The sequence below is a fragment of the Streptomyces sp. So13.3 genome, assembly GCF_005860785.2.
Taxonomy (GTDB): domain Bacteria; phylum Actinomycetota; class Actinomycetes; order Streptomycetales; family Streptomycetaceae; genus Actinacidiphila; species Actinacidiphila fildesensis.
Window position 1 is genome coordinate 6,304,932 of record NZ_CP048835.1, and the last position, 57,671, is coordinate 6,362,602.

20 protein-coding genes (2 of these 20 cut by a window edge) are annotated in these 57,671 nt (G+C 72.6%); 13 read left to right on the forward strand and 7 right to left on the reverse strand.

The window, feature by feature from the left end; translation table 11 throughout:
- The 9 genes from C8250_RS28475 to C8250_RS28515 all read left to right on the forward strand — a co-directional run.
- On the forward strand, positions 1 to 9,718 hold the 3' portion of the coding sequence (locus C8250_RS28475; RefSeq protein ID WP_244809415.1) for a type I polyketide synthase. It extends 5,894 nt beyond the left edge of the window; the window shows 9,718 of its 15,612 coding nt (coding positions 5,895–15,612); the start codon falls outside the window, past its left edge; its stop codon occupies positions 9,716 to 9,718.
- 23 nt (positions 9,719 to 9,741) lie between these two features.
- The gene (locus C8250_RS28480; protein WP_244809417.1) at positions 9,742 to 21,555 is read left to right on the forward strand and encodes a type I polyketide synthase; all 11,814 of its coding nucleotides are present in this window, start codon (positions 9,742 to 9,744) and stop codon (positions 21,553 to 21,555) included.
- 30 nt (positions 21,556 to 21,585) lie between these two features.
- Positions 21,586 to 27,000 (forward strand): type I polyketide synthase, encoded by a 5,415-nt coding sequence (locus C8250_RS28485; RefSeq protein ID WP_138357904.1) that lies wholly within the window; start codon positions 21,586 to 21,588, stop codon positions 26,998 to 27,000.
- 50 nt (positions 27,001 to 27,050) lie between these two features.
- Positions 27,051 to 30,233, forward strand: coding sequence for a type I polyketide synthase (locus tag C8250_RS28490; RefSeq protein WP_138357906.1), 3,183 nt, complete (start codon positions 27,051 to 27,053; stop codon positions 30,231 to 30,233).
- Between the two features lie 109 nt (positions 30,234 to 30,342).
- Complete coding sequence (locus tag C8250_RS28495) at positions 30,343 to 31,206, forward strand: hypothetical protein (protein ID WP_138357908.1); 864 nt, start codon at positions 30,343 to 30,345, stop codon at positions 31,204 to 31,206.
- 1 nt (position 31,207) lies between these two features.
- Positions 31,208 to 32,242 carry an ABC transporter ATP-binding protein gene (locus C8250_RS28500; RefSeq protein WP_138357910.1) on the forward strand — a complete coding sequence of 345 codons (1,035 nt, stop codon included), beginning with the start codon at positions 31,208 to 31,210 and terminating at the stop codon, positions 32,240 to 32,242.
- The gene (locus C8250_RS28505) at positions 32,239 to 32,976 is read left to right on the forward strand and encodes an ABC transporter permease (RefSeq protein ID WP_138357912.1); all 738 of its coding nucleotides are present in this window, start codon (positions 32,239 to 32,241) and stop codon (positions 32,974 to 32,976) included. Before C8250_RS28500 ends, C8250_RS28505 begins: the two co-directional genes overlap by 4 nt.
- Positions 32,977 to 33,106: 130 nt before the next feature.
- On the forward strand, positions 33,107 to 34,009 hold the full coding sequence (locus C8250_RS28510) for a proline iminopeptidase-family hydrolase (protein WP_138357914.1): 903 nt from the start codon (positions 33,107 to 33,109) through the stop codon (positions 34,007 to 34,009).
- 58 nt (positions 34,010 to 34,067) lie between these two features.
- Positions 34,068 to 34,520, forward strand: a complete 453-nt coding sequence (locus C8250_RS28515; protein WP_138357916.1) for a VOC family protein — start codon at positions 34,068 to 34,070, stop codon at positions 34,518 to 34,520.
- A 70-nt stretch (positions 34,521 to 34,590) separates the two neighbouring features.
- Here the strand turns inward: C8250_RS28515 and C8250_RS28520 are convergent, their stop codons facing one another.
- From C8250_RS28520 to C8250_RS28560, 6 genes are read right to left on the reverse strand one after another with little or no spacing between them, the layout of a single operon-like run.
- Entirely contained in the window at positions 34,591 to 36,738 is a 2,148-nt protein-coding gene (locus C8250_RS28520) for a condensation domain-containing protein (RefSeq protein ID WP_138357918.1), read from the reverse strand.
- A 58-nt stretch (positions 36,739 to 36,796) separates the two neighbouring features.
- Positions 36,797 to 47,638, reverse strand: coding sequence for a type I polyketide synthase (locus C8250_RS43740; protein ID WP_274599406.1), 10,842 nt, complete (start codon positions 47,636 to 47,638; stop codon positions 36,797 to 36,799).
- Positions 47,638 to 48,915: a type III PLP-dependent enzyme gene (locus tag C8250_RS28545; RefSeq protein WP_138355990.1), complete on the reverse strand. Its 1,278-nt coding sequence runs from the start codon at positions 48,913 to 48,915 to the stop codon at positions 47,638 to 47,640. Before C8250_RS28545 ends, C8250_RS43740 begins: the two co-directional genes overlap by 1 nt.
- Positions 48,912 to 50,453, reverse strand: coding sequence for an AMP-binding protein (locus C8250_RS28550; protein WP_244809419.1), 1,542 nt, complete (start codon positions 50,451 to 50,453; stop codon positions 48,912 to 48,914). Before C8250_RS28550 ends, C8250_RS28545 begins: the two co-directional genes overlap by 4 nt.
- Positions 50,454 to 50,466: 13 nt before the next feature.
- On the reverse strand, positions 50,467 to 52,140 hold the full coding sequence (locus C8250_RS28555; protein WP_138355988.1) for an AMP-binding protein: 1,674 nt from the start codon (positions 52,138 to 52,140) through the stop codon (positions 50,467 to 50,469).
- 1 nt (position 52,141) lies between these two features.
- Positions 52,142 to 53,035 (reverse strand): ACP S-malonyltransferase, encoded by an 894-nt coding sequence (locus C8250_RS28560; RefSeq protein ID WP_232485217.1) that lies wholly within the window; start codon positions 53,033 to 53,035, stop codon positions 52,142 to 52,144.
- A gap of 294 nt (positions 53,036 to 53,329) precedes the next feature.
- Between C8250_RS28560 and C8250_RS28565 the strand changes: the two genes are divergently transcribed.
- Positions 53,330 to 54,958 carry an acyl-CoA carboxylase subunit beta gene (locus C8250_RS28565; protein WP_187145015.1) on the forward strand — a complete coding sequence of 543 codons (1,629 nt, stop codon included), beginning with the start codon at positions 53,330 to 53,332 and terminating at the stop codon, positions 54,956 to 54,958.
- Positions 54,959 to 54,963: 5 nt separating this feature from the next.
- A complete protein-coding gene (locus tag C8250_RS28570) occupies positions 54,964 to 55,215 on the forward strand; it encodes an acyl-CoA carboxylase epsilon subunit (protein ID WP_138355986.1) in 252 nt (83 codons plus the stop codon).
- Positions 55,216 to 55,431: 216 nt separating this feature from the next.
- On the opposite strand, the gene C8250_RS28575 is transcribed toward C8250_RS28570, so the two are convergent.
- Positions 55,432 to 55,998, reverse strand: a complete 567-nt coding sequence (locus tag C8250_RS28575; protein WP_138355985.1) for a hypothetical protein — start codon at positions 55,996 to 55,998, stop codon at positions 55,432 to 55,434.
- A gap of 211 nt (positions 55,999 to 56,209) precedes the next feature.
- On the opposite strand from C8250_RS28575, the gene metK reads away from it, so the two are divergent.
- A complete protein-coding gene (metK, locus tag C8250_RS28580; protein ID WP_138355984.1) occupies positions 56,210 to 57,409 on the forward strand; it encodes a methionine adenosyltransferase in 1,200 nt (399 codons plus the stop codon).
- 41 nt (positions 57,410 to 57,450) lie between these two features.
- A protein-coding gene (locus C8250_RS28585) for a carbohydrate kinase family protein (RefSeq protein ID WP_138355983.1) crosses the window boundary here: on the forward strand, positions 57,451 to 57,671 show its start. 772 nt of this gene lie beyond the right edge of the window; the window shows 221 of its 993 coding nt (coding positions 1–221); it begins with the start codon at positions 57,451 to 57,453; its stop codon lies beyond the right edge, outside the window.

The window sequence follows — 57,671 nt, forward strand, 5'->3', positions numbered from 1 at the left end:
CCTCGCCCCCGACGGCTACTGCAAGCCGTTCGCCGAGGCCGCCGACGGCACCGGCTGGGGTGAGGGCGTCGGCATGCTGCTCCTGGAGCGGCTCTCCGACGCGCAGCGCAACGGCCACCGGGTGCTGGCGGTCGTGCGCAGTAGCGCGATCAACCAGGACGGCGCGAGCAACGGACTCACGGCCCCCAACGGCCCGTCCCAGCAGCGCGTCATCCGGCAGGCCCTCGCCGCCGGTTCGCTCACGACCAGTGACGTCGACGCCGTCGAGGCGCACGGCACGGGCACCCGCCTGGGCGACCCGATCGAGGCGCAGGCGCTGCTGGCGACGTACGGGCAGGAGCGGGCGGACGGTCAGCCGCTGTGGCTGGGTTCGGTGAAGTCGAACCTCGGTCACACGCAGGCTGCCGCCGGTGTCGCGGGCATCATCAAGATGGTGCTGGCGATGCGGCACCAGGAGTTGCCGCGCACGCTGGGCGTCGACGCTCCCAGCTCGCATGTGGACTGGTCGGCGGGGTCTGTTGAGTTGTTGACGGAGGCGCGGCCGTGGCCGGTGCGGGAGCGTCCGCGTCGTGCGGGTGTGTCGTCGTTCGGGATCAGTGGGACGAACGCGCATGTGATCGTGGAAGAGGCTCCGGCCGAGGTCGTGACGGATGCGGTTGCTTCGGTTGAGCTGCCGGTGGTGCCGTGGGTGCTGTCGGGCAAGACGCCGGAGGCGTTGAAGGCTCAGGCGGCCCGGTTGCGGGAGTTCGTGCTGGCCGATGCGGGTCTGGATCCGGTGTCGGTGGGTTCGGCGCTGGCGACCACGCGTGCGGGCTTCGCGCAACGTGCGGGTGTGGTGGCGGCGGACCGTGAAGGCCTGCTGAACGCTCTGGACGCGGTCGTTGACGGTGAGGCCAAGACGACTGTGGCCGGCGCCGGCGATCTGGCGTTCCTCTTCACGGGGCAGGGCAGCCAGCGGGCGGGGATGGGGCGTGAGCTCTACGCGGCCTTCCCGGTGTTCGCGGAGGCGCTGGACGCGGTGTGTGCCGCACTCGACGCGCACCTTGAACTGCCGCTGAAGGATGTTCTCTTCGCCGACGATGACCGGTTGGACGAGACGGGCTTCACGCAGCCTGCTCTGTTCGCGCTGGAAGTGGCGTTGTTCCGGTTGTTGGAGTCCTTCGGGATCCGGCCTCAGGTGCTGGCCGGTCACTCCATTGGTGAGCTGGCCGCCGCGCATGTCGCGGGGGTGTGGTCGCTGGAGGATGCGGCGCTGCTGGTTGCGGCTCGTGGCCGGTTGATGCAGCAGCTTCCCGCCGGTGGTGCGATGGCAGCGATCCAGGCCACGGAGGCCGAAGTCCTGCCCACGCGCACGGAGAAGGTGGGGATCGCGGCCGTCAACGGCCCGACATCCATCGTCGTGTCCGGTGACGAGGACGCCGTCGCCGGGGTCATCGCGCACTTCGACGCTCTGGGACGGAAGACCAAGAGGCTGACCGTCAGCCACGCCTTTCACTCCCTGCACATGGAGCCGATGCTCGAGGAGTTCGGCACTATCGCGGCCGGGCTCACGTACAACGCGCCCTCGATCCCGATCGTCTCGACGCTGACCGGACAGCCCGCCACCACCGAAGAACTCACCGACCCCGCCTACTGGGTCCGGCACGTGCGCGAGGCCGTGCGCTTCGCCGACGCCGTCACCACCCTTGAGGGCCAGGGCGTCACCACATTTCTGGAACTGGGCCCCGACGCCGTTCTGACGGTGATGGGCGCGGACAGCGTCACGGATGCGGCCGGTACCGCACTGATCGCGTCGCTGCGTCGGGAGCAGGACGAGGCCGAGACCTTCGTGTCGTCCGTCGCCGCACTGCACACGCGTGGCGTCGAGGTCGACTGGCGGGCCTTCTTCGGCACCGGCGCGACCACCCCGCTGCTCGACCTGCCCACCTACGCCTTCCAACACCAGCACTACTGGCCGGAGCGGGCCGCCGTCACGGCGGGAGACGTCCGGGCGGCCGGCCTCGCGGATGCGGAACACCCCCTGCTGGGAGCGGCCATCGCTCTTCCCGACTCCGACGGGGTGCTCTTCACCGGGCGGCTGTCGCTGTCGTCGCACCCGTGGCTGGCGGAGCACGCGGTCTCCGGCACCGTGGTCGTGCCCGGTGCGGCGCTCGTCGAGATCGCCGTGCGGGCGGGCGACGAGACGGGCTGCGGAGCGCTGGAGGAGCTGATGCTCCAGGCACCGTTGGTGCTCGACGGACAGGGCGCCGTACAGCTGCGGGTCACGGTCGGCGAGGCCGACGCGCGTGGCCGGCGGACGGTGAGCGTGTTCTCGCGCGCCGAGGAGACGACGGACGACCGGCAGTGGGTCCGGAACGCCGAGGGCGTGCTGAGCGCCGACGTTCCGGAGCCCGGGTTCGACTTGGCGCAGTGGCCGCCCGCCGGCAGCGAGCCGGTCGCGGTGGAGAGCCTCTACGCCGATCTGGCCGGGCTGGGACTGGAGTACGGGCCGCTCTTCCAGGGTCTGCAGGCCGCCTGGCGCCTCGGTGAGAACGTCTACACCGAGGTCGTCCTGCCGGAAGGCACCGAAGGAGCCGAGGCCGACGCCTTCGCTCTCCACCCCGCCCTGCTGGACGCCGCTCTGCACGGCATCGCCCTGCGGGAGACGGACAACGGCGCGGCCGAGCTGCCGTTCGCCTGGTCCGACGTGGCGGTGTACGCGACCGGTGCGACCGCGCTGCGGGTGCGGATCGCCCCCGCGGACTCGGGCTACGCGCTGCAGCTCGCCGACGACCAGGGCGTACCGGTGGCGACGGTCGGCGCCCTCGCGCTGCGGCCGATCGCGGCCGATGACTTCGCCACCCCGGAGCGCCTCGCCCACGACTCGCTCTTCCACCTGGACTGGATCGCGCTCCCCGCGCCGGCGGCCTCGGCCGACGGAACGGGCGACGCGACGGTGTACCGGTGCCCGGCCGGAGCGACGGCGAACGAGACGCTCGACGCCGTACTCGCCTTCACCCAGGACTGGTTGACCGCCGATGCGGACGGCCGTTTGGTGGTGGTGACGCGGGGTGCGGTGGCTGTTCTGCCGGGTGAGGATGTTGCGGAGCTGGGTGAGGCGGCGGTGTGGGGTCTGATCCGTTCGGCGCAGTCCGAGCACCCTGACCGCATTGTCCTGTTGGACTCGGACACTGACGAGATCCCGGAGGGTGTGCTGGTCTCGGGTGAGCCTGAGCTGGCGCTTCGTGGCGGGGAGATCCTCGTCCCGCGCCTGGCCCGCATTGCTCCGGCCGCTGAGGTCGCCCCGGCGGTGTGGCGTTCGGATGGCACGGTGCTGATCACCGGTGGTACCGGTGGCCTGGGCGCCCTGCTGGCCCGCCACCTGGTCACCGCGTACGGGATCCGTGACCTGCTGCTGACCAGCCGCCGCGGCCCCGGCGCCCCCGGCGCCACCGAACTCACCACAGAACTGACCGCGTTGGGTGCGACGGTGAAGATCGCCGCGTGCGACGTCTCGGACCGGGACGCGCTCGCAGCGCTCCTGGACGGCGTCACCCTGACCGCCGTGATCCACACCGCCGGTGTGCTGCGTGACGCCACGTTCGCCGCGCTCACCCCGCAGCACCTGACGGAGGTCCTGGCACCCAAGGCGGATGCCGCCCGCCACCTGCACGAACTGACCGCGCACCTCACTCTCGACGCGTTCGTGCTGTTCTCCTCCGCTGCCGCCACGTTCGACGGCACCGGACAGGGCAACTACGCCGCAGCCAACGCCTACCTCGACGCCCTCGCCACCCACCGCCGCACCCAAGGACTCCCCGCCACCTCCCTCGGCTGGGGCCTATGGGCACCCGAAACCGGCGGAATGGGCGCAGGGCTGTCCTCGACGGATCTGGAGCGGATGGCCCGTGCGGGCGTGCTCGCGCTCGACGCGACGGAGGGCCTGGCGCTCTTCGACGCGGCGCAGCGCAGCGAGCACGCGCACCTGGTGCCGATCCGGCTCGACCTCAGGGCCCTGGCCGCCGCTCCCGGCGAGGTGCCGGCGATCCTGCGCGGACTCGTCAAGGCTCCCGCCCGCCGGGCCGTTCAGGCGGGCGCCGGTGCGGGCACCGGGCCCGTGTCGCTGGAGGAGCGCCTGACGGCGCTGGCTCCGGCCGCGCGGCACGAGCTGCTGCTCGGGCTCGTGCGTGGGCAGATCGCGACCGTGCTGGGCTTCGGCGGGCCGGAGGACGTCGCGGCCGACAGCCTGTTCAGCGAGCTGGGCGTCGACTCCCTCACCGGAGTCGAGTTCCGCAACCAGCTGGGCGCGGAGGCCGGGGTGCGGCTGCCCGCGACGCTCGTCTTCGACTACCCGACGCCGACCGCCGTGGCCGAGTTCCTGCTGGTGGAGCTGCTGGGCGAGGACGCGGCAGGGGAAGCGGCGGCCGGCTCGACCGAGTTGGTGACCGGTTCCGGCTCGATGGCCGACGAACCGATCGCGATCGTCGGCATGGCGTGCCGGTTCCCCGGCGGGGTCTCCTCGCCCGAGGAGCTGTGGACGCTGCTCGCCGCCGGTGGCGACGCCGTGACGCCGTTCCCGGACGACCGGGGCTGGGACGTGGCCGGTCTGTACGACCCGGACCCGGACGCGATCGGCAAGACGTACTCCCGGCACGGCGGATTCCTGGAACAGGCCGCGGACTTCGACCCGGCGTTCTTCGGCATCAGCCCGCGTGAGGCCCTGGCCACCGACCCCCAGCACCGGCTCCTGTTGGAGTCCGCCTGGGAGGCGTTCGAGCGCGCGGGCATCGACCCGGCGACGGTACGCGGCAGCTCCACCGGGGTGTTCGCCGGCGTCATGTACAACGACTACGGCATCCGGCTCAACAGCTATCCCGCCGACCTGGAGGGCTATCTCGGGACCGGCAGCTCCGGCAGCGTCGCCTCGGGTCGCGTCGCGTACGCCTTCGGGCTGGAGGGCCCGGCCGTCACGGTCGACACCGCCTGCTCGTCGTCCCTGGTCACGGTGCACCTGGCCGGTCAGGCCCTGCGCTCCGGCGAGTGCTCGCTGGCGCTCGCGGGTGGTGTGACGGTCATGGCCACCCCGGAGACCTTCGTCGGCTTCAGCCGGCAGCGGGGCCTCGCCCCCGACGGCCGCTGCAAGCCGTTCGCGGAGGCCGCCGACGGTACGGGCTGGGGCGAGGGCGTCGGCATGCTGCTCCTGGAGCGGCTGTCCGACGCGCGGCGCAACGGCCACCGCGTGCTGGCCCTGGTCCGGGGCAGCGCCGTCAACCAGGACGGCGCGAGCAACGGACTGACGGCCCCCAACGGCCCGTCCCAGCAGCGCGTCATCCGCCAGGCCCTGGCCGGCGCCAACCTCTCGGCCGACCAGGTCGACGCGGTGGAGGCGCACGGAACGGGCACGACCCTCGGCGACCCGATCGAGGCACAGGCGCTCATCGCCACCTACGGACAGGAGCGGGAGGCCGGCCGGCCACTGTGGCTGGGTTCGGTGAAGTCGAACCTCGGGCACACGCAGGCTGCCGCCGGTGTCGCGGGCATCATCAAGATGGTGCTGGCGATGCGGCACGAGGAGCTGCCGCGCACACTGGGCGTCGATGCTCCCAGTTCGCACGTGGACTGGTCGGCGGGTTCCGTCGAGCTGTTGACGGAGGCGCAGCCGTGGCCGGTGCGGGAGCGTCCGCGCCGTGCGGGTGTCTCCTCCTTCGGCATCAGCGGGACGAACGCCCACGTGATCGTGGAGGAGGCCCCCGCAGAGGTCGTGACAGAGGTTGTCACTTCGGCCGAGCTGCCGGTGGTGCCATGGGTGCTGTCCGGCAAGACGCCGGACGCCGTCCAGGCCCAGGCCGCCCGCCTGCACGAACTCGTCCTGGCCGATGCCGGCCTGGACCCGGCGGCGGTCGGATCCGCACTGACGACGACCCGTGCGGTGTTCGCGCACCGGGGTGGCCTCGTGGCCGCCGACCGCGACGGGCTGCTGTCCGCGCTGTCGGCCCTCGCGGAAGGACGGAACGCACCAGGCGTGGTGCGCGGCTTCGCAGGACCGAACCGGACGGCGTTCCTGTTCACGGGACAGGGCAGTCAGCGGGCGGGGATGGGGCGTGAGCTGTACGCGGCGTTCCCGGTGTTCGCGGAGGCGCTGGACGCGGTGTGTGCGGCGCTCGATGCGCACCTTGAACGGCCGCTGAAGGATGTTCTCTTCGCGGAGGCGGACAGCCGGTTGAACGAGACGGCCTTTACGCAGCCGGCTCTCTTCGCCCTGGAGGTCGCACTCTTCCGGCTGCTGGAGTCCTTCGGGGTCCGGCCGCAGGTTCTCGCGGGTCACTCCATCGGCGAGCTCGCGGCAGCCCATGTGGCAGGGGTCTGGTCGCTGGAGGATGCGGCGCTGTTGGTCGCGGCTCGTGGCCGGCTGATGCAACAACTTCCCACCGGTGGTGCGATGGCGGCGATCCAGGCCACCGAGGCCGAAGTCCTGCCGACACTCACCGAGAAGGTGGGGATCGCGGCCGTCAACGGCCCGACATCCGTCGTCGTCTCCGGTGACGAAGACGCTGTGGCAGCCGTGATCGCGCACTTCGATGGCATCGGACGGAAGACCAAGCGCCTCACCGTCAGCCATGCCTTCCACTCCCTCCACATGGAGCCGATGCTCGAAGAGTTCGGCACCATCGCCGCAGGGCTCACCTACACCGCACCGTCCATCCCCATCGTCTCCACCCTCACCGCCCAGGCCGCCACCACCGAGGAGCTGACCGACCCCGCCTACTGGGTCCGCCACGTCCGCGAAGCCGTCCGCTTCGCCGATGCCGTCACCACCCTCCAGGACCAGGGCGTCAGCACCTTCCTGGAGCTCGGCCCGGACGCCGTTCTCACCGCGATGGCCGCCGAATCCGCCACCGACACCACCACCCTCATCCCCGCCCTCCGCCGCGACCACGACGAAGCCCAGCTGTTCACCGAGGCGCTGGTGCGGCTGCACACCCGGGGCGTCACGGTCGACTGGCCGGCCCTCTTCGGCACCGGTCGCACCCCCGTCGATCTCCCCACCTACGCCTTCCAGCACCAGCACTACTGGCTCGCCGACACCGTCGCACCCAGTGGGAAAGCCTCGGGCTTCGGCCAGAGCGAGACCACGCACCCGCTCCTCAGCGCGGCGATAGCGCTGCCGGACTCGGAAGGAATGCTGTTCACCGGGCGGCTCGCGCTCCACACCCACCCGTGGCTCGTGGATCACGCCGTCAACGGCACGATCACCGTCCCCGGTGCCGCGCTCGCCGACCTCGTCATCCACACCGGCGACCACACGGACACCAGCACGTTGGAGGAGCTGACGCTCTACGCGCCCCTCGTCGTCCTTCCCACTTCGGCGACCCAACTGCGGGTCAGAACACATGCGGACGACGGTTCCGGCCGACGGCGGGTGAGCGTGTTCTCGCGCGTCGAGGGCTCGGACGAGGAGCAGTGGGTGCAGCACGCGGAAGGCGTGCTCTCCTCGACGGCCACGGATGCGGGCTTCGATCTGGTGCAGTGGCCGCCGGCCGGGGCCGATGCCGTGGCGGTCGAAAGCCTTTACGACGAACTGGCCCTGCTGGGCCTGGAGTACGGGCCGCTCTTCCAGGGGCTGGAGGCCGCCTGGAAGCGCGGGGACGAGGTCTTCACGGAGGTCTCGCTGGCCGAGGGCGCCGAGACGAGCGGGTTCGGGCTCCACCCGGCACTGCTCGACTCGGCACTGCACGGCATCGGTCTCGGCGGGTTCTTCGAGGACGACGGGCGCGCCCAACTTCCCTTCTCCTGGAACGATGTGGCCCTCTTCGCCACCGGTGCCACGGCGCTGCGCGTCCGGATCGCCCCAGCGGACCGGCCGGGCGATGTGACGCTGCAACTGGCGGACGCCGCCGGTTCACCGGTCGCGTCGGTCGGTTCGCTGACGCTGCGGCCGCTCGCCGAGCAGGTGCCGGTCACGCGGCACGGCGACGCGCTGTTCGGGCTGGACTGGGTGCAGGTCGCGGACCCGGCCGGTGCCGGTGCGTCCACCGAGGTGATCCCCGAGGAGGGTCTGCTGCGCGCGCCGTCCGGGATCGGAGCAGCCGAGACACTCTCCACTGTCCTGGCCGGACTGCAGCAGTGGCTGGCCGACGAGGCCAACGTCGACTCCGACGCCAGGCTCGTCGTCGTCACCCGGGGCGCGGTCGCCGCGCTTCCGGGGGAGGACGTCACCGACCTCGCACAGGCCGCCGTTCAGGGTCTCGTCAGGGCGGCACAGGCCGAGAACCCGGATCGTCTGGTTCTCGTCGACACCGACGTCGAGGAGATACCGGCCACCGCCCTCACCTCCTCCGGCGAATCGGAACTGGCACTGCGCGCCGGGGCCTTTCTGGCCCCCCGCCTGGTGCGTACGGCGCCGTCCGCCGAGGTGACCCCTTGGCGTACGGACGGCACCGTCCTGATCACCGGCGGCACGAGCGGTCTGGGCGCGCTCACCGCCCGCCACCTGGTCGCCGAACACGGCGTCCGCGACCTCCTGCTCACCAGCAGGCGCGGACAGAACGCCCCCGGCGCAGCCGAACTCGCGGCCGAACTCACCCAAGCCGGCGCCACCGTCACCATCGCCGCCTGCGACGTCTCCGACCGGGACGCCCTCGCGGAACTGCTGCACGAGGTCCCGTTGACCGCCGTGATCCACGCGGCCGGCATCGTGGACGACGGTGTCCTCGGGTCGCTCACTCCCGAGCGGCTGGCCGCCGTACTCGCCCCGAAGGCCGAGGCGGCGCGCCACCTGCACGAGCTGACGGCCGGGACGGACCTGGACGCGTTCGTCCTGTTCTCGTCGGCGGCCGGGGTACTGGGCGGTGCGGGGCAGGGTGCTTACGCCGCCGCCAACGCCTATCTCGACGCGCTGGCCACCCACCGCCGGGCCAACGGTCTTCCTGCGGTCTCCCTCGCCTGGGGTCTGTGGGCGCCGGAAGCCGGCGGGATGGGTTCGCAGCTCACCGGGGCCGAGGTGGAACGGATGGCGCGTGGGGGCGTCCTGGCCCTGGGCGAGGAGCAGGGCCTGGCCCTGCTGGATGCCTCGCTGGTCTCGGACCGGGCGGTGCTGGTCCCCGCGGGGCTCGATGTGCCCGCGCTGGTGCGCTCCGCGGGCGGCGAGGTACCGGGTCTCTTCCGCGGCCTGGTCCGCGGCAAGGTCCGGCGCACGGCCGCCGCGGGGGACTCCGGCGCCGGGGCGTCCGGTCTGGCCCAGCGGCTGGCGGCGCTGCCGTCCGACGAGCGCCTCCCGGTGGTCGTCGAGCTGGTCCGCAGCCAGGTCGTCGCGGTTCTCGGCTTCACCGCGGCACAGGAGGTGGAGCTGGGCAAGCCGTTCAAGGAGTTCGGCTTCGACTCGCTCACCGCGGTGGAGTTCCGCAACCAGCTGAGCGCGGCGGCCGGAGTGCGGCTCCCGGCGACGCTCGTCTTCGACTATCCGACCCCGCGGGAGCTGGCCGACTTCCTGCTCGGCGAAGCGGCCCCCGACACCACCACGGATCCGGGGACCGCCGCGTACGAGGAGACCGTCCGCGCCTCGCTGCTCGCCATCCCACTGGCCCGGCTCCGGGAGACCGGACTGCTGGACACACTGCTGCACCTCGCGGGCCTCCAGATGGAGGACGACGGCCCGACGGCCGAGGACGCGAGCGAATCGATCGACGATATGGATGCCGAGAGCCTCATCTCGAAGGCGCTCGAAGGGTCCGACTTCTGATGACGCGAATGGGTGAGGTTCAGGTGTCTGCAACGTCTGCATCGAACGAGAGAATCGTTGAGGCTCTGCGCGCGTCGCTGAAGGAGACGGAGCGACTGCGCGAGCAGAACCGCCAGCTCTCCGGCGCGGGCCACGAGCCGATCGCGATTGTGGGGATGGCCTGCCGGTATCCGGGCGGGGTCACGTCGCCCGAGGAGCTGTGGGCGCTGCTCGCGGCGGGCGGCGACGGGGTGTCGTCGTTCCCCCTGGACCGTGGCTGGGACGTCGAGGGGATCTACGACCCCGACCCGGACGCGGTCGGCAAGACGTACTCCCGGCATGGCGGTTTCCTGGACCGTGCCGCGGACTTCGACCCCGGCTTCTTCGGGATCAGCCCGCGTGAAGCGGTGGCCATGGACCCGCAGCACCGGCTGCTGCTGGAGTCGTCGTGGGAGGCGTTCGAGCGCGCGGGCATCGACCCGGCCTCGGTGCGCGGCAGCGCGACCGGTGTTTTCGCGGGGGTCATGTACGGCGACTACAGCGATGTCCTCGAACACGCCGCCGATGACGTCGAAGGCTTCCTGGGCGTCGGCGGCAGCCTCGCCTCCGGGCGGGTCTCGTACGCCTTCGGGCTGGAGGGCCCGGCCGTCACCGTCGACACCGCTTGCTCGTCGTCCCTGGTCACCGTGCACCTGGCGGCTCAGGCGCTGCGCACCGGCGAGTGCTCGCTCGCGCTCGCCGGCGGCGTCACCGTCATGGCCACCCCCGACACCTTTGTCGACTTCAGCCGCCAGCGCGGCCTCGCCCCCGACGGCCGCTGCAAGCCCTTCGCCGAGGCCGCGGACGGCACCGGCTGGGGCGAGGGCGTCGGCATGCTGCTCCTGGAGAAGCTCAGCGACGCCAAGCGCAACGGCCACCGCGTACTCGCGCTCGTGCGCGGCAGCGCCGTCAACCAGGACGGCGCGAGCAACGGACTCACGGCCCCCAACGGCCCCTCGCAGCAGCGCGTCATCCGGCAGGCCCTGGCCGGCGCCCGTCTCTCGGCCGACCAGGTCGACGCCGTCGAGGCGCACGGCACCGGCACCAAGCTCGGCGACCCGATCGAGGCCCAGGCGCTGCTGGCGACGTACGGGCAGGACCGCCCGGAGGGCCGGCCGCTGTGGCTGGGTTCGGTGAAGTCGAACCTCGGTCACACGCAGGCCGCCGCCGGTGTTGCTGGCATCATCAAGATGGTGCTGGCGATGCGGCACGAGGAACTGCCGCGCACGCTGGGCGTTGACGCTCCCAGTTCGCATGTCGACTGGAGTGCCGGTGACGTCGAGCTGCTGACGGAGGCGCAGCCGTGGCCGGCCGGGGAGCGGACCCGCCGCGCGGGCATCTCGTCCTTCGGCATCAGCGGAACGAACGCCCACGTCATCGTGGAAGAAGCCCCCGCAGAGGCCCTCGCGGCCGAAGGTGCCGCTGTCGACCTGCCGGTGGTGCCGTGGGTGCTGTCCGGCAAGACGCCCGACGCCGTCCAGGCCCAGGCCGCCCGCCTGCGGGATCACCTGCTCGCCGACGCCGAGCACGGATTCGACCCGGCCGCTGTCGGATACTCCCTGGCCACGACCCGTGCGGTGTTCTCCCACCGGGCGGGCGTCGTCGCCGCCGACCGCGACGGTCTGATCGCCGGACTGACGGCGCTGGCCGAGGGCGGCAATGCCCCCGGCCTCGTACAGGGCTCCGCTCACGGAGGCCGCACGGCGTTCCTCTTCACCGGGCAGGGCAGTCAGCGGGCGGGGATGGGGCGTCAGCTGTGCGCCACCTTCCCGGTGTTCGCGGAGGCGCTGGACGCGGTGTGTGCGGCGCTCGACGCGCACCTTGAACTGCCGCTCAAGGACGTTCTGTTTGCCGAGGCGGACGGCCGGTTGAACGAGACGGGCTTTACGCAGCCGGCTCTGTTCGCCCTGGAGGTCGCACTCTTCCGGCTGCTGGAGTCCTTCGGGGTCCGGCCGCAGGTGCTGGCGGGTCACTCCATTGGTGAGCTGGCCGCCGCACACGTCGCAGGGGTCTGGTCGCTGGAGGACGCGGCGCTGCTCGTTGCGGCTCGTGGCCGTCTGATGCAGCAACTGCCCGCCGGTGGTGCGATGGCGGCGATCCAGGCCACCGAGGCCGAAGTCCTGCCGCAGCTCACCGACAGGGTGGGGATCGCGGCCGTCAACGGGCCCACCTCCATCGTCGTCTCGGGTGACGAAGACGCCGTCGCTGCCGTCATCGCGCACTTCGACGCGACGGGTCGCAAGACCAAGCGCCTCACCGTCAGCCACGCCTTCCACTCCCTCCACGTGGAGCCGATGCTCGAAGAGTTCGGCACCATCGCAGCCGGGCTCACCTACACCGCACCGTCCATCCCGATCGTCTCGACGCTCACCGGCCAGGCCGCCACCACCGAAGAACTCACCGACCCCGCCTACTGGGTCCGCCACGTCCGCGAAGCCGTCCGCTTCGCCGACGCCGTCACCACCCTCCAGGACCAAGGCGTCACCAAGTTCCTGGAGCTCGGCCCGGACGCCGTTCTCACCGCGATGGCCACCGAATCCGCCACCGACACCACCACCCTCATCCCCGCCCTCCGCCGCGACCACAACGAAGCCCAGCTCCTCACCGAGGCACTCGTCCGCCTCCATGCCCACGGCGGCACCGTCTCCTGGCCGGCCTTCTTCGGCGCCGGGCACACTCCCGTCGACCTCCCCACCTACGCCTTCGAGCACCGGCAGTACTGGCCGCGCACGGTGGCGTCGACCGGTGACGCGACCGGGCTGGGGCTGCGTTCCGGCGGTCACCCGTTCCTCAGCGGTGCGATCACGCTGCCGGACACGGACAGCGTGCTGTTCACCGGGCGGCTCTCGCTCAACACCCACCCCTGGCTGGCCGATCACGCCGTCTCCGGCACGGTCATCGTCCCGGGAGCCGCTCTCGTCGAGATCGCCGTGCGGGCGGGCGACGAGGTGGGGTGCGGCACCGTCGAGGAGCTGACGCTCCAGGCGCCGCTGGTGCTGGGCGAGCAGGGTGCCGTTCAGCTGCGCGTGCAGGCGGGGGAGGCCGACGCGGGCGGGCTGCGGCCCGTCACGGTCTTCTCGCGGCCCGAGGACGCGCCCGACGACGCTCCCTGGACCTGCCACGCCGACGGCCTGCTGACGGCGTCGGTGCTGGCTCCCGACCCGGAGTTCGACTTCGCGCAGTGGCCGCCGGCCGGCGCGAGCGCGATCGACACCGGTCACCTCTACGACGACCTGGCGGCGTCGGGCCTGGAGTACGGCCCGCTCTTCCAGGGTCTGCGGGCCGCCTGGCGGCACGGGGACGACGTCTTCGCCGAGGTGTCGCTGCCCGAGGACGCCGGCGCGGACACCGAGGCGTTCGGACTGCACCCGGCGCTGCTGGACGCGACGCTGCACGCGATCAGCCTCGGCGACTTCGTCGAGGACGGCAGCGCGCCGCAGCTCCCCTTCGCCTGGTCGGACGTCGCCCTGTACGCGGCCGGTGCGAGTGTGCTGCGGATCAGGGTGTCGCCCGCGGCCTCCGGCAGCGGTGTGGCAATCCAGCTGGCCGACGCCGCCGGAGCACCGGTCGCGTCCGTGGGCTCGCTCGTGCTGCGCGCCCTCGCGGTGGATCAGCTGACGGCGACCGCCGGCGGCTCCGCCCACCACGAGTCGCTGTTCCGGATCGACTGGACTCCGCTCCAGGTCGCCGACGAGGCCAGCCCCGGCGGCAGTTGGACGCTGATCGGCGCCGACACGTTCGGCCTGGCCGACGCGCTCACCGCGGCGGGGGAGACCCTGACGGAAGCGACGGCCGAGGCCGAACTGACCCTCGCGCAGTTCACCACCGCCGGTTCCGCTTCCATCAGCACCACCGTGCACCGTGCTCTGGCGCTGCTCCAGGAGTGGCTGGACGCCGATCAGCTGCCCGGCGCGCGGCTGGTGCTCGTCACCAGCGGTGCTCTGGCCGCCGCTCCCGGCGACGCCGTCGCCGACCCCGGTGCGGCCGCGGTGTGGGGCCTGGCGCGGTCCGCACAGTCCGAGTACCCGGACCGGATCGTGCTCGTGGACCTCGACGGCACTCCGGCGTCGGCCGCGGCCCTGGTCCCGGCGATTGCCGCCGCGATCGCCGCGGACGAGCCCCAGCTGGCGCTGCGCGGCGGGCAGGCGCACACCGCGCGCCTGCTCCGCAGCTCGCCGGCCGACACTCTGACGACTCCTCCGGCCCATCCCGACACGGCCCCCTGGCGGCTGGACTTCACCGCCAGCGGGACCCTCGACAGCATCTACGTCGCCGACTTCCCCGAGGCGGCCGAGCCGCTCGCCGAAGGCCAGATCCGGGTCGCGATCCGCGCCGCGGGCCTGAACTTCCGCGATGTGATGAACGTGCTCGGCATGTACCCGGGCGACGCGGGCCGGCTCGGTCTCGAGGCGGCCGGTGTGGTCGTGGAGACCGGCCCCGGCGTCAGCGGGTTCGCGCCCGGCGACCGCGTGATGGGTCTGTTCTCGGGTGCGTTCGGGCCGCTCGCGGTCGTCGACCACCGGCTCGTCGCGCCGATGCCGATCGGCTGGACCTTCGCCGAGGCGGCCGCCGCACCGGTGGTCTACCTGACGGCGTACTACGCGCTCAACGATCTGGCCGGGCTGAAGTCCGGCGAGAGGATCCTCATCCACGCCGCCGCCGGCGGTGTCGGTATCGCCGCGGTGCAGCTCGCCCGCCACCTGGGCGCCGAGGTGTACGGCACGGCCGGCACCGGCAAGTGGGGGACGCTGCGCGGCCTCGGTCTGACCGACGACCGGATCGCGTCCTCCCGCACCCTGGACTTCGAGCCGAGCTTCCTCGGCGCGACCGGCGGCCGCGGCATGGACGTCGTCCTGGACTCCCTCGCCCGCGAGTTCGTGGACGCGTCGCTGCGGCTGCTGCCGCGTGGCGGGCGGTTCGTCGAGATGGGCAAGACGGACATCCGGGACGCGGACACGGTCGCCGCCGACCACCCGGGCGTCGCGTACCAGGCGTTCGACGTCATGGACGCGGGTCCCGAGCGGATCCAGGAGATGTACGCCGCTCTCCTGGAACTCTTCAACAGCGGCGCGCTGCTCCCTCTGCCCGTCACCGCCTGGGACGTACGGCAGGCGCCCGAGGCCTTCCGCCACATCGGGCAGGCCCGCCACACCGGCAAGCTGGTCCTGACGGTGCCCGCGCCGCTCGCCCCCGAGGGCACGGTGCTGATCACCGGCGCCACCGGCGCGCTCGGCGGGCTGCTGGCCCGCCACCTGGTCACCGAGTACGGCGTACGCCACCTGCTGCTCACCAGTCGGCGCGGTCTCAAGGCGCCCGGGGCCACCGAACTCGCCGCTGAACTCCAAGAGTTGGGCGCGAGCGTCACGTTCGCCGCCTGCGACGCCGCGGACCGTGAGGCGCTGGCCGCCACGCTCGCCGCGATACCGGCGGCGCGCCCCCTGACGGCCGTGCTGCACGCGGCGGGCCTGCTCGACGACGGCATCCTCGCGTCACTGACCCCCGAGCGCGTCGACCGGGTCTTCGGCCCGAAGGCCGACGCCGCCCGTCACCTGCACGAGCTGACCCGCGGCCTGGACCTCGCCGCGTTCGTGCTGTTCTCCTCGGCGGCCGGCACGTTCGGCAACCCCGGCCAGGGCAACTACGCGGCGGCCAACGCCTACCTGGACGCGCTCGCCGCGCACCGGCGCGGCGCGGGCCTGCCCGCGCTGTCGCTGGGCTGGGGCGCCTGGGCATCCGAGGGCGGCGGCATGGCCGACGTCCTGGAGGCGGCCGACCGCGAGCGGCTGGCGCGCTCCGGGGCGGCGGCGCTCAGCAGCGCCGAGGGACTGGCGCTGTACGACACGGCCGTCGGCCTCGCCGCCCACGCCCTCGTCCCGATGCACCTGGAACTGCCGGCGACCGCGGCGCCCGACGAAGTGCCGCCGCTGCTGAGGGCGTTGGTGCGGGCTCCGGCCCGCCGTACCGCCCGTGCCGCCACCGCCGGGGCCGCGCTGGAGCTCGGTCCGCGGCTGGGCGCGATGACCCTCGCCGAGCAGGAGGAGTTCCTGCTCGACCTGGTGCGCAGCAACGTCGCGGCCGTTCTCGGCCACTCCGGCGCCGAGGCCATCGACCCGTCCCGGGCGTTCAAGGACCTCGGGTTCGACTCGCTGACCGGTGTGGAGTTCCGCAACCGGCTCGGTTCCGCGGCCGGTCTGCGGCTGCCCGCCACCCTCGTCTTCGACTACCCGGCGCCGGACGTGCTGGCCACGTTCCTGCGCACCGAGCTCGTCGGCGAGCTGGCGGCGAGCGGTGCGGGACCGGTGGCGAGCACGACGGTCTCCGGTGACGAGCCCATCGCGATCGTCGGCATGGGCTGCCGGTTCCCCGGCGGGGTGCGCTCCCCGGAGGACCTGTGGCAGCTGCTCGCCACCCGCACCGACGCGATGGCCGGGCTGCCCGACGACCGCGGCTGGGACATCGAGTCGCTCTACGACCCCACGGGCGAACGCCCCGGCACCACGTACACCGACCAGGGCGCGTTCCTGTACGACGCCACCGACTTCGACGCCCCCTTCTTCGGCATCAGCCCGCGTGAGGCCCTCGCCATGGACCCGCAGCAGCGGCTGCTGCTGGAGACCTCGTGGGAGGCGCTGGAGCGGGCCGGGATCGACCCGGCCACGCTGCGCGGCAGCTCGACCGGTGTCTTCGCCGGTGTGATCTACCACGACTACGGCACCCGGCTCGGCGAACTGCCCGAGGGCGTCGACGGCTTCCTCGGGACCGGGACGTCCGCCGGGGTGCTGTCGGGGCGTGTCTCGTACGTGCTCGGTCTGGAGGGGCCGGCGATCACCGTCGACACGGCCTGCTCCTCGTCCCTGGTCGCCCTGCACCTGGCGATCCAGGCCCTGCAGCGCGGCGAGTGCACGCTGGCGCTGGCCGGCGGTGTCACCGTCATGGCCACCCCGGACACGTTCGTCGACTTCAGCCGCCAGCGGGGACTGGCCGCCGACGGCCGCTGCAAGGCGTTCGCGTCCACGGCGGACGGCACCGGCTGGGCCGAGGGCGTCGGCATGATCCTCGTCGAGCGGCTCTCCGACGCGCAGCGCAACGGGCACGAGATCCTCGCCGTGGTCCGCGCCAGCGCCCTGAACCAGGACGGCGCCAGCAACGGGCTCACCGCACCCAACGGCCCCTCCCAGCAGCGGGTCATCCGGCAGGCGCTGGCGAGCGCGGGACTGGCAGCCGCCGACATCGACGCGGTCGAGGCGCACGGCACCGGCACCCGGCTCGGCGACCCGATCGAGGCGCAGGCGCTCATCGCGACCTACGGCCAGGACCGGCCCGCCGACCAGCCGCTGTGGCTCGGCTCCGTCAAGTCCAACCTCGGGCACACCCAGGCCGCCGCGGGTATCGCGGGCGTCATCAAGATGGTCACCGCGCTCGGTCACGAGGAGCTGCCGGCGACGCTGCACGTCGGCGAGCCCAGCCCGCACATCGACTGGTCCGCGGGGAACGTGGAGCTGCTCACCGAGGCGCGGCCGTGGCCGCGCGGCGGGTCCGGCGCCCGCCGGGCGGGCGTCTCCGCCTTCGGGTTCAGCGGCACCAACGCGCACGTCATCCTGGAGGAGGCGCCGGCGGTCGAGCCGGCCGCCGCCATCGAGGAGCCGGACGCCCTCGCGCCGTTCACCGCCACCGACACCGCGCCCGTGCCGTGGCTGCTCACCGGCCGCAGCGAGATCGCGCTGCGCGCCCAGGCCCGCAAGCTGCACGCCCACCTGGCGGGCACGCCCGAGCTCGGTGCCACCGCGCTCGGCAGCATCGGGCACGCGCTGGCCACCACCCGCACGCCCTTCGAGCACCGCGCGGTGCTCGTGGGCGCGGACGGTCCGACGCTGATCCAGACCCTCAAGGACATCGCCGACGGCGTTCCCGCCGCCGGGGTCGAGGAGGGCCTCGCGGGCGCCCCCGGCAAGACGGTCTTCGTCTTCCCCGGCCAGGGCTCGCAGTGGATCGGCATGGCCGCCGAACTCCTGGCGACCTCCCCGGTGTTCAAGGCCCGCCTGGAGGCCTGCGCGGCCGCTGCCGACGAGTTCACCGACTGGTCGCTGCTGGACGTGCTGCGCGGTGTCGAGGGCGCCGCGTCCCTGGAGCGCGTCGACGTGGTCCAGCCCGCCCTGTGGGCGGTCATGGTCTCGCTCGCCGCCGTCTGGGAGTCGCTCGGCATCCGGCCGTCCGCCGTCGTCGGGCACTCGCAGGGCGAGATCGCCGCCGCGTGCGTCGCGGGGGCGCTCACCCTCCAGGACGCCGCCCGCGTCGTCACCCTGCGCAGCCTCGCGCTCGTCGGTCTCGCCGGCACCGGCGGCATGGTCTCCCTGCCGCTGCCCGCCGCCGAGGTCGAGGAGCTGCTGACCGCCTGGCCCGGCCAGATCTCGGTGGCCGCGAACAACGGCCCCTCCTCCACCGTCGTCTCCGGCGACCCCGGCGCGCTCGACGAACTGCTCGCCACCTGCGAGCGGCGCACCATCAGGGCCCGCCGCATCGACGTCGACTACGCCTCGCACTCCTCTCACGTGGAGTCGCTGCGCGAGGAGCTGGAGGACGTGCTCGCCCCCGTCCGGCCGCAGGTGGGACGTGTCCCGCTGTACTCCACGCTGGAGGACCGGCTGATCGACGGCAGCGAGATGGACGCCACGTACTGGCACCGCAACCTGCGACACACCGTCAAGTTCGAGCCGGCCGTACGGGCGCTCGCGCTCACCGGCCACACGGTGTTCGTCGAGTGCAGCCCGCACCCGGTGCTCACCGTCGGCGTCCAGGACACCGTGGCCGCCGCCGGGGCTGACGACGTCGTCGTCACCGGCACGCTGCGCCGCGACGACGGCGGCGCCGGCCGCGTCCTGACCTCCCTCGGGCGGCTGGTCGCGCACGGCGGACGCCCCGACTGGTCGGCGGTCTTCGCCGGCCGTACGCTGGAGCGCACCGGCCTGCCGACGTACGCCTTCCAGGGCGAGCGCTACTGGCTGGAGGCCGTCTCCGGGGCCGTGGACCCGGCCGGGCTCGGCCAGACGCCCGCAGGACACCCGCTGCTCGGCGCGGCCGTGGCGCTGCCCGACCGCGACGGCTATCTGCTCACCGGCCGGCTCTCCCTCAAGTCCCAGCCCTGGCTGGGCGATCACGCGGTCGGCGGGGTGGTCTTCGTCCCCGGGACGGCGCTGCTGGAGCTCGCCGTACGGGCCGGTGACGAGGCCGACTGCGGCACGCTGGCGGAACTGACCCTGGAGGCGCCGCTCGTCCTGCCGGAGCGCGGCGAGACGCAGCTGCGGGTCCTGGTCGACGAGCCCGCCGCCGACGGGCACCGCCCGGTCGCGGTTTTCTCCCGGCCCGAGGACAGCGACGAGGACACCCCGTGGACCCGGCACGCGAGCGGACTGCTGACCGCGGACACCCCGGCCCCGGGACCCGACCTCACCCAGTGGCCGCCGGCCGGCGCCGAGGCGCTGACGACGGAGAGCCTGTACGCGGACCTGGGCGCCGTCGGCCTGGACTACGGGCCGGTCTTCCGCGGACTGCGGGCGGCCTGGCGGCGCGACGGCGAACTCTTCGCCGAGGTCGAGCTGCCCACCGAGGCGGTCTCCGCGGCCGCCGACTACGCCCTGCACCCGGCGCTGCTGGACGCCGCCCTGCACGCCATCGCGCTCGGCGGATTCTTGGACAGCGATGAAGGGGAGGGGCCCTGGCTGCCGTTCGCCTGGTCGGGTGTCGCGCTGCACAGCGTCGGCGCCTCCGCCCTCCGGGTCCGGATCGCGGCGGCGCCCGGCAGCGGCGCCGTCACCCTGAACGTCGCCGACGCCACCGGCGCACCGGTCGCCGCCGTCGACTCCCTGCTGCTGCGCCGCCTCCCCCTGGAGGCGCTCGCCCAGCTCGGCTCGGCCGGCTCCGACCCGCACCGCGACTCGCTGTTCCGCGTCGAGTGGACCGCCGTCACGGCCCCGGGCGACCAGCCGCCGGCGCCCACGGACTGGGCGGTGTTCGGCGACGACCCGCTCTTCCCCGGCCTGCCGGAGATCTTCAGCACCGATGAGCTGGACGGTTCCATCGGTACCGTCCTGACGCCCGTGCACTGGCAGAGCGGCACCGAGGACACCGTCATGCAGGCGCTCGGCGATCTGCAGGTGTGGCTCGCCGACCCGCGCACCGACGGCACCACGCTGGTCGTCGTCACCCGTGGCGCGGTCGCCGCCGAGGCCGGCGAGGACATCGCCGACCTCGCGCAGTCCGCCGTCCACGGCCTGGTCCGCTCCGCGCAGTCCGAGAGCCCCGGCCGGATCGTCCTCGCGGACATCGGTACCGGCATCCCCTCGCGGACGCTGCTCGCGGCGGCGCTGGCCACCGGTGAGCCGGAGTTCGCGCTGCGCGACGGGAAGATCCTCGCCCCGCGGCTGGTCCGGGCCGAGGCCCGGGCCGACGCCCTGGCGCCGTGGCAGTCCGACGGCACCGTCCTGATCACCGGCGGTACCGGCGGTCTGGGCGCGCTCGTCGCCCGGCACCTGGTCGGCGAGCACGGCGTACGGCACCTGCTGCTCACCAGCAGGCGGGGCCTGGGCGCTCCGGGAGCGTCCGAACTCGTGGCCGAACTCTCCGAAGCGGGCGCCACCGTCACCGTCGCCGCCTGCGACGTCGCCGACCGCGACGCGGTCGCCGCGCTCCTCGCGTCCGTTCCGGAGGCGCGGCCGCTGCGCGGGGTGGTCCACGCGGCCGGTGTGCTCGACGACGCGACACTCGGCAAGCTCACCCCCGAGAAGCTGTTCGCGGTCCTCGCCCCCAAGGCCGAGGCGGCCCGCCACCTGCACGAGCTGACGGTCGCGGCCGGGACGGAACTGGACGCGTTCGTCCTGTTCTCCTCCTCCGCCGGGGTCTTCGGCAACGCGGGCCAGGCCAACTACGCGGCGGCCAACGCCTACCTCGACGCCCTCGCCGCCCACCGCAGGGCCGCGGCGCTGCCCGCCGTGTCCCTCGCCTGGGGCCTGTGGGCCGAGCCGAGCGGTATGACCGGACACCTGGCGAGCACGGACCTGGCGCGGCTGGCCCGCTCCGGCATCCGGCCGCTCAGCCCCGAGCAGGGCCTGGCCCTGTTCGACGCCGGAGTCGGCGGGACGGAGCCCGCTCTCGTCCCGATCGGCCTCAGCACCGCGGGCCTGCGGTCGCAGGCCGGCGACAGCCCGGTGGCGCCGCTGATGCGCTCCCTGGTCCGCGGCCCGTCCCGGCGCACCGCGCAGGGCGCGTCGGCGGCGGAGGACGGCGCCCAGGGCGACGCGCTGCGCAAGCGGCTCGCCGCACTGCCCACCGACGAGTGGGAGACCGTGCTGCTCGACCTGGTGCAGTCCTACGCGGCGGCGGTGCTCGGCTTCGCCGGCACCTCGGCGGTCGGCGCCACCCGCTCCTTCAAGGAGCTGGGCTTCGACTCGCTGACCGCCGTGGAATTCCGCAACCGGCTCGGCGCCGCCACCGGTGTCCGGCTGCCCGCCACCGCCGTCTTCGACCACCCGACCCCGCTGGCGCTCGCCCGGCTGCTCTACGGCGAGTTCGCCCCCGAGCAGACCGACCCGGCCGACGCCGTACTCGCCGAACTCGACCGCCTCGACGGCTATCTGCCGGAGGTGTCCCTCGACGACAGCGTCCACGCCGCCGTCACCGCCCGCCTGGAGGAACTGCTCTCCCGGTTCAGGAACCTGCGCGCCGGCGCGGGCGGCGACACCGGCGAGAACGTCAACGAACGACTGCAGGACGCCACGACCGACGAGGTCCTGGCCTTCATCACGGACGAACTCGGCATCGCCTGACGGCGCCCTGCACACCTTTGAGGAGAACTGATGGCGGACGAGAAGCAGCTGGTCGACACACTCAAGCGGGTCGCCGCTGACCTGCACGACGCCCGTCGGCGGCTGCGGGAGGCGGAGGACAAGGACCGCGAGCCGATCGCGATCATCGGTATGGCCTGCCGCTTCCCGGGCGGCGTCACCTCGCCCGAGGAGCTGTGGGAGCTGCTCGCGGCCGGCGAGGACGGTCTGACGCCGTTCCCCACCGACCGCGGCTGGAACCTCACCCAGTTCCAGGACAGCGAACGGGAGAAGGGCGGCGCGGCGGGCGACGGCGCGCCCGAGGGCGGCTTCCTCGCCGACGCCGCCGAGTTCGACGCCGAGTTCTTCGGGATCAGCCCCCGCGAGGCCCTCGCGATGGACCCGCAGCAGCGGGTGCTGCTGGAGACGTCGTGGGAGGCGCTGGAACGCGCGGGGATCGACCCGGTGGCACTGTCCGGCACCCGCACGGCGGTCTTCACCGGTGTCAGCAGCTCCGACTACCTGCGCGGGCTGCAGAAGATGCCCGCCGAGGTCGCCGGCCACATGATGACCGGTGTCGCGGGCAGCGTCCTGTCCGGCCGGGTCTCGTACGCGCTGGGCCTGGAGGGCCCGGCCGTCACCATCGACACCGCCTGCTCGTCCGCCCTGGTCGCCCTGCACCTCGCGGGCCAGGCGCTGCGGGCGGGGGAGTGCACGCTGGCACTGGCCGGCGGGGTGACGGTGATGGGCTCCGCCGGAACGTTCCTGGAGTTCAGCCGGGCGGACGGGCTGGCCGGCGACGGCCGCTGCAAGCCGTTCGCGGAGGCCGCCGACGGCACCGGCCTGTCGGAGGGCGTCGGCGTCCTGCTGCTGGAGAAGCTCAGCGACGCCCGGCGCAACGGGCACCGCGTGCTGGCCGTGGTCCGCGGCAGCGCCGTCAACCAGGACGGCGCCAGCAACGGGCTCACCGCGCCCAACGGGCCGTCCCAGCAGCGCGTCATCCGGCAGGCGCTGGCGAGCGCCCGGCTGTCCGCCGACCAGGTCGACGCGGTCGAGGCGCACGGCACCGGCACCAAGCTGGGCGATCCCATCGAGGCGCAGGCGCTCATCGCCGCCTACGGCCAGGAGCGCCCGCAGGACCAGCCGCTGTGGCTGGGCTCGATCAAGTCCAACCTCGGGCACACCCAGGGCGCGGCGGGTGTCGCCGGGATCATCAAGATGGTGCTCGCCCTGCACCACGAGGAGCTGCCGCGCACCCTGCACGTGGACGCGCCCAGCTCGCACGTCGACTGGTCGGCAGGCACCGTCGAGCTACTGACCGAGGCCCGGCCGTGGCCGGCGGGGGAGCGGACCCGCCGTGCGGGTGTCTCGTCCTTCGGCATCAGCGGCACGAACGCCCACGTCATCGTGGAGGAGACCCCGGCCGAGGAGACGGCGGAGGAGCCCGCCGTCGCCGAACTGCCGGTGGTGCCGTGGCTGCTGTCCGCCCGCACCTCGGAGGCGCTGACCGCCCAGGCCGGGCGGTTGCACGCGTACCTGCGGGACGGCTCCGTGGCCGCCGACCCGTCCACGGTCGGCTCGGCCCTCGCCACGACGCGCTCCGCCTTCCCGTACCGGGCGGGCGTGGTGGCCGGTGGCCGGGAGGAACTGCTCACCGCGCTCGCGGCCCTTGCCGACGGCGGGAGCGCGCCGGGCGTCCTGCGCGACGGCCCCGGATCCGGCCGGCTCGGCTTCCTGTTCACCGGCCAGGGCAGCCAGCGGGCCGGCATGGGGCGGGAGCTCTACGCCGCGTTCCCGGTGTTCGCGGCGGCGCTCGACGAGGTGGCGGCGGCGTTCGACGCGCACCTGGACCGTCCGCTCAAGGACGTGCTGTTCGGGGACGACGGATCGCTGGACGCTACCGGCTACACCCAGCCCGCGCTGTTCGCCCTGGAGGTGGCGCTGTTCCGGCAGGTCGCCGCGTGGGGCATCAAGCCGCAGGTGCTGGCCGGTCACTCCATCGGTGAGCTGGCCGCAGCGCATGTGGCGGGGGTCTGGTCCCTGGAGGACGCGGCGCTGCTGGTCGCGGCTCGCGGCCGGCTGATGCAGCAACTGCCGTCCGGCGGTGCGATGGCGGCGATCCAGGCCACCGAGGCCGAGGTCCTGCCGCGCCTTACCGACCGGGTCGGGATCGCGGCCGTCAACGGGCCCACCTCCATCGTCGTCTCGGGCGACGAGGACGCGGTCCGGCAGGTCGTCACGTACTTCGACGAGCAGGGCCGCAAGACCAAGCGCCTCACCGTCAGCCACGCCTTCCACTCCGTCCACATGGAGCCGATGCTCGAGGAGTTCCGCGCCGTCGCGGCCGGGCTCACGTACCACGCGCCCTCGATCCCGATCGTGTCGACGCTCACCGGGCAGACCGCCACCACCGAAGAACTGACCGACCCCGCCTACTGGGTCCGGCACGTCCGTGAGGCCGTGCGCTTCGCCGACGCCGTGACGGCGCTGGAGGAGCGGGGCGTCAGCGCGTTCCTGGAACTGGGGCCCGACGCCGTGCTGAGCGCGATGGGCGCCGAGAGCGTGACAGACCCCGTTGCGTCGGTCCTGGTCCCCGCGCTGCGCCGGGACCGCGACGAGGCACAGACCCTGGTGGAGGCCGTCACCCGCCTGTACCTGCGCGGTATCGGCGTCGACTGGCGGGCGTTCTTCGCGGGCCGCGCCGCCGCCGGACTCGTGGACCTGCCGACGTACGCCTTCCAGCACCGCGGCTACTGGTTCACGTCCAACGCCCTGCCCAGTGGCGACGCCGCCGACTTCGGCCAGGACACGGCGGGACATCCGCTGCTCGGCGCGGCCGTGAGCATCCCCGAGTCGGACGGGCTGCTGTTCACCGGGCGGCTGTCCTTGGCCACCCACCCGTGGCTGGCCGACCACGCCGTCAACGGCACCGTGATCGTCCCCGGCACCGCGCTCGTCGAGATCGCCGTGCACGCCGGTGACCTGGCGGGCTGCGGCACGCTGGAGGAACTGACGCTCCACGCGCCGCTGGTCGTCCCCGCCGTGGGCGCCGTCCAGGTGCGGTTGCGGCTGGACGGCGGCGAGCAGCGTGCCGTGACGATCTTCTCCCGGCCGGAGGGCGCGCCGGAGGGCACGGCCTGGACGCGGCACGCCGACGGCACGCTCACCGAGCAGGCCCCCGCCGCCGGGTTCGACCTGGCGCAGTGGCCCCCGGCCGGCGCCGAGCCGGTCGCGGTGGACGACCTCTACGACGAGCTGGAAGGCCGCGGCCTGGAGTACGGCCCGGCCTTCCAGGGCCTGCGGGCCGCCTGGCTGCTCGGCGACGAGGTCTTCGCCGAGGTCGCGCTGCCCGAGCGGGAGGAGTCGCAGGCCGGGCTGTTCGGTCTGCACCCGGCCCTGCTGGACGCCGCGCTGCACGCGGTCGCGCTGGGCGGCCCCGGCCTGATGAGCGGCCCGGCCGACGCGGACGCGGGCGCCATGTGGCTGCCCTTCGCCTGGTCGGACGTCACCCTGCACGCCTCGGGCGCCACGGCGCTGCGGGTACGGCTCGCCCCGGCGGCCACCCCCGGCGGGGTCTCGGTGCGGGTCGCGGACGCCGAGGGCGGCGCGGTCGCGTCGATCGGCACGCTCACCCTGCGACCGGTGTCCGCAGCCCAGTTGGGCACCCCGGACACCTCGGACGACGCGCTGTTCACCGTCGAGTGGAAGCAGATCACCTCCGCTGCCACGGACTCCGGACCCGCGCCGACCGTTCTGACGGCACCGGCCGGGCGCTCTGCCGCCGACGCGGTCGCCTCCGTACTGACGGATCTTCAGGAGTGGCTGGCCGATGAGGCGAACGAGGACGGGCGGCTGCTCGTCCTGACCCGTGGCGCGGCGGCGGTGACCCCCGGCGAGGGGGTGACGGATCTGGGCCAGGCGGCGGTGACCGGTCTCGTCCGGGCCGCCCAGGCCGAGAACCCGGGCCGCATCGTCCTGCTGGACACCGACGCGGACGGAGTTCCGGAGGGCGTGCTCTCCGCCGCCGAATCCGAACTGGCACTCCGTGACGGTGTGTTGTGGGCGCCGCGGCTCGTCCGCGTCGGCACGTCGGAGGCGGAAGCCGAAGGTGCCCCCTGGCGCTCCGACGGCACCGTACTGATCACCGGTGGCACCGGCGGTCTGGGCGCGCTCGTCGCCCGGCACCTGGTCACCGCCCGGGGCGTACGGAACCTGCTGCTCGTCAGCCGGCGCGGCCCGGAGGCGCCCGGAGCGGACACCCTGGTCGCCGAACTGGAGGCGGCCGGCGCCGCGGTGACCGTCGCGGCCTGCGACGTCTCGAACCGCGACAGCCTCGCCGGACTGCTGGCGGGTGTCGTCCGGCTCAGCGCGGTCGTGCACACGGCCGGCATCGTGGACGACGGTGTCATCGGCAAGCTGACCCCGGCCCGCGTCGCGTCCGTCCTCGGCCCGAAGGCCGACGCCGCCCGTCACCTGCACGAGCTGACGGCGGACCTGGAGCTGGACGCGTTCGTCCTGTTCTCCTCCGCGGCCGGCGTCTTCGGCGGCGCGGGACAGGGCAACTACGCGGCCGCCAACACCTATCTGGACGGCCTCGCCGCGCAGCGCCGGGCAGCGGGCCTGCCCGGCACGGCGCTCGCCTGGGGCCTGTGGGACCCGGCGACGGGCGGCATGGGGTCGGCCCTGACCGGGGCCGACGTCGAACGGATGGCGCGCGGCGGCATCCTCGCCCTCGGCCAGGAGCAGGGCCTCGCGCTGTTCGACACGGCGGTGGCCGCGGACCGGGCGCTCCTGGTGCCGGTCGGTCTGGACACCCGGGCCCTGGGCCGCGCCATGAGCGGTGAGGTGCCCGGCATGTTCCGGTCGCTGGTGCGCGGGCCGGTACGGCGCGCGGCGGCGGCCGGCGGAGCGGGCGCGGCCGACGGCGGTCTCACCGCGCGGCTGGCGGCGCTGCCGGCCGGCGAACGGCCGCAGCTGGTGCTGGGGCTGGTCCGCAAGCAGGTCGCGGCCGTGCTCGGCTTCGCCGCCGACCAGCCCGTCGAGGCGGAGAAGCCGTTCAAGGACTTCGGCTTCGACTCGCTGACGGCCGTGGAGTTCCGCAACCGCCTCGTCGTCGAGACCGGGGTGCGGCTGCCGGCCACGCTCGTCTTCGACTACCCGACACCGCTGGAGCTGGCCGACCACCTCCTCCAGGCGCTGGCCCCCGCCGACGACGACCCCGCGCAGGCGCTGCTCGCGAGCCTGGAACAGCTCGAACCGCTGCTGAACACCGACGGGTTGGACAAGCTGACCCGCTCCAAGGTCACCGTGCGCCTCCAAGCGCTGATGTCCCGCTGGCACGACGCGGCAGCGCCCGCGCCGGCCGCCCAGGACGCGGCGGCGACCGTCGACGAGGCCTCGGACGACGAGCTGTTCGCGCTGCTGGACGGCGAGATCGGCTCCGACTGACCCGTCCCACCTGATCGCCCGCTCGCCCGATACAAGGAGCTGAAGCACGCATGACCACGGACACCGAACAGAAGCTCCGCGACTATCTGAAGCGGGCAACCACCGATCTCCTCCAGGCCCGCCGCCGTATCCAGGACCTGGAGGACAGGACCCGCGAACCCGTCGCCATCGTCGGCATGAGCTGCCGCTACCCGGGCGGGATCACCTCGCCCGAGGAGCTGTGGGAGCTGCTGGCCGCCGGTGGCGACGGCGCCGGCGGCTTCCCCACCGACCGGGGCTGGGACGTCGAGAACCTCTACGACCCCGACCCGAACGCCCTGGGCAAGAGCTACGCCAAGGAGGGCGGATTCCTCGCCGGGGCCGGGGACTTCGACGCCGCGTTCTTCGGCATCAGCCCGCGTGAGGCGCTGGCCATGGACCCGCAGCAGCGGCTGCTGCTCGAGGCGTCCTGGGAGGCGTTCGAACACGCCGGGATCGACCCGGCGACCGTCCGCGGCACCCGGACCGGCGTCTACGCGGGCGTCATGTACCACGACTACGGCTCGGACCGGGCGTCGATCCCGGACGGCGTCGAGGGCTTCCTCGGCACCGGTACGGCCGGCAGCGTGCTGTCCGGGCGGGTCTCGTACGCCTTGGGGCTGCAGGGCCCGGCCGTCACCGTCGACACCGCCTGCTCGTCGTCGCTGGTGACCCTGCACCTGGCGATGCAGGCGCTGCGCAACGGCGAATGCGGTCTCGCGCTGGCCGGCGGTGTCACCGTCATGGCCACCCCCGACACGTTCATCGACTTCAGCAGGCAGCGCGGGCTGGCCCCGGACGGCCGGTGCAAGCCGTTCGCGAAGGCCGCCGACGGCACCGGCTGGGGCGAGGGCGTCGGTGTGCTGCTCCTGGAGCGGCTCTCCGACGCGCGCCGCAACGGGCACCCCGTCCTCGCCCTGGTGCGGGGCAGCTCCATCAACCAGGACGGCGCCAGCAACGGCCTCACCGCCCCCAGCGGCCCGTCCCAGCAGCAGGTGATCCTGGAGGCGCTGGCCGCCGCCGGGCTGAGCACCGGTGACATCGACGCCGTCGAGGCGCACGGCACCGGCACCGTCCTGGGCGACCCGATCGAGGCGCAGGCGCTCATCGCGACCTACGGCCAGGACCGGCCCGCGGACCAGCCGCTGTGGCTCGGCTCGGTGAAGTCCAACCTCGGCCACACCCAGGCCGCCGCGGGCGCCGCCGGCGTCATCAAGATGGTGATGGCGCTGCGGCACGCGGTGCTCCCCAAGTCGCTGCACATCGACGAGGCCAGCCCGCACGTCGACTGGTCGGCGGGCGCCGTCGAACTGCTCGCCGAGGCCCGCGCCTGGCCCGACAGCGGCCGGCCGCGCCGCGCCGCGGTGTCCGCGTTCGGCATCAGCGGCACCAACGCCCACGTCGTCCTGGAGCAGGCACCGCAGGAGGAGCCGGCCGAGGCCGCCGCGGCCCCGGAGATCCGTCCGGTGCCCTGGCTGCTGTCCGCGAAGGGCGCCGCGGGACTGCGCGCCCAGGCCGCCCGGCTGCACGCGCACGTCACGGACCGCCCGGACCTGTCGGCCGCCGACATCGGACTGTCCCTGGCCACCTCCCGCAGCCAGCTCAGCCACCGGGCGGCGCTCGTCGCCGACAGCCGGGCGGACCTGCTGGCCGCGCTGGAGGGGCTCGCGGCGGGCAGCCAGGGCCCGGCCGTGGTCCAGGAGACGCAGGGGAGCGGACGTATCGCCTTCCTCTTCACCGGGCAGGGCAGCCAGAAGCCCGGCATGGGCCGTGAACTGCATGCCTCGCAGCCGGCGTTCGCGCGGGCGCTGGACGCCGCGTGCGCCGCGCTCGACCCGCACCTCGAACACCCCCTCCAGCAGGTGCTGTTCGCCGAGCCGGGCATCGCGGAGGCGGCGCTGCTGGACACGACCGGCTACGCGCAGCCCGCGCTCTTCGCCCTCGAAGTGGCCCTGTACCGGCTGCTGGAGTCCTGGGGCGTGCGGCCCGACCTGCTCGCCGGGCACTCGATCGGCGAACTGGCCGCCGCGCACGTCGCCGGGCTCTGGTCGCTGGAGGACGCGGCGGCGCTCGTCGCCGCCCGCGGCCGGCTGATGCAGGCGCTGCCGGCCGGCGGCGCGATGGCGGCCCTCCAGGCCACCGAGGCGGAGGTGCTGCCGCGGCTGGCCGAAGGAGTCGGGATCGCGGCGGTCAACGGCCCGGAGGCCGTCGTGGTCTCCGGCGACGAGGCGGCGGTCGAGGCGGTCGCCGGGTACTTCCGTGACCTGGGCCGCAAGACCAAGCGCCTCACCGTCAGCCACGCCTTCCACTCCGCGCTGATGGAGCCGATGCTCGACGGGTTCGGGCGGGTGGCCGCAGGGCTGACGTACCTCGAGCCGACCATCGCGATCGTGTCGTCCCTCACCGGCAAGCCCGTCACCGCGCAGGAGCTGCGCAGCCCCGACTACTGGGTGCGGCACGTCCGCGAGACGGTGCGCTTCGCCGACGCCGTGGGCAGCCTGGCGGCCGAGGGCGCCGCCACGTTCGTCGAACTGGGCCCGGACGCCGTCCTGTCCTCGCTGGTCCGCGACTGCCTGACCGCACCGGCGCCCGCCGCCGTGCTCCCCGTGCTGCGCAGGGACCGCACCGAGCCGCACGCGGTCACCGAGGCCGCCGCCCGGCTGCGGATGCGCGGCGCCGCCGTGGACTGGACCGCGCTCTTCGACGGCACCGGCGCACGCCGGACCCCGCTGCCCACGTACGCCTTCCAGCACCAGCACTACTGGCTGGCGGCAGCCGGCCGCGCCTCGGCCGGACCCGCCGCTCCCGGTGCCGCCGGCAGCGTCCTGGACCTGCCGGACGCCGTCGGGGGGCACCTCCCAGCGGTAGCTGGGGGAGAGCCGGCCGACGATCCGCTGGAGTTCCAGCGGCGGCTGCACGCGGCCGACGGCCCGGCCCGCGCCGAGCTCCTGCTGGAGCTGGTGCGTTCGGTCACCGCGTCCGTCCTCGGCCACGCGTCCGCCGAGGAGATCGAGGACGACAGCGAGTTCATCGACCTCGGGTTCTCCTCGCTGCTCGCCGTCGAGTTCCGCGACCGGATCGGCGCGGCCGTCGGCGCACGCCTGTCCGCCGCCGTGATCTACGAGTACGAGACGCCCGAGGAGCTGGCCGAGCACCTGCTGGAGACCGTGGAAGCGGCACCGGCCCCGGCCGCGGCGAGTACTCCCGACGAGTAGGGGGCGCTAGGGGGTCCGCTAGGGGATCTCAGTGCAATTGCCCGCTTCTAGCATCGGAAGCACTCCCCATGCGGGTGCACGGGACAGCAGGGAACGGAAGGGGCTGTTGGTGGAGAAATCCGATGCATGGTGGGAAATCGGCGGCAAGGGCCCAGGAGATCTGGTCCTCGCTGTCGACTTCACGGCCACCGGGCGACCCGATGCGCGATTCGCCGACATCGTCGGCCTCACCGCCACCAGCCATCCGGTCTGGGAGACGATGCCGCAGGCCATCGCCACCGACATCGGGCCGTCGGGCGAGGAGTACCTCGACCGCTGGTTCGAGGACGTCCGCGCGAGCGGGCAGCAGGTCGGTGCCGTACTCGGCTTCTGCGCCGGAGCGGTGTACGCCGCCGCCCTGGCCGGCCGCATAGCGCAGTGGCAGGAACGAGCCCCCCAGCTCATCCTGTTCGACCCCGAGCAGGCCAACGCCTTCGGTCTGCTCTGGCAGTTCCACAAGTCCGTCGAGCTGTTCGCGGGAATCATCGGTGCCGAACCGGTCGCCGAGGCCCAGGAGACCGCCCGGCAGGCGCTGGAGGCCGACCCCGAGAACCTCGGGTACATCGGCCCGGTGCTCGTCGGACTCTTCCGGGAGATCAGCGAAGCCGCCTTCGACGAGATCGAGCTGGAACCCGAGAGCCGGACCGAGTTCACCGAGTCCTTCACCTCCTTCGTCGCCTATGTCGTCGCGGCCGGCCAGCTCAACTCCTCGGCCGCCACCGCGTGGACGGACGCCGTCGCCTTCAGCTCCGGAAGCCCGCTCAGCGGACTCAATCGGCTGCGTTCCACCGACCCGGACGGCGCGGCCGGAGCAGTGGCCCGTGAACTCCGGTTCGACTGCGATCACACCGACCTGCTGCGTGACGAAGGCGCCGCCACGGCGCTGGCCGAGCTGCTGACCGCACAGGACCTCTCCCGACAGATCCGGATGTGACATGAAGACCACAGAGAAGACCACCGCCAGGGCAGAGGGGACCGTTCCGGTAGCGGCACCGCCGGAGCCCGCGCCGGCTCCCGCAGCCGCTGAGGCCAAGGGGAAGTCCGGGCCCGCGTCCCAGGCCGAGCCGGCCATCCGCGTCACCGGACTGCGCAAGGTCTACGGCGAGGTCCAGGCGGTCAAGGGCATCGACCTGACCATCGCCCCCGGCGAGGTCGTGGCGCTCCTCGGCCCCAACGGCGCGGGCAAGTCCACCACCATCGACATGATCCTCGGCCTGTCCCACCCCACCTCCGGTGAGATCAGCATCTTCGGCCGGGCCCCCTACCTCGCGGTACGGGAAGGGCTGGTCAGCGCCGTCCTCCAGGAGGGCTCGCTGATCGACGACATCTCCGTCCGCGAGACGCTGGAGATGATCTCCTCTCTCTACAAGAAGCCGCTGCCCCTCGACGAGGTGCTGCGCCGCGCCAACATCGAGGACATCGTCGACCGCCGCGGCACCAAGCTCTCCGGCGGCCAGCGCCAGCGCGCCCGCTTCGCCTGCGCGCTCATCGGCAACCCGCAGCTCCTGGTGCTCGACGAGCCGACCTCCGCCATGGACGTCGGCAGTCGCCGCAAGTTCTGGGAGTCCATGCGGAAGTTCACCGACACCGGCCGCACCGTGGTCTTCGCGACCCACTACCTGGACGAGGCCGAGGAGTTCGCCGACCGCGTCGTCCTCATGCGCGGTGGCGAGATCGCCGCCGACGGCACCGTCGCCAAGATCCGTGCCCTCACCGCGGGCCGCGTGCTGCGCGCCTCGGTCCCCGACGCGAAGGAGGCGGACCTGCGCGCACTGCCCGGCGTGACCGCCGCCGCGCTGCGCCTGGGCCGTGTCGAACTGCACTGCGAGGACTCCGACAAGAGCCTGCGCGCCCTGCTCACCACCTACCCCGACGCGTACGACATCGAGATCAGCGCCAGCGGGCTGGAAGAGGCGTTCCTCTCGCTGACCGCCGCCGACGAGACGGACGTGCAGGAGGACGCCGCATGACCGGCTACCTGTCCATCGAGATCAAGCGGATGCTCCGCGGCCCGCGCTTCATCATCTTCGCGATCGTGCTGCCCGTGGGCCTCTACCTCATGGAGTGCATGCTCTACAAGAACCAGGTGATCCCGCACTCCAACGGCATCACGTACAGCGCCTGGCTGATGTGCAGCCTCGCCGCGTACAGCGCCTTCACCTCCTCCATGCACACCAGCGCCCGGGTCGCCCACGAGCGTTCCATCGGCTGGCACCGCCAGCTGCGGCTCACCCCGCTGCTGCCGCGCAACTACCTGCTCTCGAAGATCGTCGTCAGCATGATCGTGGCGCTGCCCGGCCCGCTCTTCGTGGCGCTCGCGGGCGCCACCCTCCAGGACGTGCACCTCTCCGTCGCCGGCTGGCTGCAGATCACCCTGGGCATCTGGATCGCCGCCCTGCCGTGCGCGGTGCTCGGCCTGGTCATCGGCCTGTACGTGGCCGTCGAGCAGCAGCAGATGTACCTCCAGGGCCTGGTGCTGCTGTTCGGGTTCCTCGGCGGGCTGCTCCTGCCCACCACGGGATTCCCGGGCTGGCTGACCGCGGTCGTCAAGACCCTGCCGAGCTACTGGCTCGCCGACATCGGCCACGGTGCCCTGCTGCACGGCACCCGCACCCTCGTCGCCGCCCTGGTGCTCGCCGGCTGGACGGTCGTCCTGTCCGGGGCCGTCATCCTCAACTCCCGCCGTGAGGCCGCCAGGGCCTGATCGTCGCCCGGCCGCCGGCACCGGCGCCGTCAGCGGGGAAGCCTCCCGCCGACGGCGCCGGTGTCGTTTCCCGGCCGTTCCCTTCTCCCCACCCGAGCCACCGCCGAGCCGAGACATGAGGTACTCCACGATGTTCCCCGCCCCCACCCAGAAGGGCACCGCCCCCTTCCGCGGCCACCGCACCTGGTACCGGGTCACCGGCGATCTGCACACCGGGCGCACCCCGCTCGTCATCGCCCACGGCGGCCCCGGTTCCACCCACGACTACCTGCTGCGGATGACCGAACTCGCCGCGTCCACCGGCCGCCCGGTGATCCACTACGACCAGATCGGCAACGGCGGCTCCACCCGGCTGCCCGACCGCGGCGCCGACTTCTGGACCGTCGACCTCTTCCTCGACGAGCTGGACAACCTCCTCGCCCACCTCGGCATCGCCGACGACTACCTGCTGTTCGGCCAGTCCTGGGGCGGCATGCTGGGCGCCGAGCACGCCGTCCGCCGTCCCGCCGGGCTGCGCGGCCTCGTCATCGCCAACTCCCCGGCCTCCATGCCGCTGTGGCGCGCGGCGTGCGAGGGCCTCAAGGACGCGATGCCGCCGGTGCACCGCGACACCCTGCGCCGCCACGAGGCCACCGAGGACTTCGACCACCCGGACTACCAGCGCTCCGTGTACGCCTTCTACCAGCGCCATGTCTGCCGGGCGAACCCGCTGCCGCGCGAGGTCGCCGCCACCCTCCTGGAGCTGCAGAGCGACCCGACGGTCTACGGCACCATGAACGGCCCCAACGACTTCCACGTCATCGGCACCCTGAAGGACTGGACGGTCATCGACCGGCTGCCGGCCGTCGCCGTCCCGACCCTGATCATCTCGGGCGCGTACGACGAGGCCACACCCGCCACCATCCAGCCGTTCCTCGACCACATCCCCGGCGCCCGCTGGGAGCTCTTCGAGCAGTCCAGCCACATGCCGCACGTCGAGGAGCCCGAGCGCTTCGACACCGTCATGAAGGCCTGGCTGGCCGAGGTCGGCTGACGAGCGGGGCGGCGCGGTCGGACCGGCCGCTGTCAGTCCCTCCGGGCACGATCGAGGGATGACCACTCTGCAGATCAGCATCGACTGTGCCGAACCCGCCGTGCTGGTCCCCTTCTGGGCGACCGCCCTGGGGTACCGCGAGGAGGAACCGCCCGCCGGGTTCGCGACCTGGCGGGCGTACTGGATCAGCATCGGGGTGCCCGAGGACGAGCTCGGCGACCCGTCCAACAGCTGCGCCGACTCGCTCGTCGACCCGACGGGCGCCGGGCCCCGCATCTTCTTCCAGGTCGTGCCGGAAGCCAAGACGATCAAGAACCGGCTGCATCTGGACCTGAAGGTCGGCGGCGGCCGGGACGTACCGCTGGAGACCCGTACCGCCCGTGTGAACGCCGAGGCCGAACGGCTGGTGGCCGCCGGCGCCACGAAGGTCCGCGTCCTGTCGCAGGACGGCCTGGACCACTACGGGGTCACCCTCCAGGACCCCGAGGGCAACGAGTTCTGCGTCGCGTAGGCAAGAAAGAGGGGCTCGTACCGGATGGATCAGCCGGTACGAGCCCCTCCGTCGTGCTTCCTGCGGCCCGCTACGCCTTCTTGCCCGAGATGTACGCGCTGAGCTTCTCCGGGGTCGGGTGAGCGAACAGGTCGGCCAGCCGGATCTTCACCTGGATACCGGTGGTGCGCTTGACGCGCTGCAGCAGCTGGACGGCGAGCAGCGAGTGGCCGCCGCTGGTGAAGAAGCCGGAATCCGCGTCCAGGTCCTCGCGCTTGAGGAACTGCTTCCACAGCGCGATCAGCGCACGGGTCAGCTCGGTGGTGTCCACCGGCTCCGGCGCGGCCTCGGTGCGCAGCAGCTCCTCGGCACGCAGCCGCAGGCCTTGCAGGTCAGGGGCGCCGTTCACGGTCGGAAGCCCCTCGGTGACGATGATGCGGGCCGGCTCCGCCGGGCCGGGAAGGTCGGTGCGCACCTGCTTCCAGAGCTGGTCCAGCAGGCCGGGACCGGCCTCGATGCCGGCGGTGGCGACGAAGGAAACGAGGACCCCGCCCGCGGCGACGGTCACGGCGGCGTCGATGGCGGGGTGCGCGAGCAGTGCGGCGTCGACGTCCTCCAGGCCGAACGCGAGCCCTTGCACGGTCACCCGGCGGTCCAGCCGGCCGAGGATCTCGATCCGGCCGTCGGGAAGCCAGCGGGCCACGTCACCGGTGCGGGTGACCGCCTCGTCGGCGAGGCAGAGCTCGCCGCGGACGCCCACCGGCAGCTCCGTCCCGTCGGGGGCGGCCACGAAGGCCCGGGTCAGGGCCGAACTGTCGGACTTGGCGGCGAGCTTCGCGTAGCCGGAGAACGGTGCGACGGACGGGCCGAGCAGGGCCTCGGGCAGGCCGTCCCGGTGGCCGGCCAGGACCGCGGCGTGGTCGGCCGCGCTCCAGCCGGAGATCTCCCCGATCGGCCGGTCCAGCTGGTCGCCGAGGGTGCACAGCAGGGCGTCGTAGCGGGCGAGCAGCAGCTCCACGTCGGCCGGGGTGAAGACCTGGGTACGGAACACGGCGCGGATCGTGGTCTTCGCCGACTCGGGCTCCGGCATGAAGAAGAACTCCAGGTCGAACTTGCTGAAGCCGTTCTCCACCCCACGGATCCTGGCCGGGTGCCCGGCCACCTCGAACGTTCCCGAGGTGCCGCCCGGCACGTAGTTGAACAGGTGGTTGAAGAGCGAGTTCCGCCAGGAGGAGGAGCCGCCGTCCCGCACCTCGTCCAGTACGGACTCGGCGGTCACGCCCGGCTCGCCCAGGCTCTCCAGGAACACCGCGCGGGCCCGGTTCACCAGCCGCTTGAACGGCTTGGCCGGGTCCATCCGCACCCGCAGCGGCAGCACGTTGACGTGATAGCCGATGGCGCCCTCGTGGCCGGGCGGCCGCACGCTGACGGGTGAGCCGACGACGATGTCCGAGCCCGCGCCGTGCTGGGCGAGCAGCAGGTAGTACGCGGCCAGCAGGATCACGGCCTCCGGCGCGCGCAGCTCGCGCTGCAGGCGGCCGACCACGGCGAGGGCGTCGTCCGACAGCAGGTACTGCAGGGTGTCGCCCGCCAGGTTCGGGGTGGCCGAGGCCGGATTCCCGTACCAGAGGCCGTCGTCCGCGCCGCGGAAACCGCGGAGCTGGTCGCGCCAGAAGTCGACGCTCTCCTCGGACGGCTCCGCCTCGACGACCGCGGCGACCGGGTCGGTCGCGTACGTGTCGGGCGCCTGATAGGCGCTGATCAGCTCACCGAGCAGCGTGACGGTCGACATCGCGTCGAAGACGAGGTGGTGGAGCGCGACGCTCACCACATCGCCGGCGCCGCCCGCCCGCCGGAAGCGCGCCGCCCTGACGAGCGGGCTCCCGTCCAGGGCGAACGGCTCCGCGACGAACGCCTCGACGGCGGCCTGGAGAGCGTCCTCGGCGGCTTCCGTCTCGGTGACGTCGATCGAGGTGACGTCGACCGAGGTGATCGCGTCGGCCGCCAGCACCTCCTTGGTGAGGTCGGTCTCGGAGGTGCGGAAGACGGTGCGCAGGATGTCGTACTTGCGCACCACCAGGGTCAGCGCCCGGGACAGCGCCGCGGAGTCGATCTCACCCTCCACGTCGAAGGTCAGGGACAGGTTGTTGACGCCCGATCCCGGTACCAGCCGCTCCAGCAGCCAAAGGTCCGTCTCCTTACGGGTGGCCGCTGTCGGCGCGGGGTCCTGAACAACCATGTCGGATCTCTCCTCATACGAGTCATACGGGGGTGCGCCGGCATCGGCGCCGGGCGGGTCAGTCGAGAGGTTCGAACTCGCTGTCGAGAATGTCGAAGAGCTGGTCCGCGTCGGCCGAGGCCAGTTCGGCCTCGTCCGCCGCGGCGGACGCCGCCGCCTCCGCGGCTCCGGCGCGCAGTGCGGTCCAGCGGGCCACCAGGGCCCGCAGGCTGTCGGTGACCCGGGTGTGGTCCTGCTCGTCCACGTCGCCGTTGTCGGTCGTGGTGACCAGCCGGTCCTCCAGGTCCGCCAGTTCGGCCTCCAGGGCCCGCAGCGCCGCCGGGCCCGAGGGCGCCGGTGCCAGCTGCTCGCGGATGTACTCGGCGAGGGCCTCGGAGGTCGGGTAGTCGAAGATCAGCGTCGCGGGAAGGCGCAGCCCGGTCGCCGGCGTGAGCCGGTTGCGGAACTCGACGGCGGCGAGCGAGTCGAAGCCCAGCCCGCCGAAGCCGCGTGCCGGATCGACGGCGTCCACTCCCGAGTGCCCGAGCACGGCGGCCACCTGGGACCGCACGAGGTCCAGCACCACCGGCGTACGTTCCGCCGGCGGCAGCTTGAGCAGCCGGTCCTTCAGGCTTTCCGCGGCCGCGGCACCCGCTGCGGCCGCTACGGTGCCGCGCCGTGCCGCGGGTGCCCTGACGAGCCCCCGCAGGATGGCCGGCAGGCCCTGGCTCCCGGCCCGCGCCTCCAGCGCCGCCGTGGAGAAGGGCACCGGCAGCAGATGGGCCTTCCCGCCGATCAGCGCCGCGTCGAGCAGCGCGAGACCCGCCTCGCGCCCCAGCGCCAACGCACCGCCGCGCGCCACCCTGTCGACATCCGCCTGCGTCAGATCCGCCCCCATGCCGCCCGATTCGGGAGCCCACAGGCCCCAGGCGAGCGAGGTCGCGGCCAGGTTGTGCGTACGGCGGTGGGTGGCGAGGGCGTCGAGATAGGCGTTGGCGGCGGCGTAGTTGGCCTGGCCGGTGCCGTCGAAGGTGGCGGCCGTCGACGAGAAGAGCACGAACGCGTCGAGGGTGAGGTGCGCGGTCAGCTCGTGCAGATGACGCGCGGCCTCGGCCTTCGGGCCGAACACCGTGCCCACCTGGCCGGGAGTGAGGGACTCGACGGTCCCGTCGTCCACGACACCCGCGGTGTGGATCACCGCACTCAACGGCACATCGGCGAGGAGTTCCGCGAGGGCGTCCCGGTCGGAGACGTCGCAGGCGGCGATGGTGACGGTGGCGCCGGCTTGGGTGAGTTCGGCCGCGAGTTCGGCTGCGCCGGGGGCGTTCTGTCCGCGCCTGCTGGTGAGCAGGAGGTCGCGGACGCCGTGTTCGGCGACCAGGTGGCGGGCGGTGAGCGCGCCCAGACCGCCGGTGCCGCCGGTGATCAGGACCGTGCCGGCCGTACGCCAAGGGGTCGCCTCGGCGGACGGTGCCGTACGGGCCAGCCGCGGTGCGTACAACTGGGAGTTGCGGACGGCCAGTTCCGGCTCGTCGGACGCGAGGACGGTGACGGGTATCTGACCGGTACCGGCCTCCGCGTCGGTGTCGACGAGGACGATCCGGTCCGGGTGCTCCGCCTGCGCGGCCCTGACCAGCCCGTGCACGGCGGCCTGCGCGAGATCGGTGACGTCCTCCCCGGGAAGCGCGGGGACCGCGCCCCGGGTGACGACGACGAGCCTGGCGTCCGAACCGGCGGGGGACTCGTCGGCCAGCCATGTCTGCACCTGCGCGAGAACGTCGACGACCGTGGACCGGGCATCGGCCCGTGACACGACGCGCAGCAGCGCGCTCTCGTCGAGGGCGGTCGTGTTCTCCGCTGCCGTAGCCGCCGGATCCGCGTCCACCGCGGACCACTGGATCTCGTACAGATCCCGGGCCTGGGCGGCTTGGGCCGCCGCCAACTCGCCCGTGTTCACCGGACGCAGGGCGAGCATCCCGACGGAGGCGACCGGAGCACCCTGCGCGTCGGCCAGATGCAGGGCATAGCCCGATCCCGTCGGGGAGATCCGCACGCGAAGCGCGGAGGCGCCGGTCGCGTACAGCGCAACGTCGGACCAGGCGAACGGCAGTTCGGCCACTCCGCTGTCGGCCCCGGAGAACCCGATGCCGTGCAGCGCCGCGTCGAGCAGCGCCGGATGCAGCCCGAACCCGTTGGTGTCGATGCCCTCCGGCAACGCGACCTCGGCGAAGACCTCGTCACCGAGCTTCCAGGCGGCGCGCAGCCCCTGGAACACGGGCCCGTACTCCAGGCCGCTCGCGGCCATCGTCCCGTACAGCTCGTCGACCGCCACCGACTCGGCCCCGGCCGGCGGCCACTGCACCAGGTCGAAACCGGGCTCGGCGGCGTGCGAGGTGAGCAGCCCGTCCGCGTGCCGCGTCCAGGGCTCGTCCTCCGCCGCGCCTTCGGGGCGCGAGAACACCGACAGCGTCCGCTCCTCCACCCCGCCGATCCTGACCCGCAGATGGATGGCACCGGTCTGCGGAACGACGACGGGTGCGGAGAGGGTGAGCTCCTGCAGCGTGCTGGTGTGGGTGTGGTCGCCGGTGTGGATGGCGAGGTCGGCGAGCGCGGCGCCGGGGACGATGACGGTGCCGTTGACGGCGTGGTCCGCGAGCCACGGGTGGGTGGCCAGCGAGAGCCGCCCGGTGAAGAGCAGCCCGTCGGTGTCGGGGAGGGTGATCGCTGCCGTGAGGAGCGGGTGGGTGGTGGTGCCCTGGCCGAGCCCGGAGGGGTCGCCGGTGGAGACCGTGCTGTCGGCGAGCCAGTAGTGCTGGTGCTGGAAGGCGTAGGTGGGGAGGTCGACGGGGGTGTGGCCGGTGCCGAAGAGGGCCGGCCAGTCGACGGGGATGCCCCGGGTGTGGAGGGTCGCGAGGGAGGTGACGAAGACCTGGGCTTCGTTGTGGTCGCGGCGGAGGGCGGGGATGAGGATGGTGGTGTCGGTGGCGGATTCGGCGGCCATCGCGGTGAGAACGGCGTCGGGGCCGAGCTCCAGGAACTTGGTGACGCCTTGGTCCTGGAGGGTGGTGACGGCGTCGGCGAAGCGGACGGCTTCGCGGACGTGGCGGACCCAGTAGGCGGGGTCGGTGAGTTCTTCGGTGGTGGCGGCCTGGCCGGTGAGCGTCGAGACGATCGGGATGGACGGTGCGGTGTAGGTGAGCCCTGCGGCGATGGTGCCGAACTCTTCGAGCATCGGCTCCATGTGGAGGGAGTGGAAGGCGTGGCTGACGGTGAGGCGCTTGGTCTTCCGTCCGATGCCATCGAAGTGCGCGATCACGGCAGCGACGGCGTCTTCGTCACCCGAGACGACGATGGAGGTGGGCCCGTTGACGGCCGCGATCCCCACCCTGTCGGTGAGCTGCGGCAGGACTTCGGCCTCGGTGGCCTGGATCGCCGCCATCGCACCACCGGCGGGAAGTTGCTGCATCAGCCGGCCACGAGCCGCAACGAGCAGCGCCGCGTCCTCCAGCGACCAGACCCCTGCGACGTGTGCGGCGGCCAGCTCACCGATGGAGTGACCCGCCAGCACCTGCGGCCGGACCCCGAAGGACTCCAGCAGCCGGAAGAGCGCGACCTCCAGCGCGAACAGAGCAGGCTGCGTAAAGCCCGTCTCGTTCAACCGGCCGTCGTCCCCGAACAGCACATCCAGCAGCGGTAGTTCCAGTCGGTCGCCGAACGCGGCCACCACGTCGTCCAGCGCTGAGGCGAAGACGGGGAAGGCGGCGTAGAGCTCGCGTCCCATCCCCGCGCGCTGGCTGCCCTGCCCGGTGAAGAGGAATCCCACCTGTCCGGAACCGGCAGTTCCGAACACCGTTCCAGCCGCGGTGCCGCCTTCGGCGAGGGTGGTCAGTCCGGCCAGCAGGCCGTCGCGGTCGGCGGCGACGACGCCCGCGCGGTGGGTGAAGGCCGCGCGCGTGGTGGCCAAGGCGGATCCGATCGCCGCCGGGTCCAGTTCCGGATCGGCGAGGACGAAGTCACGGAGCCGGGCGGCCTGGGCCTGGACGGCGTCGGGCGTCTTGCCGGACAGCACCCACGGCACCACCGGCAGGTCGACAGCGGCACCTTCGGCCGCGAGGGCCTCTGCGGGGGCTTCTTCCACGATGACGTGGGCGTTCGTTCCGCTGATGCCGAAGGACGAGATGCCCGCGCGGCGGGTCCGCTCCCCGGCCGGCCACGGCTGCGCCTCCGTCAGCAGCTCGACGTCACCGGCGCTCCAGTCGACATGCGAGCTGGGAGCGTCGACGCCCAGCGTGCGCGGCAGTTCCTGGTGCCGCATCGCCAGCACCATCTTGATGATGCCCGCGACACCGGCGGCAGCCTGCGTGTGACCGAGGTTCGACTTCACCGAACCCAGCCACAGCGGCTGACCGTCCGCCCGCTCCTGCCCGTACGTCGCCAGCAGCGCCTGCGCCTCGATCGGGTCGCCCAGCCGGGTGCCCGTGCCGTGGCCCTCGACCACGTCGACGTCACCCGTGGTGAGCGAACCGGCGGCGAGGGCCTGCCGGATGACGCGCTGCTGGGCGGGGCCGTTGGGGGCGGTCAGCTGGCTGCTGGCGCCGTCCTGGTTGATCGCGCTGCCGCGGACGACGGCCAGGACGCGATGGCCGTTGCGCCGCGCGTCGCTGAGCTTCTCCAGGACGAGGACGCCGACCCCTTCGCCCCAGCCGGTACCGTCCGCCGCCTCCGCGAACGGCTTGCAGCGGCCGTCGGGGGCGAGGCCGCGCTGGCGGCTGAAGTCGACAAAGGTGTCCGGGGTGGTCATCACGGTGACGCCGCCGGCCAGCGCGAGCGAGCACTCGCCGGCGCGCAGCGCCTGGCCGGCCAGGTGGACGGCGACGAGGGAGGACGAGCAGGCGGTGTCGACTGTCAGCGCGGGGCCTTCCAGGCCCAGGGCGTACGAGACCCGGCCGGAGACGACGCTGCCGAGGCCGCCGTTGCCGAGGTAGCCCGCGAGCTCCTCGGGTACGTCACGGAGGCGGGGCGCGAAGTCGTGGTACATGACGCCCGCGAACACCCCTGTTGAAGTGCCCTGCAGGCTCTCCGGGTCGATCCCGGCGCGCTCGAACGCCTCCCACGACGCCTCCAGCAGCAGGCGCTGCTGGGGGTCGGTGGCCAGGGCCTCGCGCGGGCTGATGCCGAAGAAGTCCGCGTCGAACCGGCCCGCGTCGTCGAGGAACGCGCCTTCCTTGGAGTACGTCTTGCCGATGGCGTCCGGGTCGGGGTCATAGGCGTCGTACCAGCTCGGGCCGCGGTCCTCGGGGAAGTCCGCGACGGCGTCCCGGCCCGCGGCGAGCAGGTCCCACAGCCCTTCGGGACTGCGCACCCCGCCCGGGAAGCGGCAGGACATGCCGACGATCGCGATCGGGTCGTCGCCCGTGGACTGCCGGGCCGCGACGACAGCGGCGGCAGCGGAGGACGTGGCCCCGGCGGTCTCGTCGCCGACGAGCTTCTCCCGCAGGTAGCGGGCGAGCGTGGTGGCGTTCGGGTAGTCGAAGGTGAGGGTCGCGGGCAGCCGCAGGCCGGTGGCGGTGCCGAGCCGGTTGCGGAGTTCAACGGCCGCGAGGGAGTCGAAGCCCAGGGTGCCGAAACCGCGGGCCGGATCGACCGCGTCCGGGCCGGAGTGACCGAGAGCGGCCGCTATCTGCGTACGGACGAGGGAGAGCAGGAAGCGCTCCTGCTCCGCCGCCGGCAGCCGGCCGAGCTGCTCCTCCAATGAGTCGCCGCCCGCGGATCCCGAGGCGGCGGCGAGCCGGGCCGGGGTACGGACCAGACCGCGCAGCAGCGCGGGTACACCGTCGGCAGCCGCCCGGCGCCCGAGCGCGCCGGACTCCAGCCGCAGCGCCAGGACGTGGGCGTACTCCCCGCCCCAGGCCGCGTCGAACATCGCCAGACCTGAGGCGGCACTGTGCGCCGGGGTCCCGGCCCGGGCGGCCCGCTCCACGTCCTTGGCCGAGAGTCCTGCGCCCATTCCGCCGGTTTCGGGTGCCCATAGGCCCCAGCCGAGGGAGGTGGCGGGGAGTCCTTGGGTGCGGCGGTGGGTGGCGAGGGCGTCGAGGTAGGCGTTGGCTGCGGCGTAGTTGCCCTGTCCGGTGCCGTCGAACGTGGCGGCAGCGGAGGAGAACAGCACGAACGCGTCGAGAGTGAGGTGCGCGGTCAGTTCGTGCAGGTGGCGGGCGGCGTCCGCCTTGGGTGCCAGGACCTCCGTCAGGTGCTGCGGGGTGAGCGCGGCGAACGTGGCGTCACGCAGCACACCGGCGGTGTGGATCACGGCGGTCAGGGTGACGCCGTCCAGGAGCGCTGCGAGCGCGTCCCGGTCCGAGACGTCGCACGCGGCGATCTTCACCGTCGCACCCAACGCGGTCAGTTCTGTGGTGAGTTCGGTGGCGCCGGGGGCGTCGGGGCCGCGGCGGCTGGTCAGCAGCAGGTCACGGATCCCGTACGCGGTGACCAGGTGGCGGGCCAGCAGGGCGCCCAGGCCACCGGTACCACCGGTGATCAGCACCGTGCCATCCGTACGCCACACCGCCGGGGCGACCTCAGCGGCCGGAGCAATGCGGGCCAGGCGCGGGACGAGGATCTCCCCGCCACGAAGCGCCAGCTCAGGCTCACCCGAGACCAGCACACCCTCCGGGATCTCGTCAGTGTCCGAGTCCAACAGGACAATGCGGTCAGGGTGCTCGGACTGCGCGGAACGGATCAGACCCCACACCGCCGCCTGACCCAGCTCCGCAACATCCTCACCCGGCAGAACAGCCACCGCACCCCGCGTCACCACCACCAAACGGCGGTCGTCGTCGAGGGCCAACAGCGTTTGCAGTTCGGTGAGTACGGCCGTCAGTGTCTCGATCGGCTCGACCCGCGCGGGCACGCGCACCAGCACCGTCTCGCCGGTGGATTCCGTTCCGCCGGCCCGGGGTGCGGACCACTCCACGTGGTAGAGGTTCCGCCCGCCCGTGGACTGGGAGGCCTTCAACTCGGCGGCCACGACCGGCCGCAGCACCAGCGCGCCGACATCGGCGACCGGACCGCCCTGAACGTCGGACAGGCGGAGCGAGTAGCCGGAGCCGGCCGGGGTGACGCGGACCCGGAGGGCGGTCGCGCCGGAGGCGTGCAGGACGACGTCGGTCCAGGCGAACGGGAGCTCGGCGTTCTCGCTGGGGCGGTCGATGCCGATGGCGTGCAGGGCGGCGTCGAGCAGGGCGGGGTGCAGGGCGTAGCCGGTGGCGTCGACACCTTCGGGCAGGACGACCTCCGCGAAGACCTCCTCGCCCAGCCGCCAGGCGGCGCGCAGGCCCTGGAAGGACGGGCCGTAGCCGTATCCCTGGTCGCGCATCCGGTCGTAGGCGCCCTCGACCTCGATGGTCTTGGCTCCGGCGGGCGGCCATGCGCTGTCGGCCGCCGGGATGACGGCAGCCGTGTCCTCGGACCGCAGCAGGCCTTCGGCATGCCGCGTCCAGAGCGAGTCGTCGGCGCCGGAGGGACGGGAGAAAATGCCCAGCGGCCGCTTGCCGTCCTGACCGGGTTCCTCCACGACCAGCTGGAATTCGACCGCGCCGGAACCGTCGAGCAGCAGCGGCGCCTGGAGCGTCAGCTCCTCCAGTACGGGGCAGCCGGCGCGGTCGCCGGCCTGGACGGCCAGTTCGACGAAGCCGGTGCCGGGGAGCAGCGCGGTGTCGCCCACCGCGTGGTCCGCGAGCCAGGGGTGCGTCTGCAGCGACAGCCGGCCGGTGAGCACCAGCCGGTCGGAGCCCGCCACCGCGACGACAGCGCCGAGCAGCGGATGCGGGGTGGCCTCGATCCCGAGGGCCGAGGGGTCGGCGGAGCCCGACACGTCGTCCAGCCAGTAGCGCTCCCGCTGGAAGGCGTAGGTGGGCAGATCCAGCAGCGGGGTGGTGGCACCCGTGCCGAAGAAGGCCCGCCAGTCGACCTCCGTGCCCTGCGTGTGCAGGTCGACGACGGACGACACGAGGGCCAGCGCCTCGTCCTGGCCGCGGCGCTGCGTGGCGATGAGGACGGCGTCGGTGACGCTCTCGGCACCCATGGCGGTGAGCACCCCGTCCGGGCCGAGTTCCAGGAATGTGGTGACGCCCTGGCCCTCAAGGGTGGTGACGGCGTCGGCGAAGCGCACGGCCTCGCGCACGTGCCGGACCCAGTACTCGGGGTCGGTCAGCTCATCGGTGGTCGCGGCCTGCCCGGTCAGCGTCGACACGATCGGGATGGACGGTGCCGAATACTCCAGGATGTAGGCGAAGCGCCGGAACTCGTCGAGCATCGCCTCCATGTGGACGGAGTGGAAGGCGTGGCTGACGGTCAGCCGCTTGGTCTTCCGTCCGATGCCATCGAAGTGCGCGATCACGGCAGCCACGGCGTCTTCGTCACCTGAGACGACGATGGACGTCGGGCCGTTGACGGCCGCGATCCCCACCCTGTCGGTGAGCTGGGGCAGGACCTCGGCCTCGGTGGCCTGGATCGCCGCCATCGCACCACCGGCGGGAAGTTGCTGCATCAGGCGGCCACGAGCCGCGACGAGCAGCGCCGCATCCTCCAGCGACCAGACACCCGCCACATGCGCTGCAGCCAACTCCCCGATGGAGTGGCCCGCCAGCACCTGCGGACGGATGCCCCACGACGTGAGCAGCCGGAACAGTGCGACTTCCAGCGCGAAGAGCGCGGGCTGGGTGCAGCCCGTCTCGTTCAGCCGGCTGTCGTCCGCAAAAAGGACATCCAGCAGCGGACGGTCCAGGTGCTCGTCGAACGCTTCCGCGACGGCGTCCAGTGCCTCCGCGAACACGGGGAACGCGGCGTAGAGCTCGCTTCCCATCCCGGCGCGCTGGCTGCCCTGGCCGGTGAAGAGGAACGCCAGGTCACCGGAGCCGGCCACAGCGGTCTTGGCCTCGCCGTCAACGACCGCGTCCAGAGCGTTCAGCAGGCCTTCACGGTCCGCCGCCACCACACCCGCACGTTGCGCGAAGCCCGCACGCGTGGTCGCCAGCGCCGAACCCACCGACACCGGATCCAGACCCGCATCGGCCAGCACGAACTCCCGCAACCGGGCCGCCTGAGCCTTCAACGCCTCCGGCGTCTTGCCCGACAGCACCCACGGCACCACCGGCAGCTCAACCGAAGCAACCGCATCCGTCACGACCTCGGCCGGAGCCTCTTCCACGATCACATGCGCGTTCGTCCCGCTGATCCCGAACGACGACACACCCGCACGACGCGGACGCTCCCGCACCGGCCACGGCCGCGCCTCCGTCAACAACTCAACAGACCCCGCCGACCAGTCCACATGCGGTGTCGGTGTATCGACATTGAGGGTGGGCGGCAGCGTCTCGTGCCGCATCGCCTGCACCATCTTGATGATCCCCGCAACGCCCGCGGCGGCGGCCGTGTGGCCGATGTTGGACTTCACCGAGCCCAGCCACAGCGGGTGGTCGGCGTCGTGGCCCTGCCCGTACGTGGCGATCAGGGCCTGGGCCTCGATGGGGTCGCCGAGCTTCGTTCCGGTGCCGTGCGCCTCGACGGCGTCCACGTCGGCGGCGGTGAGCCCGCCGCTCGCCAGGGCCTGCTGGATGAGGCGCTGCTGGGACGGGCCGTTGGGGGCGGTGAGACCGTTGCTCGCGCCGTCCTGGTTGATCGCGCTACTGCGCACGACCGCCAGCACCCGGTGGCCGTTGCGCTGCGCGTCGGAGAGCCGTTCGACGACGAGGACGCCGACGCCCTCGCCCCAGCACGTTCCGTCGGCGGCCTCGGCGAACGGCTTGCAGTGTCCGTCCGGCGCGAGTCCGCGCTGCCGGCTGAACGCGGTGAAGGCGCCGGGGCTGGACATCACGGCGACGCCGCTCGCGAGCGCGAGCGAGCACTCGCCGGCGCGCAGCGACTGGACCGCGAGGTGCAGGGCGACGAGCGACGCGGAGCAGGCGGTGTCGACCGTCAGCGTCGGGCCTTCCAGGCCCAGGGTGTAAGCGACGCGCCCCGAGATCACGCTGGTGGCGCTGCCGGTGAGCAGATAGCCCTCGTAGCCCTCGGGCGCCTGGTGTAGCCGGGGCCCGTACTCCTGCGGTTCGGCCCCGACGAAGACGCCGGTCGCCGATCCCCGCAGCCCGGCCGGGTCGATGCCGGCCCGCTCGAACGCCTCCCAGGAGGTCTCCAGGGTGAGGCGCTGCTGCGGGTCCATGGAGGCGGCCTCGCGCGGGCTGATGCCGAAGAAGTCGGCGTCGAACTCGGCCGCTCCGTAAAGGAAACCGCCTTCCCGCGTGTACGTCTTGCCAGGCGCGTCCGGATCCGGGTCGTAGAGGCCCTCCACGTCCCAGCCGCGGTCGGTGGGCAGCGTGCCGATGGCGTCCCGGCCCGACACCACCAGGTCCCACAGCTGTTCGGGCGAGCTGATGCCGCCCGGGTAGCGGCACGCCATCCCGACGATCGCGATCGGCTCGTCGAAACCGGAGCCGGAAGCCGAGCCCACAGCAGGGTCGGCCTGACGCGAAGCGACCTCGCCCGCCGTACGGCCGTCGAACCGGACGCCGAAGATCTCCCACATCAGCTGCCTGGCCAGCGCGGTCGGCGTCGGGTGGTCGAAGGCGATGGTGATCGGCAGGTCGAGACCCGTCGCGTCGCTGAGCCGGCGGTGCAGATCGACGACGGCCAGCGAGTCGAAGCCGAGCTGCAGGAACGGCTGCGACAGGTCGAGAGGGAACTGCCCCTCCCGACCGGCCTTGCGCAGCGCCGCTTCCGCCTCCCTTCGGACCACCGCGAGAAGGCGTCGGTACTGCTCCGCCTCGGCCAGGCCGGCCAGTGCGGCCAGATCGACCAGCTCGGCCCGGTCGGCCGGATCGACGGCGGAGCCGTCTGCGGTGGACTCGTGGGATGCGGACTCGCTCATCACTGAACTCCAGTGTCGATTTCTGCGCGGGAAGAGATCAGGCGCGATGCCGACGTCACTTCACCGGCTCTGAGCAGGATTTCGGCCGGCGCGGGACGGCCGAGGAACAGCAGCAGGCTCGCGGTGGGCCCGTACGCGCCCACGTTGGGTACGGCGATCACGTCGCCGGGCCGCGGGAGGGGCATGCGGGCGGACCGGGAGAGCAGGTCACCGGGGGTGCACAGCGGCCCGGCGAGGGTCACGACGGTCTCCTCCGCCGCTTCGCCGCCGCCGTCCCGCCGGCCGGCCTTGGGCTCGACCGAGAGCGGTAGCAGCCGCCCCAGACCGGCCATGCCGCCGAGGGTGTTGATGCCCGCGTCCAGCACCGCGAAGGTCCGGCCGCGGCTCTGCTTGACGTTGGTGACCGTGGTCAGCAGCCGGCCGCTGTCGCCGACCAGATAGCGCCCCGACTCGCAGGCGATCTCCGGGACGCCCTGCCGCCACCGCGGGAAGTGCTCGTCGAGGGTCTCCTCCAGTGCGGCGCGCAGATTCCCGTAGACGGGCCGGCTCCCGGGCACCGAGTACGGGGCGGCGAAGCCCCCGCCGATGTCCAACAGGCTCAGTGGCGTGCCGAGTTCGGCCTCCAGGCGGGCCGCTCCGCGGATGGTCTCCTGGAACTCGGCGATGAGACTCGCCTCGTCCTTGGAGTTGCTGAGGGGGAAGAAGTGCGCGCCCGCGACACGGATCCCCTCCACCGCGCGGATCTCCGGCAGCAGGTCGGAGAGACCTTCCGCGTCGAAGCCGAACTGGGAGGGCGTACCGGTCATCCGGATGCTGGTGGTGGCCGCGGCCGCCGCGCTGTTGACGCGGATCAGGGCGTCGGCGGTGGTGCCGTGGAGTACCGCCTGCGCGCCCAGTCGTTGCAGGTCGCCGAGCGACTCGACGGAGAAGGTGCGGACGCCCGCGGTCAGCGCGACGGAGATCTCTTCCGCCGTCTTGCCGGGACCGGAGTAGAGGATCCGGTCGGCGCGGTGACCGGCTTCGAGCGCGGACGCCAGCTCGCCGGTCGAGCACACCTCGGCGCGGCACGCCCCGTCGCCCTCGCCGAGGGCGCGGACCAGCCCGGGGTGCGGGTTGGCCTTCAGGGAGTAGAAGAGGGTGAACTGCTCCGGCAGGGCGGCCCGCAGATCGTCGCGGGCGGCGATGACCCGGTCCAGGTCGTAGACGTAGAGCGGTGATCCGTAGCGCGCGACCAGCACCTCGTCCGTCACAACGGCCGTGGCCTCGGTGATGGTCATCCTGCGGCCAGCTCTTCCGCCACGAGCAGCGCCTCGAGCTGCTGCTTGGCGTTCTTGCCGTTGGCGGTCAGCGGGAAGTCGTCGATGACCTTGCACAGCGACGGGACCTTGACGGCCTCGAGCCGCTGCGCCAGCTCGCGCAGCACGGTCTGCGGCGGCAGGTCGGCGGCGACGAACAGCAGCAGGTCGCGGTCGGCGGTCGGCTTGAGGGCCGCGGCGTTCCGCACCCCCGGGATGTCCATGGCGGCGGCTTCGATCTCGATGGTGCTGACCCGCATGCCCTTGCGCTTGAACATGTCGTCGCGGCGGCCCTCGAAGTACAGATAGCCGTCCGCGTCCAGCGAGCCGTAGTCACCGGTGTGCAGGCGGGTGACGCCCGTCTCCGGGTCGGTGCGGAAGGTGCGGGCGGTGATCTCGGGCAGCCGCCAGTAGCCGGCCATGACGTTCGGTCCGGTGACGGTGATCTCGCCGCTGCCGCCGGCCGGGACCTCGTTGCCCTCCTCGTCGAGGATGGTCACCTGGGTGCCCGGGAGCGGGCGGCCGGACGAGCCGGGCCGCGTACGGTCCTCGTCGGGCGGCATGACGGTGATCCGCTTGCACTCGGAGATGCCGTACATCCGGACGACGCGGGCGTCGGGGAAGCAGCGCCACAGCCCGTCGATGATCCGCTGCTCCAGCGCGGCGCCGGTGCTGGTGAACATCCGCAGCTTGGTCGGGCGCGGGTCGCGCTCGGCGAGCCGGATCAGCGGGCCGCCGAGCGAGGGGACGAGCGGCAGGATGGTCGCGCCGGTCTCGCGGATCAGGATGTGCAGCTTGGGGTCGGCCTCCCCGTCGGCGAGGACGAGTTCGGCGCCGGACAGGCAGGTCAGCAGCACCTGGAACAGGCCGTAGTCGAAGGAGAGCGGGACGCGGCAGAAGACGACGTCGTCCCCGCGGTAGCCGAGCACCTGGTTGATGGCGTCGGCGGCGAAGGACATCTGCGCGTGCGGGCAGACGATGCCCTTCGGGGTGGCGGTGCTGCCCGAGGTGTAGATGAGGACGGCGGGGGAGTCGACCGATGTCGCCTCGGACGTGACGCGCACCTCCGTGTCGGTGGCGGCGGCCCAGAGGGCGCCCACCTCGTGCACGGGCACCTCCGTCAACGCCTGCACACCCTCGGCCAGGCCGTCCACGACCACGACCACGCGGGGCTCGCAGTTGGCGATGACGGCCTTGAGGTGGAACTCCTTCATCTCCGCGCTGATCGGCACGAGGGCCGCCCCGACGCGGGAGGCGGCGTAGAGCAGCGCCACCATCTCGCGGACGTTCGGCAGCCGGACGACGATACGGTCGCCCGGGCCCACCCCCTGCTCGCGCAGCCAGCCGGCCACGGTGTGGCTCTGCTGGACCAGGTTCTCCCAGGTCCAGGCGTCCCTGGAGTCGCGTACGGCGATGTTCCGGGGCCGCAGGGCCGCCGTCGTGTCCAGCAGTTCGTGCAGCAGCCGCCGGGTGTCGGCGGCGCGGTCGGTGTGGTCGCTCACGGTGTCCACGGTGGTCACGGTCATCTCCTTGTCAGCTGCGAATCCGGCCGCGGTCCAGCAGCGCCTCGGCGCGGGACCTGAGAGTGGACCGGTCGATCTTCCGGTTGGGGTTCATCGGGAACTCCTCCAGGTGCTGGAAGAGCCGGGGGACCATCGCCTTCGGCAGGTCCGCGGTCAACCGGCGGGCCAGGTCGGCCGATGCGGCGGGCTCACCGGTGTAGAACGTGACGAGCTCATGGCTGCCTCCGACGGCCGCGGCCACCGTGACGGCGTCCTCGACCCCCGGCAGCCGGCGCACGCTGTGGCTGACCTCGGAGAGCTCCACCCGCCAGCCCTGCACCTGCACCTGGTCGTCGGCCCGCCCCACGTAGGCGATCTCGCCGTCCGGGTACCGGCGTACGCGGTCCCCGGTCCGGTACCAGCGCCGTCCGTCGTGCTCCAGGAAGCGGCCCTTGTCCTCGGCAGGGTCGAGGTAGCCGGAGAACATCTGCGGCCCGGTGATGCACAGTTCGCCCTCAGCGGCCTCGCTCCCGCCACCGTCGGTTCCGGCGTCCACCGATCCGTCCGGAGCGAGCAGCAGCCGGCCGAGCGATTCGTGCACCGGGCCGATCGGGACGACGCCGTTGACGTACCGCTCGTCCGGGGTCCCGGGCGACAGCCGGTGCGCGGTGACGGTGATCGTCAGCTCCGTCGGCCCGTACAGGTTCTCGACCACGGACTGCGGTGCGGCCCGCAGCCAGTCCTCCGCGTCCTGCCGGTGCAGCGGCTCGCCCGCGAACAGGCTCCAGCGCAGCCCGGGCAGCGCGCCCGGCGACAGGGCGCCGGTGCGGCGGGCCAGCGCGATGCCGCCGGGGGTCGAGAACCACACCGTCATCCGCTGCTCGGCCAGGAACTCCGGCAGGTCCCGGTACGCCTGCATCGGGATCGGGACGACACAGCCGCCCGCGCCCCAGGCGCAGAACAGGTCGAACATGGCGCAGTCGAAGGTCAGGTCGAAGGTCTGCGAGAACACGTCGTCGGGTCCGAAGCCGTACCGCGCGTCCAGCGTGCGGAAGTAGCTGTCGGCCGCGCGGTGGCTGGTGGGCACGCCCTTCGGGCGGCCGGTCGAGCCGGACGTGAACAGGATGTACGCGGTGTCCTCGGCGTCGGCCGGCAGCGGCGCCGCGAGGGCGGTCTCCCGCGGGGTGGCCGTGATGACGTCCGGGCGCGGTTCCGCGCCCGGGACGAGCACGAGCAGCGGGCCGTCCGCGGCGTCGCGGTCGTCCTGGTCCGCCGTCAGGACGTCGAGGGCGGCCAGTCCGCGCCGGTCGGTGATCACCGCGTCGACGCCGGCCGCCGTGAGGATCGAACGGTTGCGGGCGGCGGGGAAGTCCGGGTTCACCGGGACGGCCACGGCGCCCAGGTAGAGGGCGGCCAGCAGTCCGATGTAGGCCTCAGGGGTCTTGGTGGCCAGGATGGCGACGACGCGCGGTCCTCCGGATCCAGCGGGAGCCGCGTGCCGGAGGGCACCCGCCCAGGCGAGGGCGCGCTCGTGGGCCTCGGTGTAGCTGACGTCCACGCCGCCGACCCGGAAGGCCGGGCGGTCGGGGGCGATCGCGAGGCCGCGCAGGAACCGGCCGTGCAGGGTGTGGTCGAGGGCGGCCGCCGTCGGTCCGGTGGATTCCGCCGCTGCGGTCGTCGATCCCGTCTCCGTGATGACGCTCATGTCAGACACCTGCCTTGGGACGCATCGCGTGCTTCGGATCGGCCAGGACGACGTCGAAGTTGCGCACCGCGCACTCGACCCGGCTGAACAGGGCGTCGGGGCCGGCCACCACGAGCCGCGTCACCCCGCGCCGGCCCAGCTCGGCGAGGACCGCCGGCCAGTCGACCGGCTTCACGAAGTGGTCCCGGAGCATCGTCCTGAGCCCCTCGGCGGTGTCGATGAGCCGGCCGTCCTGGTCGGCGAGCACCGGCAGATCGGGGTCGCGCAGCGGCAGGGCGTCGATGACCTCGACGGCCGCCCGGTCGCGCAGCCCGGTGAAGAGCGAGGAGTGCATCGGCGGGCGCATCGCGTACAGCGGCAGCGAACCGATCTTCCGCAACCGTCCGGTGAACGCCTCCAGATGCTCCTCGCGCAGCGAGATCATCTCGAAGCCCTTGTCCAGGCGGCAGGACAGGTCGTACCACTCGCCCCGCTCGTCCATCCCGGCGAGCAGCTCACGCAGCCCGTCGACGGGGGCCCGGACGAAGGACTGGGTGACCACGTCCCGGTGCTCGGTGGCGAAGTAGTCGGCGGTGCAACGGGCCAGCCGGGCCGTCATCACCACCGCGTCGGGGAAGTCCAGCGCACCGCAGAACGCCATCAGCGGCTTCTCGCCGAAGCTGGGTCCCGCGCAGATCTCGGCCTCGGCGCCCAGTTCGGCGCGGGCCCACTGGGCGAGCGCCGTGGAGGCAACCATGAAGGCGACCTGCGCCGCCTCCGAATAATCCTCGCCGGACTCGCGGAACCGGTCGAACACCGAGTAGCCCAGGGCCTCGTCGGCGATCGGCAGCAGATCTCGGGCAAAGGTATTCAGAAGCAGAAACCTGCCCAGGTCGGAGAAACGGGTGGGACCCATTCCTGGAAACACCATTGCCGTAGTCATCGCTGAAACCCGCCTTGTCGCGAACTGGCCTCGTCCGGTCTTTTCTACGGGCTGTCGCAAGGGGGAGTAACCCCTATGTCTCCCCGCCCGCGCCCCTTAGCAACACCCATACCGGACTGGGAATAGGGGTGGGCGGGCAGAGGGTAGGGGGTCGACGCTGTGGCACCTGCTTCGAAGCCACGGCTTCAATGAGGTTCAGGCTGTTTCCGAAATCGCTTCGATCGCCTGACCGAGTGGACCTGACCGAGTGGATGGGTGAACCGAACCATGACCATTGCCGAGGACATGACCTCGACCCGGCCGCAGACGCTGGCCCCGGTGACGGGACAGCTCCCGCCACCCCGCCAGGACCCGCGGTCCCGGGTCGCGCTGCTCAACCTGGTCAAACAGACGGTCAGGGACGGACCGGGCCCGCGTGCCACGGAGCAGCAGTGGGCCAAGGGCAAGCTGACCGTCCACGAGCGGCTGGAACTGCTCTTCGACGAGGGCACGTTCACCGAGATCGAACCGCTGCGCCGGCACCGTGCCACCGGCTTCGGCCTGGAGAACAAGCGCCCTTACACCGACGGTGTGGTGACCGGCTGGGGCGAGGTCATGGGCCGCACGGTCTTCGTCTACGCCCATGACTTCCGGATCTTCGGCGGCTCGCTGGGCGAGGCCCACGCCGAGAAGATCCACAAGGTGATGGACCTGGCCGAATCGGCCGGCGCACCCCTGGTCAGCCTCAGCGACGGCGCCGGGGCCCGGATCCAGGAAGGCGTCACCGCACTCGCCGGATACGGCGGCATCTTCCGCCGCAACGTCCGCTCGTCGGGTGTCATCCCGCAGATCAGCGTGATGCTCGGCCCGTGCGCGGGCGGCGCCACCTACTCGCCGGCGCTCACCGACTTCGTCTTCATGGTGCGCGGCACCTCGCAGATGTACATCACCGGGCCCGATGTGGTGCAGGCCGTCACCGGCGAGAAGATCTCCCACGACCAGCTCGGCGGCGCCGACGTGCACGCGTCGATCTCCGGCGCGGCGCAGTTCGTCTACGAGGACGAGGCCGAGTGCCTCGCCGAAGTCCGCTATCTGCTCTCGCTGCTGCCCTCGAACAACCGGGAACTGCCGCCGGCCGTCGCGACGGCCGACCCGGCCGACCGCCGCAACGAGTCGCTGCTGGAACTGGTGCCGGCCGACGCCAACCGCGCCTACGACATCCGGCCGGTGATCGAGGAGATCGTCGACGACGGCGACTTCTTCGAGGTGCACGCCGCCTGGGCCACCAACATCGTCTGTGCGCTGGCGCGGCTGGACGGCCAGGTGGTCGGCATCGTGGCCAACCAGCCGGCTTCACTGGCGGGCGTCCTGGACATCAACGCGTCGGAAAAGGCCGCACGCTTCGTCCAGATGTGCGACTCGTTCAGCATTCCGCTGGTCACCCTCGTCGACGTGCCGGGCTTCCTGCCCGGCAGCGCGCAGGAGCACGGCGGCATCATCCGGCACGGCGCGAAGCTGCTGTACGCGTACTGCAACGCCACCGTGCCGCGCATCCAGGTCATCCTCCGCAAGGCCTACGGCGGTTCGTACATCGTCATGGACTCACGGTCCATCGGCACCGACCTGTCCTTCGCCTGGCCGACCAACGAGATCGCGGTCATGGGTGCGGAGGGCGCCGCCAACGTCGTCTTCCGGCGCGAGATCGCCGCGGCCGACGACCCGGACGCGGTCCGCGCCGAGCGCATCAAGCAGTACCAGGAGGAACTGATGCACCCCTACTACGCGGCGGAGCGCGGCCTCGTCGACGACGTCATCGACCCGGCGGAGACCCGTTCCGTGCTGATCCGCTCGCTGGCGATGCTCCGCACGAAGCACGCCACGCTCCCGTCCCGCAAGCACGGAAACCCGCCGGTGTGACGGCGATGACGACACCGGGCGCACCGGCCGCAGAGGAGCCGGCAGCAGACGTGGCCGCGGACGAACTGCTCATCCAGTTCGTCCGCGGCGAGCCGGACGACGAACAGGTGGCCGCCGCGACGGTCGCCCTGCTCGCGGTCCTCCGGCAGAAGGCCGTGGCCGACGACGACCAGGGCGGGCGCGGCGGCCAGAGCAGCCGGCCGCCGCGCTGGACCCCCGACAGCTACAGCCCGCCGGGCGCCTGGGCCTACGGCTGACAGCCACGAACTCTCCGCCTGTGCCCCGGATCCGCTGCGGATCCGGGGCACAGCCGTATGTCCACCGTATGGGTCCGCAGCGTGCGGTCCGCAGCGCTGAACTGCTGGGCCGGGCAACGGGCGGGCAAGGGCGGACAACGGGCGGGCAACACTGAACCCACCGCCTCACTCACTGAGGCGGTGGGACGGTGGGGGGAGCGTTGGCGCGGGTTGGGGTCAGGCCGTCTGGTGCGCTCGGCGCTCGGCGACGGCTTTGGGGTAGCGGATCGTGAAGAGCACGGGAATCACGAAGCTGGCGACCTTGACGACGATCATGGGCGTCGTCGCGTGCGCGTCGGCGTGGATGATGAAGGCCAGCACGACGGCGGCGGCCGCGAAGGCGAGCCCCCACACCTGCGTGATGACGGCGTTGGTCCGGTAGAACGCCTCCGTGCGGGCGACCTTCTCCGGTACGAGTTTGCGTGCGATGCCGAGGGTGAACGGCCGACGGATGAGCAGCGAGCCCCAGGCGGTCAGGGCGAGCCATGCGTCGACAAGAGCCGGCCCGTAACGGACCAGATCCGAGTCCGGTTGCGCGTAGGACAGCCAGGCGATCCCCGCGAAGAACACGAACGCGCTGGTCTCGATCACCATCTCGTCCCAGTTCTTGCCGGACTTGCGATCGCGCCAGATCACCACTGTGGCGATCCCGAGCCCGACCAGTGCACCCTTGCGCCAGTCATCGCTTGTGGCGACGAAGGCATAGGCGATCCACGGGAGGAAGCTGATGAGGTAGCGGGTCATGGATAGCTCCTTTCTCGCATCCATTGCGACAGGCGGGACTAAAGCGCCCCTAAAGCGATCCACAGCCCGCAAGGGCATCAAAAAAGGCTACCCCCGTCGGGCGGGCCGTGCACAGGTTTCGCTTTAGCCGTCCGCAAGGAGCCGATCGCACGCTCTCGTGGATATCGCTCCACGGTCCACCGGAGCGTTGGATACGCATCTGGAGGAATCCATGGCCCGCCGCCTTTTCACGTCGGAATCGGTTACCGAGGGACACCCCGACAAAATCGCCGACCAGATCAGTGACTCCGTCCTCGACGCACTCCTCGGGCAGGACCGCACCGCCCGGGTCGCCGTCGAAACCCTGATCACGACCGGTCAGGTACATATCGCCGGTGAGGTCACCACGTCCGCGTATGCCGATATCCCGGCGATCGTGCGGCAGACGGTGCTGGATATCGGGTACGACTCCTCCGCGAAGGGGTTCGACGGGGCTTCGTGCGGTGTGTCCGTCTCGATCGGTGCACAGTCCCCGGACATCGCGCAGGGCGTCGACACCGCGTACGAGTCGCGGGTGGAGGGCGGCGAGGACGACCTCGACCGCCAGGGCGCCGGTGACCAGGGCCTGATGTTCGGCTACGCGTGCGACGACACCCCCGAGCTGATGCCGCTGCCCATCGCCCTCGCCCACCGCCTCTCCCGCCGGCTCTCCGCGGTTCGCAAGAGCGGCCGGCTGGCGTATCTGCGCCCGGACGGCAAGACCCAGGTCACCATCGAGTACGACGGCAGCAAGGCCGTCCGCCTCGACACCGTCGTGATCTCCAGCCAGCACGCGCCCGACATCAGCCTGGACTCCCTGCTCGCCCCGGACATCCGGGAATTCGTCGTCGAGCCCGAGCTGGAAGCCCTCGGCCTCACGCTGTCGACGGAGGGCTACCGGCTCCTCGTCAACCCGACCGGACGGTTCGAGGTCGGCGGTCCGATGGGTGACGCCGGGCTGACCGGCCGGAAGATCATCGTCGACACGTACGGCGGGATGGCCCGGCACGGTGGCGGCGCGTTCTCCGGCAAGGACCCGTCCAAGGTGGACCGTTCCGCCGCCTACGCGATGCGCTGGGTCGCCAAGAACGTCGTCGCCGCCGATCTGGCGACGCGCTGCGAGGTGCAGGTCGCCTACGCCATCGGCAAGGCCGCCCCCGTCGGGCTGTTCGTCGAGACGTTCGGCACCGAGACCATCCCCGTGGCCCGCATCCAGGACGCCGTCAGCCAGGTCTTCGACCTGCGCCCGGCCGCCATCGTGCGTGACCTCGACCTGCTGCGGCCCATCTACGCGCAGACCGCCGCCTACGGCCACTTCGGCCGGACGGACGCCGACTTCACCTGGGAGTCCACCGACCGGGCGGCCAAACTCCGCCAGGCCGCCGGTCTCTGACAGCCGGCCGAGGAAGAGCACCGGAGGAGTGAGTGACTGAGATGCGCACCGCCATCACAGGATCCATCGCAACCGACCATCTGATGGTCTTCCCCGGTCGGTTCACCGACCACCTGGTCGCCGACCAGCTCCAGAACGTGTCCCTGTCCTTCCTCGCCGACACCCTGGAGGTCCGGCGGGGAGGGGTGGCGGCCAACATCGCCTTCGGCATGGGGCAGCTCGGCCTCGCCCCGGTGCTGGTCGGCGCGGTCGGCCCGGACTT

Excerpts from the sequence above, each read along its gene's own strand:
- C8250_RS28485 (WP_138357904.1), top strand. The coding sequence starts at position 21,586 with ATGGCGGACGAGAAGCAGCTGGTCGACACACTCAAGCGGGTCGCCGCT.
- C8250_RS28490 (WP_138357906.1), top strand. The coding sequence starts at position 27,051 with ATGACCACGGACACCGAACAGAAGCTCCGCGACTATCTGAAGCGGGCA.
- C8250_RS28500 (WP_138357910.1), top strand. The coding sequence starts at position 31,208 with ATGAAGACCACAGAGAAGACCACCGCCAGGGCAGAGGGGACCGTTCCG.
- C8250_RS28505 (WP_138357912.1), top strand. The coding sequence starts at position 32,239 with ATGACCGGCTACCTGTCCATCGAGATCAAGCGGATGCTCCGCGGCCCG.
- C8250_RS28510 (WP_138357914.1), top strand. The coding sequence starts at position 33,107 with ATGTTCCCCGCCCCCACCCAGAAGGGCACCGCCCCCTTCCGCGGCCAC.
- C8250_RS28515 (WP_138357916.1), top strand. The coding sequence starts at position 34,068 with ATGACCACTCTGCAGATCAGCATCGACTGTGCCGAACCCGCCGTGCTG.
- C8250_RS28520 (WP_138357918.1), bottom strand. The coding sequence starts at position 36,738 with ATGGTTGTTCAGGACCCCGCGCCGACAGCGGCCACCCGTAAGGAGACG.
- C8250_RS43740 (WP_274599406.1), bottom strand. The coding sequence starts at position 47,638 with ATGAGCGAGTCCGCATCCCACGAGTCCACCGCAGACGGCTCCGCCGTC.
- C8250_RS28545 (WP_138355990.1), bottom strand. The coding sequence starts at position 48,915 with ATGACCATCACCGAGGCCACGGCCGTTGTGACGGACGAGGTGCTGGTC.
- C8250_RS28555 (WP_138355988.1), bottom strand. The coding sequence starts at position 52,140 with ATGAGCGTCATCACGGAGACGGGATCGACGACCGCAGCGGCGGAATCC.
- C8250_RS28560 (WP_232485217.1), bottom strand. The coding sequence starts at position 53,035 with ATGGGTCCCACCCGTTTCTCCGACCTGGGCAGGTTTCTGCTTCTGAAT.
- C8250_RS28565 (WP_187145015.1), top strand. The coding sequence starts at position 53,330 with ATGACCATTGCCGAGGACATGACCTCGACCCGGCCGCAGACGCTGGCC.
- C8250_RS28570 (WP_138355986.1), top strand. The coding sequence starts at position 54,964 with ATGACGACACCGGGCGCACCGGCCGCAGAGGAGCCGGCAGCAGACGTG.
- C8250_RS28575 (WP_138355985.1), bottom strand. The coding sequence starts at position 55,998 with ATGACCCGCTACCTCATCAGCTTCCTCCCGTGGATCGCCTATGCCTTC.
- metK (WP_138355984.1), top strand. The coding sequence starts at position 56,210 with ATGGCCCGCCGCCTTTTCACGTCGGAATCGGTTACCGAGGGACACCCC.